The following is a 55301-nucleotide window of genomic DNA, read 5'->3' on the forward strand; positions in this document are numbered from 1 at the left end:
CCGCCTATGAGGTGCTCGTCACCGCCGGGGTGGATGCGGTCAAGGTGATGCCTCTGGCGCATATGCTTGGCCTGTCACGCACCAGTTTTTATTGGCACTTCAAGGACCGAGAGGCGCTGCTTTCCGCCCTTCTCGACCGCTGGGAGGCGCAGAACACCGGCAATCTAGTCGCCCGCACCGAGGCCTATGCAGACTCGATCAACGAGGCGCTCTACAATCTCTTCGACTGCTGGCTTACCCGCGAGCTGTTTGATTCCCGCCTTGATTTCGCGATCCGCAACTGGGCGCTTGGCGATCCGGTGGTCAAGGCCAAGCTGCAACGCACCGATGAAACCCGCATCACCGCCATCCGTGCCATGTTCGCGCGATTCGGCTACGCCCCCGATCACGCCGACACCCGCGCCCATACCGTCTATTACACCCAGATCGGCTATATCTCGATGATGGTGGCCGAACCCCGCGATATCCGCATCGCCCGCATGCCCGCTTATGTCGAGAATTTCTCGGGCCACGCCCCGGCCCCCGCCGAAACCGCCCGCTTCATGGCCCGCCATACCTCAGCCTGATCCAATCCGCTGCCATCTGGACCTTTTGCCAAAGCTGTGGAAAGGATTGAGCACCGCCTTCTGGGGGACCAAGGGCAATCCGGGACGGACCAAACCGCCCGACATTAGGGAGAGATGACATATGACATTCAAGACACTGGCCATCGCAGGCGCGCTCAGCCTTGCCGCCGCCACCGCGCAGGCTGATATCAAGGTCGGCATGATCACCACGCTATCAGGCGGCGGCGCAGGGCTCGGCATCGACGTGCGCGATGGCTTCATGCTGGCGCTAGAGCAATCGGGACGCAGCGATATCGAGGTGATCATCGAGGACGATCAGCAAAAACCCGACATCGCCGTGCAACTCTCGGACAAGATGATCCAATCCGACAAGGTCGATGTGATGACGGGTATCATCTGGTCCAACCTCGCCATGGCGGTGGTGCCCGGTGCCGTGGCCCAAGGCAAATTCTACCTCTCGCCCAATGCTGGCCCCTCGGCGCTGGCGGGGCAAGGCTGCCTGCCCAACTATTTCAACGTCGCCTGGCAGAACGACAACCTGCACGAGGCCGCGGGGGCCTATGCCAATGACGCAGGCTATAAAAACAGCTTCATCCTCGCGCCCAACTACCCGGCAGGTCAGGACGCGCTGACCGGCTACAAACGGTTCTACAAGGGCGAATTGGCGGGTGAAATCTACACCCAACTCGGCCAGACCGATTACGCCGCCGAAATCGCCCAAATCCGCGCGAGCGGCGCTGACTCTGTGTTCTTCTTCCTGCCCGGCGGCATGGGCATCTCCTTCCTCAAGCAATATGCCGACAGCGGTGTCGGCCTGCCCGTGGTCGGCCCCGCCTTCAGCTTTGACCAAGGCATCCTTCAGGCCGTGGGCGACGCGGCCCTTGGCGTGGTCAACACATCGCAATGGTCCAAGGACATCGACAACGCAACCAACGCCGCTTTTGTCGCCAGCTTTCAGGAAAAATATGGCCGCCTGCCCTCGCTCTACGCAAGCCAAGGCTTTGACACTGCCAATCTCCTGATTTCCGCATTGGACACGGCGCAACCCTCGGATGCTGACGCCTTCCGCGCCGCCCTCAAAGCGGCCGATTTCGCCAGCACGCGCGGCGATTTCGCCTTTGGCAACAATCATCACCCGATCCAGGACATCTATGTTCGCGAGGTGATCAAAGAGGGTGACGTCTACACCAACAAGATCATCGGCGTGGCGCTAGAGGATCACGTCGACGCCTACGCCGCAGAGTGCAAGATGTAACACGCCTTTGGCCGGGCCGCCCATGGCCCGGCCACCCCCTGCATGTCGCTCTGACCCCGGTGCATGGTCGTTTGCCACCTTTCCCCCACATCAAACTCGCGGCATAGAAAGATATGACCGACTCGCACCACCCCACTCTCCCCTCGCTGCCCGGCACCGACTGGCCCCGGATGGAACCCGGCTGGGTTTGGCTCTGTGGCGCGGGCCCCGGCGATCCCGGCCTTCTGACACTGCACGCGCTCAATGCCCTGCAACAGGCCGATGTGGTGATTTATGACGCGCTGGTGCAGGACTGCATCCTCGACTGGGCACCGCAGGCCCGCCATATCTATGCGGGCAAACGCGGCGGCAAACCTTCGGCCAAGCAGCGCGATATTTCCCTGCAACTCGTTGATCTCGCCCGCGATGGCCTGCGCGTGCTGCGCCTCAAGGGGGGCGACCCCTTTGTCTTTGGGCGTGGCGGCGAAGAGGCGCAGACGCTGGTGCAGCACGGCGTGCCCATCCGCATCATTCCGGGCATCAGCGCCGGTATCGGCGGGTTGGCCTATGCGGGCATTCCCGTGACACACCGCGATGTGAACCAATCCGTGACCTTCGTAACAGGCCACGACCAGTCCGGGCACACCCCTTCCTCGCTGAATTGGCAGGCGATTGCGCAGGGCAGTCAGGTTATCGTGATCTACATGGGCATGAAGCACGCAGGCCAGATCAGCGCGGCGCTTCTGGATGCAGGCCGCCCGGTGGATGAGCCCTGCGCCGTCGTCTCCTCCGCCACCACCCCGGATCAGCGCGTGCTGGAAACCACCCTCGGGCGCCTTGCCGCCGATATCGAGACAAGCGGCTTCGAGCCGCCTGCGATCCTTTGCATCGGACGCTCCGTGCTCATGCGCCAAGTGCTTGACTGGCAGGGGATGCTGGCCGGTGCCGCCCCGCGTAATCTTGATCCGCTCGGCCGCGGCCTGCCCGCCGAGACCGCATGCGGGGGCTGATCCTCGCTGCACCCTCGTCGGGCGCGGGGAAAACCACGCTCACCCTCGCCCTTCTGCGCCTCTTGTCTCGCGAGGGGCTGCCTGTGCGCGGGGCGAAATCCGGCCCCGATTACATCGACCCCCGCTTTCACGAGGCCGCCTGCGGCGCGCCTTGCCCCAATCTCGACGCTTGGGCCATGACGCCCGACCGCCTGCGCAGCCTTGCGGCGGGCCAAGGTCTGCTGATCATCGAGGGGGCCATGGGCCTCTTTGATGGCGCACCGCCCGATGGGCGTGGCGCTGTGGCCGATCTCGCGCGGCATCTCAGCCTGCCCGTGGTGCTGGTGGTCGATGCAGGCCGCATGGCAGGCTCTATCGCGCCGCTTGTAGCAGGCTTTGCAGGCTTTGACGCCCGCGTGCGCGTGTCAGGCGTGATGCTCAACAATGTTGGCTCTGACCGGCACGAAGCGATGCTGCGCCGCGCCCTCGCCCCCCTTGGCCTGCCCGTTTTGGCCGCCCTCCGCCGCAACCCGGCGCTGGCGCAACCCTCGCGCCATCTGGGTCTGGTCCAAGCCAGCGAGCGCCCTGATTTGCACCAGTTCCTCGACACCGCCGCCGACGCGCTCGCCATGACACTCGACCGCGAAACGCTGCTCGCACTCGCCGCCCCTTTGCCCGACGCCCAAGCGGCCCCACGCCTCACCCCTCCGGCTCAGGTGATCGCCGTGGCCCAAGACCCCGCCTTTGGCTTTGCCTATCCGCATATGCTGGCCGATTGGCAGGCAGCAGGTGCCGAAATCCGCCCGTTTTCCCCACTGGCCAACGAACCCGTGCCACAAGCGGAGTTCATCTTTCTTCCCGGCGGCTACCCGGAATTGCACGCAGGCCGGATCGCCGCCAATGAAATCTTCATGCAAAGCCTCAAGAATTCCGCACAAACCTCAGGTATATATGGAGAATGTGGTGGATACATGGTTCTAGGCGACAGCCTGACCGATGCCAGCGGCACTCGGCACACCATGGCTGGCTTGTTACCGCTAGACACGAGCTTTGCCACCCGCCGTCTCCATCTCGGCTACCGCCACCTTGCGGCACACACCGGCCCATTTCCGGGCACATGGGCCGCGCATGAATTCCACTATGCCACCACCCTGCGCGCGGATGGCCCAACGCTGTTCACCGCAACAGACGCCGAAGGCACAGAGCTGCCCCCGATGGGCCTCCACTCGGGCCGGGTGAGCGGCTCTTTCGCGCATCTCATCGACCGCGCCTGAATTACGCTTGCAGCCTGCCCGCGACGGGTCTAGCACTTCGGCCATGACCGATATCGCCCTTCATCCCGACGACAGCCGCGCCAAACGCAATGTGGCCGTTCTCGTCGCAGCCCAAGCCATTTTGGGCGCGCAAATGCCGATGATCTTTGTCGTGGGTGGGCTGGCCGGGCAATCGCTCGCCTCCAACATCTGCTTCGCGACCTTGCCGATTTCCTTGATCGTGCTCGGCTCAATGCTCTCGGCCACACCGATTTCGCATCTGATGCAGCGCTATGGCCGCCGCACCGGGTTTTTCATAGGCGCAGGCGCAGGCGCGCTTGGCGGGGCCATCGGCGCCTATGGGCTTTATACCGCCTCCTTCCCGATTTTCCTTTTGGGCAGCCTCATCACCGGCACCTATATGTCAGCCCAAGGCTTCTACCGCTTTGCCGCCGCCGATACCGCCAGCGACGCCTTCCGCGCCAAGGCCATTTCCTACGTCATGGCAGGGGGCCTGCTCAGCGCCGTGATCGGGCCGCAACTGGTCAAGGCCACCTCTCAGGCCATGGTGATTCCGTTTCTGGGCACCTATCTCGCGGTCATCGCTCTCAATATCGCAGGCGCGTTCCTGTTTCTCTTGCTCGATATCCCCAAACCGCCCCAACCCGCCGTCGACGCCCCGCATGGCCGCACGCGGATGGAACTTCTGAAAACGCCGCGCATCGCCGTGGCGGTGATCTGTGCCACCGTATCCTACGCGCTGATGAATTTGGTGATGACCTCAACGCCGCTCGCCGTAGTTGGCTGCGGCTTTGACGCGGGCAATGCGGCGGATGTGGTCACGGCGCATGTGCTGGCGATGTATATCCCCTCGTTCTTCACCGGCCACCTGATCGCCCGCTTTGGCGTTGAAAAAATCGTGGCCATTGGCCTTGTCATCCTCGCAGGCGCAGGCGCGGTGGCCTTGAACGGCGTGCATCTGGAAAACTTCTTCGTCGCCCTCATCCTCTTGGGCATCGGCTGGAACTTCGGCTTTATCGGGGCCACCACCATGCTTGCAGGGGCCCATGAGCCTCAGGAACGCGGCCGCATGCAGGGGCTCAACGACCTTATCGTCTTTGGCGGTGTGACCTTTGCCTCCCTGTCCTCCGGTGGCCTGATGAACTGCTCCGGCGGCACGCCTGAGGCGGGCTGGACTGCGGTCAACCTCGCCATGGCCCCCTTCCTGATGCTGGCAGGCGGTGCGCTCATATGGCTGACCCTGCGCCCAAAAGAGGCCTGAGCAGGGGCGCACATGATAAGGCAAATCTGGCAGAGTTACCGCCGCCTGCCCCTCTGGGTGCAGCTTTGGGTCGCCCTCATCCTCGTGCCGGTCAATGCTGCGTCGCTCTTCTTTGTCACACAGCCTGCCGGCGCGTGGCTGGCACTCATGGCGGTCGGCGCGATGCTCTGCAATGGCTTGCTGATGCTGATCGAGCGCGGCTTTTCCAAGGTTATGGCACTGCCGCATATCCTCATCTGGACACCGATGCTGGGCCTGATCCTGTGGCTTTTGACCCAAGACATTACCCCGACCTACCGCAACTATCTGGTGATCCTGCTGGCGGTCGATGTCTTTTCGCTGATCCTTGATGTCATCGACAGCCGCAAATGGCTGTCAGGCGACCGCAAGATCGCCTGACACCGCGCTATGTCACCCAAGCTTGCGCAGCCGCGCAAACAGGCTCGACGTATCCCAGCGACCGCCGCCCATTTTCTGCACGTCCTTGTAGAACTGATCGACCAGCGCCGTCACCGGCAGGCTGGCGCCGGTCTCATCGGCGGTGCTCAGGCAAATGCCCAGATCCTTGCGCATCCAATCAACGGCAAAGCCGTGGTTCCATTTGTCGTCAATCATGGTCTCATACCGGTTCGACATCTGCCAAGATCCCGCCGCCCCCTGAGAGATGACCTCGACCACCGCGCGCCCGTCCAGCCCTGCCTTTTCCGCAAAGTGCAGCGCCTCGGCCAGACCCTGAACCAGACCGGCAATCGCGATCTGATTGCACATCTTGGTCATCTGACCGGCCCCGCTCTCGCCAATCCGGCGGCAAAGCTTGGCATAGACCTGCATCACCGGCTCAGCCGCCGCATAGGCCGCCTCATCGCCGCCACACATGATCGAAAGCTGGCCTTTTTCGGCCCCCGCCTGTCCACCCGACACGGGCGCATCAACGAAATTCAGCCCAGCTGCCTTGGCCTCGGCATAAAGCTCGGCTGTAACCTTGGACGACACCGTGGTGTGATCCACAAAAATCGCGCCTGCCGCCATCCCGGCAAAGGCCCCATCGGCCCCAAGACAGACCGACCGCAGATCATCGTCATTGCCCACGCAGGCCATCACGAAATCGGCCCCTTCGGCGGCCTCGCGCGGGGTGGCGGCATGACGCCCACCATGCTCTTTTGCCCAGGCTTCGGCCTTGGCCGCCGTGCGGTTATAGACACAGACCTCGTGCCCGGCTGCTGCCAGATGCCCCGCCATCGGATAGCCCATAACCCCGAGCCCCAGAAACGCCAGTTTTGCCATTGTCCTGTCCTCTCCCATACTGTGTGCCATTGTCTTGCCGGGGTTTTCTGACTATCCCCGGCAGGTGATGCAAGCGGAAAATAGGGCGGTGCCGGGGCATGTCAGGGCTGGTGAAATGGTTATTGCGGCTGGCAGGCGGCGCGATCCTCTTGGCCGTTCTGGCGCTGTTGGGGGCCTATTTCCTGCTGTCGCGCTCTCTGCCCGACTATGACAAGACGCTGAGCGTGCCGGGCATCACCGCCCCGGTCGAAATCGTGCGCGACAATGCGAATGTGCCGCATATTCTGGGCCAGACGGATGCCGACAGCTTCTTTGGATTGGGCTATGCCCATGCACAGGATCGGCTGTGGCAGATGATGACGATGCGCCGCACCGTGCAAGGGCGGCTCTCAGAGGTGTTCGGCACCCGCACCGTCAAGATCGACAGCACCATGCGCCGCTTTGACCTCTACACGCTCGCGCGCCAATCTGTCGCCGTGCAGGACGCCGAAACCCTGGCCGCGCTCAAGGCCTATTCCGATGGCGTCAACGCCCGCCTGAACGAAATCAACCGCGAGGCTCTGGGGCGCGGCGCCCCCGAACAATTCATCTTCAACGCCCCGATTGCGCCTTGGCAACCGGCTGATTCCATTGCGCTGATCAAGCTGATGGCCGTGCAGCTGTCTTCGCATCTGGAAAACGAAGTGCTCTTTGCCCGCGCGGCGCTTGCGCTGGAAAACCCTGATCGCTTGGCCGATATCATGCCACTGGCACCGGGCAGCGGCATCGCGGCCTTGCCGGAATATGCCGCCCTCTTTCCCGGTGCCAATTGGTCGCGCATCGCGCAAACGAGCCCTGAAAGAGGTGATCCGCTCTCGCCCTTCAAACGCCGCGCCTTTGCCGGGGCCTCGAATGCCTTTGCCGCTGCGCCCTCGCGCTCGGCCTCGGGCGGCACGCTTCTGGCCAATGACCCGCATCTGGGCTTTTCCGCACCGAATATCTGGTATCTCGCCCGCCTGAACCTGACATCCGGTGGCGTGATCGGTGGCACCATTCCCGGCATTCCGGCCATCCTGACCGGGCGCAGCGCGCGGCTGGGTTGGGCTGTCACCTCGTCCTATCTCGACGATCAGGACCTCTATATCGAAGAGCTGAACCCCGATGATCCCAATCAATACCGCACGCCCGACGGATGGAAACCGTTTCGCACCACGCGGTCTATCGTCGAGATCAAGGATGCCGATCCCGTCACCATGACCCTGCGCTGGACAGAGAACGGCCCCGTCCTGCCCGGCAGCCACTACAATCTGGCCGAAGTGACGCCCGCAGGCCATGTGGCCGCGCTGAATTGGACCGCGCTCAGCCCAGAGGATACAACCATGTCCTCGGCCATCGGCCTGATGCGCGCGCAATCGGTGCAGGACGCGATTGACCTCAGCCGTCTTTATATTGCGCCCTCGCAGAACCTTACCCTTGTGGACCAAAGCACGATCGCCATGCGTACCATCGGGGCAATGCCTCGACGTGATGCCCGCCATGAGAGCGAGGGGCGGATGCCCGCGCGCGGCTGGCTGCCGGAAAACCGCTGGCAGGGCACGCTGCCCTTTGCCGCAAATCCCGAATTCGTGGCCCCCTCTGGCGGCATCCTAGGCAATACCAACAACAAGGTCGTTGATCGCCCCTTTCCCATGCATGTGAGCCACCTCTGGGGTGATACCCAGCGGGTCCATCGCTGGCGCAGGCTCATGCAGGGGCGAGAGGTGCATACCCGCGAAAGCTTTATCGAGGCACAACTCGACACCGTCAGCTTTACCGCCCGCTCGCTTTTGCCTCTGATTGGTGCCGATCTGTGGTTTACCGGCGAATCCGCCCCCGAAGGCACGCCCGAACGCCTGCGCCAACGCGCGCTCACCATGCTTGCCGACTGGAACGGCGAAATGAACGAACATCTGCCCGAGCCGCTGCTTTACGCCGCGTGGATGCGCGCGCTGATGGACCGGCTCATTCGCGATGACTTGGGCCCCCTCTCGCGAGAGTTTGACCACCCTGATCCGATCTTCATTGAACGGGTGTTCCGCAATGTCGATGGCGCCGCTGACTGGTGCGATGTCAAGCAATCAGCGGCGATTGAGACCTGCACGGATACCGCCCGCATGGCGCTCGACGATGCGCTGATCTGGATTTCCGAGCGCTATGGCCAATCCCTCGAAAGCCTGCGCTGGGGCGACGCACATCAGGCCACCCATGACCATCAAGTGCTGGGAGACGTGCCGCTCCTGCGCCATTTCGTCAACATCCGCCAATCCACCTCGGGCGGCGACAATACGCTCCTGCGCGGGCGCACGCGTGGCGGCAACGGCCCGGACCCGTTTCACAACGTGCATGGGGCAGGGTATCGCGGGGTCTATGACTTTGCCGATCCCGATAGCAGCGTCTTTATCATCGCCACCGGCCAATCAGGGCATTTCCTCAGCCGCTATTACGACAACCTGTCGCAACTCTGGCGGCGCGGCGAATATATCCCGATGTCGCTCGATCCTGATCTGGCGCGCGCGGCCTCAGTGGGTATCACCACCCTGCTCCCCACAGATCAATAATCGCGAAATGAGCACAACTGCGCAGGGCTCGCCGCCTGCGCAGCCTTCACCCAGATATTTTTTCCATCCGTTCGGAACCACAGCACACCTCCTGCGTTGATCTCTCAAGCGCGCATTTGGCGCGTTGATGCAAACCGCAGGATGGACCCTGCAGAAACGGAGGACGATATGATGTTCCGCAAACTGGCTCTCGCAACGGCCCTCACAAGCGTCGCAGCCCTCGCCGCCCATGCCGCAGACGAAGGCGGCACCGAACGGCAGGCCCAAGACAACAGCGGCGTCGACGCCATCTATGAAGAAAGCCAAGGCACGGTAGAAAGCGCGGCATCGGGCAATTGGTCCGCAGCCACTGTCGCCGACAATGGCGACTTGCACGCGCCCACAGACCTTGATCTGGCCGCCAAGGATCAGCGCAAGGCCAGCGACACTCTTGTCGAAAACATTCTGGCCGAGGCCGAAACAGGGGCCACGCTCAGCTCTGTGGATGACAAGGTGATCGGCGAAGTCGTCTCGCACGCAGGCGATGAAAGCGCAGAACACTACATCTACGTCGATGTGCATGCGGATGCCGAAATTCCGGCGGAGCGTATCGGCTTTCAGGCTGGCACACTCAGCGTTGCCGAAAACGGTGGCTTGGAATACGCGATGACCCTCGAGCAGTTGCGCACCGCCGTGGCCGAGAAAGTCGCGACGATGACGCAGTAACCGTTTGCCTTTCCACCGCGCGCTCCTCCCTCCCGGCGCGCCTGCGGCCCGGCCCTGTAAAGGCCGGGCCGTTTTGCTGTCCGATACCAAAATCGCCCCCCCAGATCACGCGCCCCTTCCCCCCGCCGCACCTGTGGTTTAAAGACCCGCACATGCATATCCCCGAAGGAGCCCGCCCGATGCAGGAACCGTCCATCACCCCCGATCTCGTCGCGGCCCATGGCCTCAAGCCCGAGGAATACGACCGTATCCTCGAGATCATCGGGCGAGAGCCGACCTTTACCGAATTGGGCATCTTTTCGGCCATGTGGAACGAGCATTGTTCCTACAAATCCTCCAAGAAATGGCTGCGCACCCTGCCCACCACCGGCCCGCAGGTGATCTGTGGCCCGGGTGAGAACGCAGGCGTGGTCGATATCGGCGACGGTCAGGCGGTTGTGTTCAAAATGGAAAGCCACAATCACCCCTCCTATATAGAACCCTATCAGGGTGCGGCGACCGGTGTGGGCGGTATCCTGCGCGATGTCTTCACCATGGGCGCGCGCCCCATCGCTTCGATGAATTCCCTCAGCTTTGGCATGCCATCACACCCCAAGACCCGCCAGCTTGTGCATGGCGTGGTTGCCGGCGTGGGCGGCTATGGCAATTGCTTTGGCGTGCCCTGCGCGGGGGGCGAAGTGCGGTTTGATCCGGCCTATAACGGCAACTGCCTTGTGAATGCCTTTGCCGCAGGTCTGGCGGACGCAGACAAGATTTTCTACTCAGCCGCTTCGGGCGTCGGTATGCCCGTGGTCTATCTCGGGGCCAAGACGGGCCGCGACGGTGTCGGTGGCGCGACGATGGCCTCTGCGGAATTCGACGACAGCATCGAGGAAAAACGCCCCACCGTTCAGGTGGGCGACCCGTTCACCGAAAAACGCCTGATGGAGGCCTGTCTCGAACTGATGGCCACCGGCGCGGTCATCTCGATCCAGGATATGGGCGCCGCGGGCCTCACCTGCTCTGCGGTGGAAATGGGCGACAAGGGTGGGCTTGGCGTCAAACTGCACCTCGACGCCGTGCCACAGCGCGAGGCGAACATGACCGCCTATGAGATGATGCTGTCCGAATCTCAGGAACGCATGCTCATGGTCCTGCGCCCCGAGCTTGAGGCCGAGGCCCGCGCCGTGTTCGAGAAATGGGATCTCGACTTTGCTATCGTCGGCGAAACCATCGCCGAAGACCGGTTCCTGATCCTGCACGGCAATGAGATCAAGGCCGACCTGCCCTTGGCCACTCTCTCTGGCTCAGCCCCCGAATATGACCGGCCATGGGTGGAAACAACACCCGCCGCGCCGCTTGACCCCGCGACCGTGCCTGGCGTCGATCCGATTGATGGCCTCAAGGCGCTGATCGGCTCGATCAACTACTGCGCCCGGCAGTGGGTTTACGAGCAATATGACACCATGGTCATGGCCGACACCGCCCGCACCCCCGGTCAGGGCGCAGGTCTCATCCGTGTGCATGGCACCGACAAGCTTTTGGCCTTCACCTCCGACGTAACCCCACGCTACGTCAAGGCCAACCCGGTTGAGGGCGGCAAACAGGCAGTGGCCGAGGCCTATCGCAACCTCTCCGCCTTGGGCGCGGTCCCGCTTGCCACCACCGACAACCTCAATTTCGGCAACCCCGAAAAGCCCGAGATCATGGGCCAGTTCGTCGGCGCCATCAAAGGCATCGGCGAGGCGGTGGCCGCCCTCGACATGCCCATCGTGTCGGGCAATGTCTCGCTCTACAACGAGACCGACGGCACCGCGATCCTGCCCACCCCCACCATCGGCGCAGTGGGCATCATCCGCGATCCGGAAACGGCAATCACCGGACAGGTGCATGACGGGCATGTGGCCCTTCTCTTGGGCGAAACCCACGGGCATCTGGGGCAATCCGCGCTGCTGGCCGAGGTGTTTCACCGGGTCGAAGGCGATGCACCGCCCGTGGACCTTGCCGCCGAAAAGCGGCATGGCGATTTCATCCGCGCCAACCACGCGCTGATCAAGGCCTGCACCGACCTCAGCGATGGCGGTCTGGCCTTGGCCGCCTTCGAATTGGCCGAAGCGGCGGGTGTCGGCGTCCACCTCGACAGCGATGACACAGCCTCCCTCTTTGCCGAGGATCAGGCGCGCTATCTCATTGCCTGCAACTTCGATCAGGCCGAGGCGCTGATGATCGCCGCAGGCCGTGCGGGCGTGCCCCTCACCGCCGTGGGCCGCTTTACTGGTGACACCGTGCGCTTGGGCAAATCCGAAGCGGCGCTGAGCGAGCTATCGGATATCTTCCGGGGCACCTTCGGGGCGACCTTCGGCTAAGGGGCCAAGGGCGGCGCGATGGCCATGATGGGGCTGATCCCATCATGGCCCAAAACTTTGGCGCGCATTAACTGACGCCCCGCTCAAGAAGAACCACAGATCACGCGCAAGCCGGGCGCTGCGCTGCACCCTCCCTTGCACTCGCCCCGGCGGCGCTCTACATCTTGGGCAAGACCTGACAAGGAGACCCCCGATGGCCATGCTCGCCTCTGATCTAGAAGCCCTGATCCGTCAGGCGCTCCCCAATGCCAAGATCACCGTCGAAGGCGATGACGGCGTGCATTTTGCCGCCGAAGTCATCGACGAGAGCTTTCGCGGCATGAATCGCGTGCAACAACAACGCGCCGTTTACGCCGCCCTTAAGGGCAAAATGGATGGGCCCAACGGTGCCGTGCATGCGCTGGCGCTCACCACCAAGGCCCCTGCCTGACGCAATGGAACCTCGCCTGCTTGTCGCTCTGCTGCTTTTGCCCTTCGCTGGCATCTTTGCCTATACGATGTGGCACGAAATTCTGCGCTATCGTCGCGATGGGCGCGCAGCTTATGGCTTGGGGTATTGCGAAGAAACCGACAGCACCCATGTCACCCTTTTGGGCGACACCGAAACCAGCTATGACCCTGAAGAGACCGACTCCACCGGCCAAGGCCACCTAAGAGACCGATAGGACATATCATGACTGACGCCAAAACCCGCATTGAAGAGACCGTGAAATCCGCCGATGTCGTGCTCTACATGAAGGGCACCAAGGACATGCCGCAATGCGGCTTCTCCTCCCGCGTGGCGGGCGTGCTGAATTACATGGGCGTTGATTTCAAGGATGTGAACGTACTCGACGATGCGGACATCCGCCAAGGGATCAAGGACTATTCCGACTGGCCCACCATCCCGCAGCTTTACGTCAAAGGCGAATTCGTGGGCGGCTGCGACATCATCACCGAGATGACGCTCTCGGGCGAACTCGACGACCTTTTCGAGAAATCCGGCGTGTCCTATGACAAGGACGCCGCCGAGAAAATTCGCGAAGCCAACGCCTGAGCGACCAAGGCGGCCGGACCGACCGGCCGCCTGTTTCGTCAATCTCGCCGGGTCCAGCCCCAGAGGCACAGCATTTCCATCAACACATGCGCCCCCGCAATCGCGGTGGCCCCCGTTGTGTCATAGGGTGGCGAAACCTCGACCATATCGCCGCCCACCAGATTGATCCCCGCCAGATCGCGCAAAATTATCGCCGCCTGCCCCGAGGTCAGCCCCCCCCAGACCGGCGTGCCGGTGCCGGGTGCATAGGCCGGGTCAAGCGCGTCGATGTCAAAGGTCATGTAAACCTGCGCATCGCCCACGATCTCCTTGATCTTGCGCGCGATTTCCACCGGCCCCTCAAGATGCACCTGCCGCGCATCAAGCGTGGTAAAGCCCATTGTGTCGGGGTTGGTGGTGCGAATGCCCACCTGCACCGAGCGCGCCACATCCACAAACCCCTGTTTCACAGCCTTGTACATCATCGTGCCATGGTCAATGCGGGTCAGATCGTCATCCGCCCATGTGTCGGAATGGGCATCGAAATGCACCACCGCCAACGGCCCATATTTTTCCGCATGCGCCTGCAACAGCGGCAGTGTGATATAGTGATCGCCCCCGATGGCAAAACAGGCGGCCCCAGCCTCCAAGATACCCTTGGCATGCTCATGTAATGCCTTAGGAAAGGCCGATACATGCGCGTAATCAAAGGCTAAATCCCCGTAATCCACAATGCTGAGATGGGACAGCGGATCATAGCCATCCCAGCCATAGGGCGGATCATAGACCTGCAATGCGCTCGCCTCACGCACCGCACGCGGCCCCATGCGGGTGCCGGTCCGGTTGGTCACGGATTGATCAAACGGCACCCCGGTGATCGCCACATCCACGCCGCTCAAGTCCTTGCTATAGCGCCTCCGCGCAAAGGACAGCGCCCCACCAAAGGTGTTCTCATAACTTGCCCCCCGCAACTCCGCGCGGGTGAACGCCTGATCCACCTGCTTCTTCGCATCTTCCAGTGCCATGGCTTTCCCTCAGCTCACAGGTTGCGCGCGCTCGACCAGCCGCGCGAAAAACGAGGCCCCAACCGGCGCCACCGCATCATTGAAATTGAACCCCGGATGATGCAAGCCCGGCCCCTCGCCCTGCCCAAGAAACAGATACGACCCGGGGCGCTCTTGCAGCATATAGGAAAAATCCTCAGCCCCCATCTCGCGTGGGCGGTCCGCGATGACAGCATCCGCGCCCACCACCTCGCGCGCCACCTCTGCGGCAAAGGCGGTCTTGTCGGCATCATTATAGGTCGCGGGGTATCCCAGCTCGATCCGCACCTCGGCCCGCACCCCATGCGCCGCCGCCGTCCCCAACGCCACTTCGCGCAGGCGTCGATGCACCATTTCCTGCACCTCGGGCGTGAAGGTTCGGATCGTGGCGTTGATATAGGCGGTCTCGGGGATCACGTTATCAACCGTGCCGGTATGAATCTGCGTCACCGAGATTACCAGATCATCCAGCGGGTTGCGGTTGCGGCTGACAATGGTCTGAATCGCCTGCACGATGGCCACCGCCGCCACCACCGGGTCCAGGCATTCATGCGGCATCGCCCCATGCCCACCCCGACCGATCACGTCGATATGCAGCGTATCCACCGCCGCCATGATCGGCCCCGGCGTGGTCTCGAACGTGCCAGCCGGCGCGCCGGGCAGCGTATGCAGCGCATAGACCTGCTCCACCCCGTAGCGGCTCAATGCGCCCTCTTCGACCATGATGCGCCCGCCGCCCGGCCCCTCTTCTGCCGGTTGAAACAGCAGCACCACACGCCCTGCAAAATTCCGCGTCTCCGCCAGATATTTGGCGGCCCCCAGCAACATCGTCGTATGCCCATCATGGCCGCAGGCATGCATTTTGCCGGGGGTCTGGCTGGCATATTCAAGCCCGGTAATCTCGGTCATCGGCAGCGCGTCCATATCAGCCCGCAACCCGATCGTGGGGCCATCACCCCGCCCGTCGATCACCGCGACCACACCACTGGTCGCCACCCCGGTTTCGATCTGGGTAATGCCGAACTCGCGCAACCGCTCGACCACAAAACCCGCTGTTTCATGGCAATCAAAGCCCAACTCGGGATGCGCATGCAAATGCCGCCGCCACGCCGTCATTTCCTCGGAAAACCCGGCAATTCGATTGATCACGGCCATCTCTGGACATCCCTTCTTTCTCGCGTCAGGGTCCACTCAACCCCAAAGACGAGGCCGCCGCAATGCCTGACGATATGCTCATCCACGATCCCGACGGGGGCTTGCCCCGCCTCATCGCCATCATGGCGCGGCTGCGCGATCCCGATACCGGCTGTCCTTGGGACATCGAACAGGATTTCGCCAGCATCGCCCCCTACACGATTGAAGAGGCCTATGAGGTGGCCGACGCCATCGAGCAGCAGAACTGGCAAGAGCTGCGCGGCGAATTGGGCGACTTGCTCTTGCAGGTCGTGTTTCATTCCCAAATTGCCCAGGACCAAGGCCTGTTTGATGTGCAGGACGTGGCCAACGCCATCTCTGACAAGATGGTCGCACGTCATCCGCATGTGTTCGGCACCGAAAGCCGCGACAAGACCGCCGAGCAACAGACCCGCGATTGGGAGGTGGTCAAGGCCGCCGAACGCGCCGCCGAGGCCAAGACCGGCACGCTTGACGGTGTGGCCCTTGGCCTGCCTGCGCTCCTGCGCGCGGTCAAACTGCAAAAACGCGCCGCGCGGGTGGGCTTTGATTGGCCCGACTCCTCTCATGTTCTCAACAAGATACGCGAAGAAGTTGAAGAGTTGCACGAAGCCGCAACCGAACTGACCCAAGACGCGGTCGAAGAGGAATTCGGCGATCTTCTGTTTGTCATGGCCAATCTCGCCCGGCACATGAAGGTTTGCCCCGAAACCGCCCTGCGCCGCGCCAATGCCAAATTCACCCGGCGATTCGAGCGGATCGAGGCACTCTTGGCCGAACGCGGCAAACGCCCGGTCGAGTCGGATCTGGCCGAAATGGACACGCTCTGGGATCAGGCCAAGGCCGAAGAACGCCAGTGAACGCACTCTGACAACCGCTTGTAAACACGCGCAAAACCCGCCAATCTCAGACCAACAGCGAAAGGACCAAAGCAATGTCGATCATGGATGAGGCCCGCAATGTTCTGGGCGAGGCGCTGGAACCCTGTTCAACCAAGCCGCTCACCGGCTTTTTCCGGGATGGTCATTGCAACACTTGCGCCGAGGATCACGGCAGCCACACGGTCTGCGCCCAGATGACCGCCGAGTTTCTGGCCTTTTCCAAATATGTCGGCAATGATCTGAGCACGCCACACCCCGAATTTCAGTTTCCCGGCCTGAAACCGGGCGATCACTGGTGTCTCTGCGCCGCGCGCTTTCTTCAGGCCCATGACGAGGGGTGCGCGCCCTTGGTGCGGCTTGATGCCACCCATGTGCGCGCCCTCGAAATCGTTCCGCTCGAGGTTCTGCAACAACATGCCGCCCCCGAGAGGTAAGACATGGCCACAGTGACCCTCATCAGCGATGCCGAAGCCACACCAGAGGTGCGCGCCGTCTTCGACGACATCCGCGCCACGCGCGGCAGCGATTTCATCAACAATTTCTGGCGCGCGCTGGCGCATGACCCGGCGCTCCTCAGCGCCACATGGCAGCGGCTCAAATCCGTGATGGGCCCCGGCACCCTTGATCCCCTGACCAAGGAGCTGATCTATATCGCCGTGTCTGTCGCCAATGGCTGCGAATACTGCGCCCATTCCCACACCGCAGCGGCCCGCACCAAGGGCATGACCCCCGAACAACACGGCGAGTTGCTCTCCGTCATCGGCATGGCATCGCAAACCAACGCCCTCGCCACCGCTCTTCAGGTGCCGGTGGATGAGGTGTTCAAGGTCTGACGCGCAACGCCTCAGATCTTCATGTCAAATCCCAGATGCTTGGCGACGGTAAAGATATCCTTGTCGCCGCGCCCGCACATATTCATCACCAACAGATGATCCTTGGGCAGGGTCGGCGCGATTTTCATCACATGGGCCAAGGCATGGCTTGGTTCCAGCGCGGGAATAATCCCCTCCTGCGCACAGCAAAGCTGGAACGCCTCCAGCGCCTCGACATCCGTGATCGAGACATATTTGGCGCGCCCCGTTTCATGCAGCCAGCTATGCTCGGGTCCAATCCCCGGATAATCAAGACCGGCCGAGATGGAATGCCCCTCAAGGATCTGCCCATCGGCATCCTGCAAAAGATAGGTGCGGTTGCCATGCAACACGCCGGGCCGCCCGCCCGTCAGCGACGCGCAATGCTCCATCCGGTCATCAACGCCATGGCCCCCGGCCTCGACCCCGATGATATTTACCGTTGGATCGTCAAGGAACGGGTAAAACAGCCCCATCGCATTTGACCCGCCGCCAATCGCCGCCACCAGCGTATCCGGCAGACGCCCTTCGGCGGCCTGCATCTGTTCTTTGGTTTCCTTGCCGATGATCGATTGGAAATCGCGCACCATCGCCGGATAGGGATGCGGCCCAGCCACGGTGCCGATGCAATAGAACGTGTCACGCACATTCGTGACCCAATCGCGCAGCGCGTCGTTCATCGCGTCCTTGAGCGTGCCGCGACCAGACGTGACCGGCACCACCTCCGCGCCAAGCAAACGCATCCGGAACACATTGGGCGCCTGACGCTCGACATCATGCGCGCCCATATAGACCACGCATTGCAGCCCGAACTTGGCGCAGACGGTCGCCGTGGCAACCCCATGCTGACCGGCCCCCGTTTCCGCGATGATCCGCTTTTTGCCCATGCGGCGGGCAAGGATGATCTGCCCCAGCACATTGTTGATCTTATGCGCGCCCGTGTGGTTCAACTCATCCCGCTTGAGATAAATCTTGGCCCCGCCAAAATGCTGCGTCAGACGGTCCGCATAATAGAGCGGCGACGGGCGGCCCACGTAATGCGTCCACAGATCGTGCATCTCGTCCCAGAACGATGGATCGGTCTTGGCGTGCTCATACTGCTCTTCCAGTTCCAGAATGAGCGGCATCAGGGTTTCCGACACAAACCGCCCGCCGAAATCGCCAAACCGGCCCTTTTCGTCGGGACCAGTCATAAAGCTGTTGAAGAGATCGTTCATTGTCTCGGGCCTTTGTCATTCGGGGAAGTCTGGGGTTGAATATGGGACGCGCGGGGGATTTTCCAGCGAAAAGCAGAATTTCAAAGGCGGCGGATCACATAGAGCCGCGACCAAAGGTCCGGCTCGGCCAAAAGAAAGGGCAAGAACGGCTCTGACCGCTGCGCGATATGGATCTGGCCACTGTCCACCAGCGATTCCAGCACCGATTGAAACCCCTGCGCCTTCCATGTGGCTTCCAGCAGGTTGAACACCCCAATACCGCCGGGGCGCGTCACGCGGGCCAGATGAATAAGGCTCTCCGCCGGGGCATGACCGGGGCCAAACGCCCCGACACAGATAAAGCCTGCAAACCTGTCATCGGCAAAGGGCAGACCACTCCCCATCTCCGCCTCGACCAGATCGGCGTAGTGCCCTGTTGCCTGCGCCGCCGCCAACATACCGGGCGAAAGATCACAGCCGGTGATCGGGCCATAGCCCAGAATCCGCAGGCTCTCGCCCACCAGCCCGGTGCCACAGGCGGCATCCAAAACAGGCCCCTCAGCCGTCCCCATGAACCGCGCAAACATCGCCGCCCCCAGCGACGGAAGCCGAAACCCCCGCGCCAGATTATCGGCGTCATAACTCAGCGCCCAATCGTTATAGATCGCGCGGGATTGCTCGGGCGTCTTCGCCCCATACACATCGCTCAGATCCTCGGGATCACGGGTCATCGCAGCCTCTTGTCGCTCTTTATCAAAGCATCTGTCGCGGGTTCGGGCCTGTCAACCGGAACGCCTAATCCAAGGCCCGCTTAAAGCCGACATGCGACGCCCTGTAACCAAGGCTCTCGTAAAACCGGCGGCTCTCGGTGCGGGTCGCATTCATGGTCAGTTGGATCAACCGGCATCCGGCGGCACGCGCGCGCGCCTCGACATCCGCAAACATGAGATGCCCCAATCCCTGCCCCCGAAGATGCCTTGCAATCCGCACGCTTTCCACCTGCGCCCGCCGCACCGCCAAAAGCGATAGCCCGCTGATCATCGTGATTTGATAGGTGGCCAGCACCGCGCCCTGCGCGTCAACGCCCACAATGAGGTGATTGTTGCCCTCGACCTGCATGGCGTCAAAGGCGGTCAGATACTCGGCCATATCCCCCAGTTCCCGCCCCTGCCCCAGCACATCGTCGCGCAAAAGCGCAACCACCTGCGCAACCTCATCACGACGCGCCTCGCGGAATTCAAGCACCTTGGGCATTGCGGATAAACGCGCGGATCAGGCCTGCGTCCTTGATCCCCGGCGCGGCCTCGACCCCGCTTGAGACATCAAGTTGCCGCGCACCCGTGCGCGCCACCGCCAGGGCCACATTGTCCGGGTTCAGCCCCCCCGCCAAAAGCCATGGCAACGCCCAGTCGCGCTCCGCGATCAAACCCCAGTCAAAGGCCAGCGCATTGCCGCCCGGTCTTGTCGCCCCCGGTGGGGGCTTGGCGTCGATCAAAAGCTGATCGGCCACACCGCTATACGCGTCAATCTGCGCCAGATCCGCAGCTTCGGCGATCCCAATCGCCTTGATCACCGGCAGGCCATAGCGTGCTTTGATCTGGGATACCCGCGCGGGGCTCTCTTCCCCATGCAATTGCAGGAAATCGAGCGGCACCTGATCCGTCAGCGCATCAAGCGTGGCGTCATCGGCATCGACCGTCAGCGCCACCTTGGCCACTCCCGGCGGCACGCCCAAGGCAAGCGCCCGCGCCTGCATCAGCCCCACATTCCGCGGTGATTTCTCGAAGAATACGAACCCGACATAGGCCGCACCCGCCTCGACCGCCGCCGACACGTCAGCAGCGGCGGTCAGACCGCAAATCTTGACACGAATATCTCTCGCCATGCGCTCAGGTTAACTCGCCTGATCCAACAGCGCCAGAACCTCATCCTTGCCCTGATGCCGCTCGCCCTTAAGCCGCTTGATCTCGGCCCGCAGGCTTGCCAGTTCGCGCGCCTGCCGTGCCGCCGCCGCCCGTTCGCCCGCCTCACGAATCCATTCCCAGATGAACCCGACAATCATACCCATCAGAATGCCGCCAAAGATCACGATGAAAAGCGGCAGATCATAGGTCGGATTGAGCGCGGCAAACCCCGCCAATTCATCGGGCAACACCCGCAGGGTCACGACCCCGCGATTGGCCAGCGCAATGAGCACCAGCGCAAGGGCGAAAATGGCAATCGAAGCATAGCGGATATAGCGCATGGATTACTTTCCGTTGAGCCGGTCACGCAAGAGCTTGCCGGTCTTGAAGAAGGGCACGTTTTTCTCTTCAACATGCACGCTTTCACCGGTGCGTGGATTGCGACCCGTGCGCGCATCCCGCTTTTTCACCGAGAACGCACCAAAGCCGCGCAACTCGACGCGGTTGCCCTCGGCCAGCGCATCGGTGATCTCGTTGAAGATGGTGTTGACGATACGCTCGACGTCGCGCTGATAAAGATGCGGGTTCTCGTCAGCGATTTTTTGAATCAGTTCCGATCGGATCATCGGTGGTCTCTCCCCCGGCCTTATTGTTTGTAACTTTGTGGCAGTTGCAGGGGACTATAGCCAGAATGCCGCGAAACCCAAACAGAAAGCCGGGGCAAGAGACGGAAATCTATGCGGTTTTTTGCTGAGCATGGGCGATTTTTGTGCCCAACACCCATTGGGCGGCAACACATCCTTAGCCCCGTGCAGATGCTGCGCCGCGGCATCCGGATCACGCAGCCCTTGATTCGGATCGGCAACCTTAAGCGTTCGCACGACACCACTGGTGGACATTTCGCCACATCCGCCCCATGGTGCGCCGGGCACCGCGAGGACAGGTATGACGGCACGACAGATCATCATCGACACCGATCCCGGTCAGGATGACGCGGTGGCGATCCTCTTTGCCTTGGCCTGTCCCGAGGCGTTCGACCTGCTTGGCCTGACCTGCGTGGCAGGCAACGTGCCGCTGGATCTGACCACGTGCAACGCGCGCAAAATCTGCGAACTGGCGGGCCGCCCCGATCTTGCGGTCTTTGCCGGATGCGACCGGCCCCTTGGCCGCGCTCTCGTGACCGCAGAGCATGTGCATGGCCGCTCTGGCCTGGATGGCCCCGACCTGCCCGAACCGACCATGCCGCTTCAGGACCAGCACGCCGTCGATTTCCTTATCGACACCCTGCGCGCGCGCCCCGCCGGAACAGTCACGCTGGTGCCTATCGGCCCGCTGACCAATATCGCCACCGCCTTTCAGCGCGCGCCCGACATCGTCGCGCGCGTACAAGAGATTGTGCTTATGGGCGGGGCCCATGCCGCGCATGGCAATGTGACCCCGGCGGCAGAATTCAACATCCATGTCGACCCCGAGGCTGCCGCCTGCGTGCTCGCCTCTGGCGTGCCACTGACCCTGCTGCCGCTCGATGTCACGCATCAGGCATTGGTCACCCCCGCCCGCAACGCCGCCTTTCGCGCCCTCGGAACCCCGGTGGGCGAGGCTGTCGGCGCACTGACCGGGTTTTACGAACGCTACCGCCCCGAACGCCACGGCGCGGATGGCGCACCGCTGCATGATCCCTGCACGATTGGCTGGCTCTTGCGCCCCGATCTTTTTACCGCCCGCCACGTCAATGTGGAAATCGAGACGCACTCGGAATTGACCATGGGCATGACCGTGGTGGATTGGTGGGCTGTCACCGGTCGCCCCGCCAATGCCACCTTTGTTCACGATATCAACGCGCAGGCCTTCTTTGACCTGCTCACTGAAAGGCTCGCGCGCCTATGACCGCCCTCACCCTCGCCCGGCCCGATGATCTGGACCGGCTCTTGTCTCTGGTCGCCGCCTTTCACCAAGAGACCGGCATTGCCCAGTCCGAGGCCAGCCGCCGCTCCGCACTTTTGCCCATGCTCGAAGGCAGCCCGCATGGCGTGACCTACCTCATCGGACCGGGGCGTGCGCCAATCGGCTATATCGTCATCAGCTTTGGCTGGTCGGTCGAATTCGGCGGGCTCGATGGATATGTTGATGAATTCTACATCCGGCCCAGCGTGCGCGGGCGCGGCATCGGCTCGGAAGTGATGATCAGCCTGCCCAAGGCCCTGGCCGGTGCCGGATTAAAGGCGCTGCACCTTGAAGTGCGGCGCGACAATGACAAGGCGCGCGCGCTTTATCGCAAGCTGCGTTTCGAACCACGCGACGCCTACAGCCTCATGACCTGTGCGCTCTAGACTTTCGCCTGCTTGACCCTAGGTAAACCTCATGACTCTCGTGATCCCGTTTCAAAACAGCTATGCTGATCTTCCTGCGCGGTTTTACACGCGTCAGACAGCCCTGCATGTGCGCGCCCCCCGCCTCATCCGGTTCAACCGGGATTTGGCCGCCGAACTGGGCATCGCAGAGGTCCCAGACCCCGAACTTGCCGACGTGTTTTCCGGCAATCAGGTGCCCGAGGGTGCCACCCCTTTGGCGCAGGTCTATGCCGGGCATCAGTTTGGCGGCTTCTCGCCGCAACTGGGCGACGGGCGCGCGCTGCTCTTGGGTGAGGTGATCGACCGCAACGGTCAGCGCCGCGACATTCAGCTCAAAGGCTCTGGCCCCACCCCCTATAGCCGGATGGGGGACGGGCGCGCGTGGCTTGGCCCGGTGCTGCGCGAATATGTGGTGTCCGAGGCGATGCACGCCCTTGGCCTGCCCACCACCCGCGCCCTCGCCGCCGTTGAAACCGGCGAACAAGTCTACCGCGAGGCGGGCGGCCTACCCGGCGCCGTGCTCACGCGCGTGGCCTCCAGCCATCTGCGCGTTGGCACATTCCAGTTTTTCGCCGCCCGGCGCGATCTTGACGGGCTGCGCACGCTCTATGACTACACGGTGGCCCGCCATTACCCCCATGTCGAAAGCCCCGCGCATCTCTTGGCCGAGGTGATCCGCGCGCAGGCGCGCCTTGTGGCGGGCTGGCTCTCGATCGGGTTTATCCACGGGGTGATGAACACCGACAACACGGCAATTTCCGGCGAGACGATCGACTATGGCCCCTGCGCCTTTATGGATACCTATCATCCGCAGACCGTGTTCAGCTCGATTGATGCGCGCGGGCGCTATGCCTATGACAATCAGGCGCATGTGATCGTCTGGAACATGGCGCAACTGGCCACCGCTCTGGTGCCGCTCATGCCCGATCAGGACGAGGCGATCGAGGATTTCACCGCCCTCGTGCATGCCATGCCCGACCAGATCGAGGTCGAATGGCGCCGCGCCTTTGGTCGCAAGATCGGCCTTGCCGAGGCGACAGCACAAGATGCCCCGCTCATCGCTGACCTGCTGGCGCGCATGGCCGAGGGGCGGGCGGATTTCACCAATACCTTCCGGGGCCTCATCGACGGCACCGCACGCGATCAGTTTCTCGACCGCGCCACCTTTGACACATGGGAGCCGCTCTGGCGCGCCCGTATCGCGCAAGAGGCCGATCCAGAGGCGGTAATGCGCGCCGCCAACCCGGCCTTCATCCCCCGCAACCACCGGGTCGAACAAATGATCGAGGCCGCCGTTGCCGGCGATTACGCCCCCTTCGAACGGCTGCTCGACGTTTTGGCGCGCCCCTACATAGATCAGCCTGATGCCGCCGATCTCAAACGCCCGCCTACCCCGTCAGAGGTGGTGGAAAATACCTTCTGCGGCACATGAAAAACGCCGGGGCATGCCCCGGCGTTCTTGTCTTGATCAGGCTGCGTTCGACCGCGCGCCGCCACCGCCGCCACCGGGCTTGCGCCGACGACCACCGCCCGCGCCCGGCTTGCCCTGCTGGCCACCGCCGGAAAATCCGCCACCGCCGCCTGTGCGACGCCGCGGACCACCCCGCCCCGTGGCGGGCTTGGGCGACTTCGGATCAGGCAGCACTTCCCACGGACGGCCCGAGGCAACGGGAATCGTCGTGCCCAGAACCTTTTGAATATCCTTCAACTCGCCCATCTCGTCGGGCGCGCAGAATGCAATCGCCGCCCCGTCCCGGCCGGCCCGCGCGGTCCGTCCGATCCGGTGAACATAGTTGTCAGGCACATTCGGCAATTCGTAATTATAGACGTGTTTGACATCCGGAATATCCAGACCTCGCGCCGCCACATCGGTCGCCACAAGGATTTTGACATGCCCGTCACGGAACGACTTGAGCGCGCGCTCGCGCTGGCCTTGGCTCTTGTTACCATGGATTGCCGCCACGCTGTAACCGGCCTGCTCCAACCGCTTGGCCAACTTGTCCGAGCCGTGCTTGGTACGACCAAAGACCAACGCCAATTCGCTTTTGTGCTTGGCCAAAAGCTCGATCAGCAGATCGGGCTTGGCGGCCTTGGCAACAAAATGCACCTCTTGCGTGACCTTGTCAGCGGCCTTGCCCGGCGGGCTGACCTGCACGCGCTTGGGATGCTTGAGATAGCTACCGGCCAACTCCTCCATCTGCTTGGGCATGGTGGCCGAAAACAGCATCGTCTGACGCTCCGCCGCCAAAAGCCCCGCAATCCGGCGCAGCGCATGGATAAAGCCCAGATCAAGCATCTGATCGGCCTCATCGAGCACAAGGAAATGCGCCGCATCCAGACGCACCGCGCGCCGGTCAATAAGGTCAAGCAACCGCCCCGGCGTCGCCACCAGAATATCAGTGCCCTGCTCCAACCGCTTGATCTGCGGATTGATAGAGGCACCCCCCACCACAAGATTGATCTTGATCGGGCTGTCCTTAACCAGTGGCAACAACGCGTCACGGATCTGGCTGGCCAATTCCCGCGTCGGTGCAAGGATCAGGCTGCGGATGGTCTTGGGCGCGGGCTTGCCCGGTGCCTGCATCAACGCCGTAATCAGAGGCAGGCCAAAGGCCATGGTCTTGCCGGTGCCGGTCTGCGCAAGGCCCAGAACATCAAACCCGTTCAGCGCATGCGGGATCGCATGGGTCTGGATCGGGGTCGGTTCGGTGATGCCTTCGTTGGCCAGCTTGCGCACCAATGCAGCAGGCAGGCCCATTTCGTCAAATAGGTTCAAGTCGTATCCTTTCAGGGGCGCGAGGACATCCCGCAGCCCGTCACAGGCAGTGATACACACCGCCCGGTCGTCGTGGTTGCACCCGCCCGCAGCCAAGGGGCCGCATGCCCCCTGCACTCTGACAGGTGTTTGGCCCCACGCGTGATTTTGGGATCATCCGCGACATTTCATAAGATACGCCTGTTTCAGGCAGTGCTGCTCACGCGGCAGGAAATGTCGGTTGAGGTGCATATGGCGGTGCAGCACGCAGAAGTCAAGCACAGCGTCGCCTTTTGCCTGCCGCACCGCCACGACCAAGGATCGGCATGGGCCAGAGAGGCGATCAGCAGGAGGGTTGTCAGCAAACCAAGAAAGCGGGGCAAGCGCCACCTGTCATGGCATCGGTCACAGCCCAAGATGCGCATATCGCAGGTGTCAAACCAGCCCACCCCACGCGCCTGAAACCGGGTCTCAGCCCCGCCGTGCCTCGCTCAGCGCGCGGTCCCACAACCGGTCGCGCATCAACCGGCGAAACGCGCGCTTGATTTCTCCGCTGGCATCCCGCGTGTAGCATCGCCCATGTGTCAGGATCAGCCGCTCTGGCCCCCAATCCAGCATCTGCTCCACCAGATCCCCGACCGCCTTGCGCCCGCCCAAACGCTGCGCAAGCCCCATAGGCGGTTTGCCATCACTGTCGTCAATCCCGGCAAGCCAGATCAGCGGGCGCATCCACACCGGCAACGGCGCGGTCTCTACCGCCATGATCAGCCGTGACAGGATCGCAGAGCGGCTGGCCTGATGTAAAAACGCCACCTCGGTTTGCGCGCCTTCCAGCACAAGCGGCTTGATCTCACGCGCCCAAGTGGCGGTTGCCACCTCGGCCCCGCGCCAGATCCGCGCTGACGGATAGGCCGCCTGCCACGCGGGCAGATGCGCCAAAACGGGCGCCTGTGGCACAACGATATGCGCCACACGGCCCCGCTCTGTCAGCCAAGCCCGCAAATCATCCGACAGCGGCACCGGCGCATGGACCCATAAGTCGCCCGAGGGCAATTCAATCACAACTGTTCGCAGCGGCATCGAAACGCCGCCGCGCCACGGCACTGCGGCCCCCACAATACCCCAGACCCCCTTGGCAAGAGACTCCGAAGTGAAGGTGGGGGCAGCCGTCATGCCTAGTCGGTCACTGTGACGCGTGTCATCACATCCGGTTGCCCGACCACGGCCCCATTGGGCCCGGTGCCGCGCTTGATCGCATCCACAATCTCAAGGCCCTCAGTGACTTGACCAACCACGGTATATTGCCCGTTCAGGAACTCACCCGCATCAAACATGATGAAGAACTGGCTATTGCCGCTGTTGGGGTCTTGGCTGCGCGCCATGCCCACCACCCCGCGCAAGAATCGCTCGTTCGAGAATTCAGCCTTGAGGTCGGGGCGCTCACTGCCCCCCATCCCCGCGCGGCCCATATCACCACCCTCGAGCTTGCCAAACTGCACGTCGCCAGTCTGCGCCATGAATCCTTCGATCACCCGGTGAAACACGACCCCATCATAGGCCCCCTCAGAGGCGAGCGCGGTGATCTGTTCCACATGCCCCGGCGCGATATCCTCATAGAGGTCGATCTTGACAGTGCCATTGGCCTCGCCCGCAATCTCGATTTCCAGCCCCGTCGCCAGCGCCGGACCCGCCAGCAGGCTAAGTGCGACAGCAATCTTATACATCTGCGGCCACCTTGACGCTGATCATCCGGTCCGGGTTCGCCGGCGGCTCGCCGCGCGTGATGGCATCGACATGCTCCATGCCCGCGATCACCCGGCCATAGACCGTGTATTGACCATTCAGGAAATGGTTGTCGCTGAAATTGATAAAGAACTGGCTGTTCGCCGAATTCGGGTTCTGGCTGCGCGCCGCCCCCAGCGTGCCGCGATCATGCGGGATCTTGGAAAACTCGGCCTTGAGATCGGGCAGCGTGCTGCCCCCGGTGCCCGCCCGGCGCGGCTGATAGTCTTTTTCCATATTGCCATGTTCCACGTCGCCGGTCTGCGCCATGAACCCGTCGATCACGCGGTGAAAGGCCACGTTGTCATAATGCCCGGCACGGGCCAGTTCCTTCATCCGCTCGCAATGGCCCGGTGCGATAGCGGGCAAAAGCTCGATGGTGACAGTGCCACCCTTCAGCTCCATCAGAATGGTGTTTTCGGGGTCCTTGATCTCGGCCATGGGGCTCTCCTTGGTAAATATGCCATGATACCTAGGCGGTTCCCACACGATTGCCAAGCACAGAGGTTGACGCTGGCAAAGACCCGCGCCAATAGAAGCGCGACCAGATTTCGGGAGGCCTGAGGCATGAGCTGGAAAACCCTTGACGACATCGATCTGACCGGCAAGCGCGTGCTGGTGCGCGTTGATATCAATGTCCCGGTCGAGAATGGCCTTGTGACAGACGCGACCCGCATCGACCGTATCGCGCCCACCGTCACCGATATTCTGGCCAAGGGCGGACGCCCGATCCTTCTCGCGCATTTCGGACGGCCCAAGGGCAAGGTCGTGCTCGACATGTCGCTGCGCGTGACAGTGCCCGCGCTCGAGGCCGCCTTGGGCCGCAAGGTGCGGCTGATCGAAACGCTGGAAGGCGCCGAGAACCTGACCGACGAGGCGCTCGCCTCTGATGTGCTGCTTCTCGAAAACATCCGCTTTCACCCCGGCGAAGAAGCGAATGATCCCGCCTTTGCCGCGCGTCTGGCACAACTGGGCGACATCTACTGCAACGATGCCTTTTCCGCCGCCCACCGCGCCCATGCCTCAACCGAAGGCTTGGCGCGGCATCTTCCGTCTTGCGCAGGCCGCCTGATGCAGGCCGAATTGCAGGCGCTTGAGGCGGCTCTTGGCACGCCCAAACGCCCTGTCGTGGCCGTCGTCGGCGGGGCCAAGGTCTCGACCAAGCTCGACCTCTTGGGCAATCTCGTGGCAAAGGTGGACAGCCTCATCATCGGCGGCGGCATGGCCAATACCTTTCTCGCCGCCATGGGCCTCGATGTGGGCAAATCGCTCTGCGAACATGACATGACCGCCACCGCCCGCGAGATCATGCTCAAGGCAGGGGATGCAGGCTGCAAGATCGTTCTGCCCGCCGATGTGGTCGTCGCACGCGACTTTGCCGCCGGTGCCCCGCATGAGGTGGTCGGCGCGCATGCCTGCCCGCCCGATGCCATGATCCTTGACGCAGGCCCTCAGGCCGTTGCGCGCATTATCGCCACGCTCGATGCCGCCAAAACGCTGATCTGGAACGGCCCGCTGGGTGCCTTTGAAATCGCCCCCTTCGATACCGCCACCAACGCCGCCGCCTCCCATGCCGCCCAACTCAGCCGGGCGGGCAAGCTCATCTCCGTTGCAGGCGGTGGCGATACCGTGGCCGCCCTCAATAAATCCGGTGCCGCCGAGGATTTCACCTATATCTCGACCGCAGGTGGTGCCTTTCTGGAATGGATGGAAGGCAAGGATCTGCCTGGCGTTGCAGCACTCAAGGCCTGAGTGCCACCCGGCCACCACCTGTTAGCGCCACCACGATTGCACAGCCCGCGCCCCTCGCCTATGAGGGCGCGAAACCGTGTAGTCCTTCAGGGGTGTCCCATATGACCAAGACCGAACAGGCCAACAAACTCCGCGCAGGTCAGGGCTTTATCGCCGCTCTCGACCAATCCGGCGGCTCCACCCCCAAGGCCCTGCGCCTCTACGGCATCGAGGAAGGCGCCTATACCTCCGAGGCGGAAATGTTCGATCTGGTGCACGCCATGCGCGCACGCATCGCTCAGGCCCCAGAGTTTACCGGCGACAAAGTTCTGGGCGCGATCCTGTTCGAAATGACCATGGACCGCGACATCGGCGGCAAACCCTCGCCCGCCTTCCTCTGGCAAGAGCGCGGCGTCGTCCCCTTTCTCAAGGTCGACAAGGGGTTGGCCGGTGACACCGATGGCGTCAAGCTGATGAAACCCATGCCCGATCTCGATCCGCTCTTGGAGCGCGCGGTCAAGGCGGGGATTTTCGGCACCAAAATGCGCTCGGTGATCGACGCGGCCAATCCCACCGGCATTGCAGCGGCGGTCGCCCAGCAATTCGAGGTCGGACAGCAAATTCTGGGCCACGGCCTCGTGCCGATCATCGAACCCGAAGTGACCATCTCAATTGCCGACAAGGCCGAGGCCGAAACCCTCCTGCGCGCCGCCATCCTCGCGCAGCTTGACGCGCTGCCCGCCGATCAAGAGGTGATGCTCAAACTCACCCTGCCCGAAACCGCAAACCTTTACGAAAGCCTCGTCAACCACCCCCGCGTGCTGCGCGTCGTGGCGCTCTCGGGCGGCTATAGCCGGGAAGAGGCCAACGCGCGTCTGGCCCAAAATCGCGGCGTCATCGCGAGCTTCAGCCGCGCCCTGACCGAAGGTCTCTCGGCCCAGCAATCAGACGCCGAATTCAACGCCACCATCGCGAAATCCATCGACGACATCTACCGGGCCTCCATCGCGGACTGATCGCCCGCGCCTTTCATCTGGCCAAAAATACCTCGGGGGAGTCCCGGATAAAATCCGGGACGGGGGCAGCGCCCCCACCCCGCCCTCACCCCTTGGCGCGCTTGGCCTCGGCCACGACCTTCTCCGCCAAATCGCGCGCAATGCCAAAGGCCCCCTTGATCCGGTCGCTCTCGCCTTTCCAGTCGCGGCGCACCACGATCTTGTTGTCGCGCACCTTGGCCAAACCCCGCTCGTCATTGATGAATTCAACCAAGCCCTGCGGCGAGGCGAATTTGTCGTTGTGAAACTGGATCGTGGCCCCTTTCGGCCCGCCATCAAGCTTGGCAATGCCAGCGCGTTTGCACATCGCCTTGATCCGCACCACCAGCATCAGCATGTTGACCTCGCGCGGCAACTTGCCGAACCGGTCAATCAGTTCAGCGGCAAAGCCTTCCAACTCCACCTTGGTCTCCAACCCGCTCAGGCGACGATAGAGCCCCAGACGCACATCTAGATCAGGAACATACTCCTCGGGGATCAGCACCGGCACGCCCAGATTGATCTGCGGTGCCCATTGCTCATCAGCCTCCGACAGGCCCTCCATCTGGCCGGATTTGATCTTGGCAATCGCCTCTTCCAGCATGGATTGATAGAGTTCATAGCCGACATCGCGCATCTGCCCGGATTGTTCCTCGCCCAGCAGATTGCCCGCCCCGCGAATATCGAGATCCTGTGAGGCGAGCGTAAACCCGGCCCCCAATGTGTCGAGACTGCCCAGAACCCGCAGCCGCTTTTCCGCGCCGGGCGTCAAGGGCACGCGCGGCTTGGTTGTCAGATAGGCATAGGCGCGCGTCTTGGAGCGCCCCACCCGACCCCGGATCTGATAGAGCTGGCTCAGGCCAAACATATCGGCGCGGTGGATGATCATCGTATTGGCGGTGGGAATATCGAGGCCAGATTCAACAATCGTCGTCGCCAGCAGCACATCGTATTTGCCGTCGTAAAACGCGTTCATCCGCTCGTCGAGTTCCCCCGCCGCCATCTGCCCATGGGCGATGACATAGCTCACCTCGGGCACCTGCGTTTTCAGGAAATCCTCGATCTCGGGCAGATCACTGATGCGTGGCACGACATAGAACGACTGCCCGCCGCGATAATGCTCGCGCAACAGCGCCTCGCGCACGGTCACACTGTCAAACTCACTCACATAGGTGCGGATCGACAAACGGTCGACGGGCGGCGTGCTGATGATCGACAGGTCGCGCACCCCCGACAGCGACAGTTGCAGCGTGCGTGGAATCGGCGTCGCGGTCAGCGTCAGCACATGCACATCCGAACGCAACTGCTTCAACCGCTCCTTATGCGCCACGCCAAAGCGCTGTTCCTCGTCAATGATCAAGAGCCCAAGGTTCTTGAACCGTATCCCCTTGGCCAAGAGGGCATGGGTGCCCACGACAATATCCGCCTCGCCGCGCGCCATGGCATCGCGGGTCTTGGCCGCCTCTCCCGCCGACACAAACCGCGACAAGGGCCGCACATTGACCGGAAAGCCGCGGAACCGTGACGCAAATTCCTGATAATGCTGGCGCGCCAGCAATGTGGTGGGCGCAATCACCGCCACCTGTAGCCCGGACATCGCGGCGACAAAGGCCGCGCGCATTGCCACCTCGGTCTTGCCAAAACCCACATCGCCACAGATCAACCGATCCATCGGTGCGCCCGATCCCAGATCGTTCAACACATCCTCGATCGCATGCAACTGATCGTCGGTCTCTTGATAGGGGAACCGCGCGGCAAAGGCCTCCCAGGCGTGATGTTCCGGCTCGATCACCGGCGCGCTGCGCAGCGCCCGTTCGGCCGCCACCCGGATCAGACGATCCGCCATCTCGCGGATACGCTCTTTAAGCCGCGCCTTCTTGGCCTGCCACGCGCCGCCGCCCAGACGGTCAAGCAGGCCCTCTTCATGGCCGTATTTCGACAAGAGCTCGATATTCTCGACCGGCAGATACAGCTTGGAGCTTTCGGCATATTCCAGCACAAGGCATTCATGCGCCGCCCCGGCGGCGGTGACCACCTCAAGCCCCAGATACCGCCCGATGCCATGGTCGACATGCACCACCAGATCGCCAACACTCAGGCTCTGTGCTTCGGTCAGGAAATTCTCGGCCCGCCGCCGGCGCGGCGCGCGGATCAACCGCTCGCCCAGCACATCCTGTTCGGAAATCACCGTCAGGCCCGGCGCCTCAAACCCGCTCTCAAGCGGCCAAACCGCCAAATGCAGCCCATGCTTGCCAATGCCCTTGGCGCTACTGACCCCGACCGCGCCAATCAGCCCCTCATCTTCCAAGAGGCCCTCAAGCCGCTCGCGCGCGCCTGCGGAATAGGAGGCCACCAACACCGGCGCACGGTCGAGTTTCGCGCGAATATGATCCTTCAACGCACTGAAGAGGTTGATGTTTTCCTGCTGCCGCTCCGGTGCGAAATTGCGCCCGATGCGCCCGCCTGCGTCGATCACCCCCGGCCCGGTCGCCTGCGGCAGCGCCGCGAATTGCAACACGCGCCGTTCGGCCACCGCCGCCGTCCACGCGGCATCGTCGAAATAGAGTAGCCCCGGCTGCACCGGCTTATACACCGTGTCACCGCGCGATTTTTGGCTCAGCGCCAGATGCCGGGTCTCATACTGATCCGCGATACTCTCCCAACGCGCCAACCGCTGCGGCGTCACCTGCTCATCCAGCGTGATCGTCGCCTGCGGCAGATAGTCAAAAAGCCCCTCCAGCCGCTCGTGAAAGAATGGCAACCAATGCTCGACCCCGGCATGTTTGCGCCCGGCACTCACCGCCTCATAGAGCGGATCATCGGTGCCCGCAGCGCCAAATTCGATCCGGTAATTCTGACGAAAGCGGCGGATCGCTTCCTCGTCGAGAATAACCTCAGAGACCGGGGCCAGCTCTACTCGGTCCAATTTTTCGGTCGTGCGCTGCGTGCCCGGATCAAACCCGCGCACCCCGTCCAGCACATCACCAAAAAGATCAAGCCGCACCGGCCCGCCCTCACCCGGCGGGTAGATGTCGATGATGCCGCCACGCAGCGCATAATCCCCCGGCTCCGTGACGGTGGGCGCCTGGGTGAACCCCATCCGCACCAGAAAATCCCGCAATGCCTTTTCATCAATGCGCTCGCCCACTGCGGCCACAAAGGCCGCACCGCGCAACACCTCGCGCGCAGGCACCCTCTGTGTCGCGGCATTGAGCGTGGTCAATAGAACGAATTGCGACGGCCCCCCATGCGCCAGCCCCGCCAGTGTCGCCATCCGCGTGGCGCTGATCTCGGCATTGGGCGACACGCGATCATAGGGCAGGCAATCCCACCCCGGAAAGGTAATCACCGGCATATCTGGTGCGAAAAAGCGCAACGAAGCCTGCATCGCCGCCATCCGCTTGTCATCGCGTGCCACATGCAGCACCGGCGCGCCGGTCTTGGCAACCTCAGCCAGAATGAGCGTCGCGTCAAAGCCTTCGGGCGCGCCGCCCACGGTGATATGTTGCGCCTTGGTCATGATCTTCCTGCATCTTGCGCGCCGTCAACTGCGCATGTCATCCCAGAATATTGGCGTTCATGTTCTGGTACATGCCCCACATCGCAGTCACGAAAATCGACAGCATACCGATCACCTGAATCACCAGACGATGCGTCTGCACCCGCTTGATCAAGGCAACACCCGTCCACCCGCGCGATGCGATGCGCTGCGCCAGCCGGATCGACAACCCCCAAACCAGCAACAGCGGAAAGCCCAGCAAAAACAGCGCCTGAGCGAATTCGCTGTCATAGACAAATCCCAGCAACACCAGCGTGGTCATCAAGAACGCCGTAATCCCCGCCATCAACAGGCCGGATTCCTGCACCAGATACAACAAGCGGTTGATATTGATCCGCACCATATCCTCGAAATCGGTCATCGCCTGCGCATTTTGGCCCTTGCGCGCGCGAATGGCCATGTCCCATGGCACCCCCAGAACCCAGTGGCTGGCCGAAGACCATGTCACCGCCAGCGCAATCCAGAACCACAGGTTGCTGAAAGACCGCATGTCGATCAACTCGAAAACCGTATCGTACCAGTCCAAGCCCGCGCCCCTCTTGCCGCATCATCGCCTCTCTTAGCGCCGGAGCGCGGCAATTCCTACCCTTGAGATGCGCGAATTTCCATGCCACTCAGTCAAGGTTGATCCAGCCAGAAAGACCGCCCATGCGCCCGACCCAAGCCGCCTTTCCCGCCACCCGCCTGCGCCGCACCCGCGCCACGCCCAGCATCCGCGCCCTCGTGGCCGAAAACACGCTGACAGCGGGCGATCTGATCTGGCCGCTTTTCGTGCGCGACGGCGACGGGATAGAAGAGCCGGTGCCCTCCATGCCCGGTGTCATGCGCCGGTCCATCGACCGCGTGGTCGAAGCCGCACAAGAGGCCGCTGACCTTGGCATTCCCGCCATCTGCCTCTTTCCCTATACCTCGACGGAAAACCGCACCGCCGATTGCGCAGAGGCCTGGAACCCCGAGAACCTCAGCAACCGCGCCACCCGCGCGATCAAAGCGGCGGTGCCCGGCATCACCGTGATGACCGACGTGGCGCTAGATCCCTATTCGGACACCGGCCATGACGGCTTTGTCGTGGATGGCGAGATCGTCAACGATTCCACCGTGGCCGCGCTCGTCAAACAGGCGCTCAGTCAGGCCGAGGCGGGCGTCGATATCATCGGACCGTCCGACATGATGGACGGGCGCGTGGGCGCGATCCGCACGGCGCTCGAGGCGCATGGCTATCCCAATGTGATGATCATGTCCTATGCCGCCAAATACGCCTCTGCCTTTTATGGCCCGTTCCGCGATGCGGTGGGCGCGGCGAACGCGCTCAAGGGCGACAAGAAAACCTATCAGATGAACCCCGCCAACACCGACGAGGCCCTGCGCCTGATCGAGCGTGACCTCAGCGAAGGGGCTGATATGGTGATGGTCAAGCCCGGCATGCCCTATCTCGACATTTGTCGACGGGCCAAGGAAACCTTTGGCGCACCCACCTTTGCCTATCAGGTGTCCGGCGAATACGCGATGATCACGGCCGCCGCGCAGAACGGCTGGATCGACCGCGAGCGCGCCATGCTGGAAAGCCTCATGTGCTTTAAACGCGCCGGTTGTGACGGGGTGCTGACCTATTTCGCCCCCGAAGTGGCCCGGATATTGGCAAAAGGATAGTGCCCGCGCGCAGCATCCCGCCCATGACCGCAATCCATGGTGACATCAGCCCGCCTTGCCCCTATACTGAGTAGCAGACCGGTATGAGACAAAAGACCGGCCCGAAACGAGGCAACAGACAGGCAATCCCATGAGCATTCTGACAAGACGCAATTTTACCCTTGGCCTGATGGCTGGCACGCCGCTTCTTGCGGCCTGTGGCAATGGCGTGGGCAGTTCCGGCGCGGCCACCATCGACGCGCGTGTCGATGCCACGCTCAGCCAGATGTATTCGCGCTACCCCAACACCCGGGACCTTGCAGACAAGGCCAACGGCATGCTCGTCATGCCGGTCGTGACCGAGGCGGGTTTTCTCGTCGGCGGCGGCTTTGGTCGGGGCGCGCTGCGCATCAACAATGTCACGGTCGATTACTATTCCGCGACCAAAGGCAGCGTTGGGCTTCAGATCGGGGCACAGCAATTCGCGCATGTGCTCTTTTTCATGACCCCCGATGCGCTCGAGAAATTCCGCCGCTCGTCCGGATGGGCGGCAGGTGCCGATGTGGAATATGTCTTCAACGACCGGGGCGAGAACCTGCGCGCCGAGACAACCACCTCTTCCAGCCCGGTGATTGCCGTAATCTTTGGTCAGGCCGGGGCCTTGGCGGGCGTGTCGCTTGAAGGCATGAAATACACCCGCATCATTCCCTGATATCGTTGCCCCTGACGCCGCGCGCCCTTGGGCGTGCCGGCGTCAGAGCGGCCAGAAGATCAGCAAGAGCGGCAGGCTAACCGCCACCACCAAAGCCTCTAGCGGCAACCCAAGCCGCCAGTAATCCCCAAACCGAAACCCGCCCGGACCAAGGATCAGCGTATTGTTCTGATGCCCAATAGGCGTGAGAAAGGCGCAAGAGGCCCCGATCGCCACCGCCATCAGGAAACTGTCCGGGCTCACCCCCAATGTTCCCGCAATGCCCAGCGCGATGGGGCACATCACGGCGGCGGTCGCGGCATTGTTCATCACATCCGACAGGAACATCGTGGTGATCAGGATCACGGCCAGCGCCGCAACCGCCTGCCCGCGCGCCACCTCTGCCACCAGAAATTCCGCCAGAACCCCCGCCGCCCCGGTTTCCTGCATCGCCCCCGCCACCGGGATAAGCGCGGCCAAAAGCACGATCACCGGCCAATCAATCGCCGTGTAGACCTCTCTTGGGGGCACCGTGCGAAACAGCATCGAGGCCAGCACGCCCAACGCAAAACTCGCCGCCGCTGGCAGCACACCAAACGTCACCAACAGGATCGCCATACCCATGATCGCCGTCGCCGTGATTGCCATCCGACGGCTTGGCAGGCGCAGATCGCGCGCCCCAAGCGGCACACAGCCGGTGTCATGGATGAATTCCGACAGCGATTCCGCCGGTCCCTGCATCAAAAGCAGATCACCCGAGCGCAGCTTGACCGACCGCAATCGCGCACGCGGGGCCTGCCCCGCCCGTGCCACCGCCAACAGGTTCAGCCCATAGCGCGTGCGCAAATGCAGGTCGCTGGCCGACAGACCGACAATCGACGATGCGGGCAGAACCGCCACTTCACGCAGCACCGTGTCACGCTCATCGTTGGATTTGGCCTCCTCACTCGCCTCCTCCTCTGCGTCCTCGGGTGTCGCGTCCTTGGCCTGTTTGACGTCTTCCTCCAGCGTCAGATCAAACACCGATAGCGTTTCCGCCAACGCCTCGACATCTGCCTCAAGCACCAGCACATCATGCCCCCGGATGCGCCGCCCGCCATGCGGTGCCAGCAGTCGCACATCATTGCGCACCAGCGCGACCACCTGCGCATCAGAGCTTTCGACCTCCCGCTCAAAGGCACGCAGTGTCAGGCCAATGGCCTTGCTCTTCTCGCCGACCCGCACCTCGGTCATATAGGCCCCGGCGTCAAACTCTGATGCGCCCGCAGCCTTGCGCGCAGGCACAATGCGCCAACCGATAAACGTGATCGCCAGCACGCCCACAACCGCCACAGCCACGCCAATCGGCGCGAAATCGAACATGGCAAAGGCACCGCGCCCTGCGTCCTCGCGAAAGCCCGAGACGATAAGATTGGGCGGCGTGCCGACCAGCGTCGTCATCCCCCCCAAAATGGTGCCAAACGCCAAAGGCATCAGCACCTGCCCCGCTGGCATCTCAAGCCGCTTGGCCAGTTGCACCGCCACAGGCATCAAAAGCGCCATCGCCCCCACATTGTTCATGAACCCCGACAGCGCCGCACCCAGCGCCAAGATCGCCCCGATGCTCACCAACCGCCCCGCGTCGCGCGGCAACACCGTGCGCGCCAAAGCATCGACCGCCCCGGTATTCTGCAACCCTTGGCTCAGCACCAGCACACAGGCCACGGTGATCACCGCCGGATGCCCAAACCCGGCAAAGGCCTCTGCCCCCGGCACCAACCCCGTCACGACACAGGCCATAAGAGCGGATAACGCCACCACGTCATGCCGCAACCGCCCCCAGAGAAACAGCGCCATGGTCAGCGCCAGAATGCCAAGGATCATCATCTGTGCTGCGGTCATGCGCCTCTCCTGCGGGCGCACCCGGCCCTGCCAGAAAAAGACCACGCCAGCTTCGGGGCTTCAACCCGTCAAAGTCCCGCCCCGCCCTAGTGCAGCGTGAATTCACCTACGACGTTACGCCACTCCCCCGGCGCGATCAGCTTGCGATGGGTAAAGCGCACCGAATGCAGCGGCCCCTCAATCTCGCGTTGCCAGAACTCGATAAAGCCAAAGAGCTTGGGATGGTCCGGCGCCAGATCAAAATCCTGCCACAGATAACTGTTCAGCACGTTGCGATAATCGGGCATCCGATAGAAAAATTCCGCCGTCGTCAGCCCATATCCCCTGAGCATCATTTCCGCCTCAGACATCTGCATGTGTCTCTCCTGTCACTGCCTGACAGACTCATCGTGCCAGAAATAAATTACTTTTCAATTAAAACAGTATGTTAGCACTCATGGCTGCTGGCTGACAAAGGCAATTCCCCAGCCCCATTGCACCCTATATCCTGCCTCTGATATAGTCCTTTCAACAAGATATAGAGAATGATCACAGGACGGTCCCAAACGTGAGCGATACGCCTCAACCCCCTGAAAACATGGATGAAACCCCGCCAGAGCGGCCCGCCTACAGCGGCCCCTCCGTCTCGATCACCCATGAGATGAAAACCTCCTATCTCGATTACGCCATGAGCGTGATCGTCAGCCGCGCGATTCCCGATCTGCGCGATGGCCTCAAACCCGTGCATCGCCGCATCCTTTATGCCATGCACGAAAGCGGCAATACTCACGATAAACCCTACCGCAAATCCGCCCGGGCCGTGGGCGATGTCATGGGCAAATACCACCCCCATGGCGACAGCGCGATCTATGACGCGCTTGTGCGCATGGCGCAGGATTTTTCGATGTCCCTGCCCCTGCTCGATGGTCAGGGCAATTTCGGCTCGATGGATGGCGATAACGCCGCCGCCATGCGCTATACCGAAGTGCGGATGGACAAACCGGCCGCCTATCTCTTGGCCGATATCGAAAAAGAGACCGTCAATTTTCAGGACAATTACGACGGCAAAGACCGCGAACCCACCGTCCTGCCTGCCCGCTTTCCCAATATGCTGGTCAATGGCGCGGGCGGTATCGCCGTCGGCATGGCCACCAATATCCCGCCGCATAACTTGGGCGAGGTGGTCGATGCCACGCTGGCGCTGATCGACAACCCCGATCTCGAGAGCGAGGATCTGATCCAGTATATCCCCGGCCCCGATTTCCCCACCGGCGGCCTGATGCTGGGGCGCTCCGGCGCGCGCAAGGCCTATCTCGAAGGGCGCGGCTCGGTCATCATCCGCGCCAAAACCCGCACCGAGGAAATCCGCAAAGACCGCTACGCCATCATCATCGACGAAATCCCCTATCAGGTGAACAAGGCCACGATGATCGAGCGGATCGCCGAGGCCGCCCGTGACAAGCGGATCGAAGGCATCGCGCATGTGCAGGACGAATCCGACCGCAACGGCGTGCGCGTGGTGATCGAACTGAAACGTGACGCCACCGCCGAGGTGGTGCTCAATCAACTCTACCGCTTTACCCCGATGCAGACCTATTTCGGCTGCAACATGCTGGCATTGAACGGCGGCAAACCCGAGCAATTGACGCTGCACCGGTTCCTGTCGCTCTTCATCACCTTCCGCGAAGAGGTGGTCGCGCGCCGTACCGCCTATGACCTGCGCAAGGCGCGCGAGCGCGCGCATGTGCTCTGCGGTCTGGCCGTTGCTGTGTCCAACGTGGATGAGGTGGTGGCCACGATCCGCGGCTCCATGGATGCCGCCGAGGCGCGCCAGAAACTGATGGAACGTCGCTGGCCCGCGGGCGACATCCTGCCCTATATCGCGCTCATCGACGATCCCAGCCACCCGGCCAATGCCGATGGCACCTATAACCTGAGCGAAGTACAGGCGCGCGCCATTCTCGATCTGCGCCTGCAACGCCTCACGCAACTGGGCGTCAAAGAAGTCACCGACGAACTCCAAGACCTCGCAGGCAAGATCAAGGAATATCTCGCCATTCTGGCCAGCCGCGAGCGGATCATGCAGATCATTTCCGACGAGCTGCGCGAAGTGCGTGAACTCTTCGCCGTCCCCCGCCGCACCGAGATCGTGGACTGGTCCGGCGATATGGAAGACGAAGACCTCATCGAGCGCGAGGATATGGTCGTCACCGTGACCAGTGGCGGCTATATCAAACGCACGGCGCTGGCCGATTTCCGCGCACAAAAACGCGGTGGCAAGGGTCTGTCGGGCATGGCCACCAAGGATGAAGACGTGGTCACCACGCTCTTTGTCGCCAACACCCACACACAGCTCTTGTTCTTCACCACCGGCGGTATGGTCTACAAGCTCAAGACATGGCGCTTGCCACTCGGCGGGCGCACCTCCAAGGGCAAGGCCATCGTCAACATTCTGCCCATTCCGACCGGCGTTTCCATCGCCGCGATCATGCCCGTGGACCGCCCCGAAGAAGATTGGGAAGACCTGCAAATCGTCTTTGCCACCTCGGCAGGCGATGTGCGGCGCAACGCGCTCTCGGATTTCACCAATGTCATGCGCAATGGCAAGATCGCGATGGACCTGCCCGAGGGCGTTGAACTGGTCAACGCGCGCATCTGCGGCCCCGAGGATGACGTGATGCTGGTCACCGATTCAGGCCGCGCCATCCGCTTCCCCACGACCGAGGTGCGCGTCTTCAAGGGCCGCAAATCCACCGGCGTGCGCGGCATCCGCCTGCTGGGCGATGACCGCGTGGTGTCGATGTCCGTGATCCGCCATTTCGAAGCCTCCGCCGATAACCGCGCCGCCTATCTCAAGATGCGCCGCCAATTGGCCGGGGCCGAGGACGACGGCTCAAGCGATGACGAAGGCAATGCCGACGCGGCCCTCAGCGCGGAACAATTCGCGGAAATGCAGGCGGCCGAGAATCTGATCCTGACCATCACCGCGCGCGGCACCGGCAAACTCAGCTCCAGCCATGATTACCCCGTGCGCGGGCGCGGCGGGATGGGCGTGCAGGCGATGGACAAGGGCATGCGCGGCGGCACGGTCGTGGCCTCCTTCCCGGTCACGCTCGAAGACCAGATCATGCTCGCCACTTCCAAGGGCCAGTCGATCCGCGTGCCCGTCATGGGCATCTCCTTCCGCTCCCGCAGCGCAGGCGGGGTCAAGGTGTTCAACACCGGCGCCGGAGAAGAGGTGGTCTCGGTCGCCTGGATCGCCGAACAGGCCGAAGAAGACGAGACCGCAGAAGGCTGATCCCAGACGCGCGTCAGGGTATCATCACGCTCCGGCCCCATTTTCGCCGGATTTACAGTGATGATACCCTAGTCGCCTCGCGGCATGGTTGTATTTGTCTCACTTGGTTTCCGACCCCCTCACAGCGGATTCTCACATGACAACGCCCCTGCGCCCAAGCATGGACCAGACCGGCCTCAACCTGATCCGGATCGTGATCGGCTCGTATTTCCTTGCGCTCTCGCTCGATCTTGTCTCAGGGCTCGACGCCGCAACACTCTTTGCCGCCCTGCTGCCGCATGCGACGGCAGACCTGGTCGGATCGACTCTGCTCTTTTGCCTCAGCGCGGCGCTCATGGCCGGGCTGCAGCTCCGCCTCTGCGCGCTAAGCCTCGCCCTCTTGGTGTTCTGCTCCAGCCTTGTGCAAAACCTCATTATCGTTACCCCCGATAGCCTCTCGGCCTTTTGGCGCGATCTGACCTTGGCCACGGCGGTGCTGCTGACCTATCTCACCCTCGGTCCCGGTGCCTTGCGCCGCGCCTCGGTCCTCGCTCACCGCGCACGCCTACGCCGCGCCATGGCGCAACGGGCCATCAACCCCCGCCGCATCACGCCTCAGACTGTGCAAAAACGGCCCGTTCAACAGGAAATCCGCTCCGCCCTCGCCGCCTCCACCCTGTCGCGTCGCCCCGCCTCCCACGAGGACGACGCCGAAAACATCTTTGCGAATATCTGACGAGACCGGGGCCGCTTAACCCTGTCTCAACCATTGCGCTCCAGACTGGGCACGCCGCTGCTTGCACAGGATGCTTGGGAATGAACCTTTATTGCTGCATGATCGACCTCAAGCAGGATGCCAAGGCGCTGGCCTTTGCCGCAGCACTGGACGCGTGGCTTACGCATCTCCACAGCCACGGCACCATCGGGCGCTGGCGCCTTTGCCGCCGCAAACTCAATCTTGCCGCCGATGCCTATGGTGATTTCCTGCTTGAAATCGAGGTTGAGGATCTGGCCCAGCTTGACCGCGCCTTTCGCCTCACCGGGGCGCAGGATGAAACAACGACCGTGCTGCATGACCGCGTGCATGCCCAGATCGCACAGTCCCGGTTTGCGCTCTACCGCCCCTTCCCCGATGCGGAAGGGGCCGAACGCATGTCCCTTATCTGACGCAGGCGATCATCTGGCCTGAAATACCTCAGGGGGTCCGGGGGACAGCGTCCCCCGCCTGCGCATCCGTCCGCGCACCGGTCTCAGGCGCGCGCCTTAATTCGCGACGTTATTCGCGGTCGAGGCAAAGCCAACCACCGTCCCAAAGAGCCCAAGAATGGTCTGCACGCGCGTGACCGGCGATTCGGTGGCCAGCAGCGTATCGCCCGGATTGATATGGAACTGGCGCGCCGCAAACAGACCATCCGCATTGGTGAAATCCAAAGAGAAAATCACCTGACGCAGCTCAGGGCCGGGCTTGTCGGGGTTGACGTGCTGCGGCTCATACTCGCGCAGCACCAAAAGACCCTTGGGATCGGCCCGCGCAGCGCTCAAGCCCCCCATGGCCGATACCGCCTCCATCGCCGTGATCCGCTCCTCCTCAAAGGGAATCACCTTCTGGCTGCCAGCGGCCCCCAGCACGTTGAAGGTGCGGTCATCCTCGGTCACGACGATCTGATCACCGCCCTGGACCAGCGCGTTGCGCGCCGGCTCGGCATAGAGCGTCTCGGCCCGCGTCTCAAACACCTGACCGCCGCGTTGCAGAATCACCAGCGGGTTATTCATCGTCGGCGCGATACCGCCCGCACTGGCCAAGACACTCAGAATACGGGTGTTGCGTGACAAAAGCGGATAGTTCCCCGGTGCTGCCACGCCCCCCACAACATCCACGGCATTGTTGCGGCCCGGCTCTACGGTCAACTGCACCTGCGCTGATGGCGCGATTTCCAGCAACCGCGTCTGCAACGTGGCGCGCGCCTCCGACTCGGTCATGCCACGCAGCGCAACTTCGCCAATATAGGGCATGAACACAGTGCCCGAAGACGAGACCGTCAATCCCTCAATCGGCGTCGAGCGCGATGCTTCGCTCGCCAGCAAAGAGTTTTCCTGATTGTCCCAGATCACCACAGCCAGCCTGTCACCCGTCTGGATGATCGACGAATCCGGCCCGCGGCTGGCGGACAGCCAGTTATAGCTGCCCTTCCATCCCGACGCCGGCCAGAGCGCCAACGCCGGAGTCGACCGGCGTGTAACCTCAACCACCTGAAACGTCGGCACCTTGTTGTCTTTCTCGGCCAGAACCTCGCTTTGCAGGGCGGCTCCTCGGGGCAGACTGCATGCCGCCAACGCGGCAAACATCATGATTCCGAGGATAACCCTGATTTTGCGCGTCACTCTCCGACTCCCCGGTCCCTCTGGCATTGCATCGGTTCCTACCCCGGTCCGACCGTGCTAGACAATCGGAATCTGCCCTCGAACGTCAGGCACCACCCTATGTTGGCCGAAATATGCCACGATGAAACCATGCTGATCACCGGTTCTACCGGCCGCATCGGCACGCTGCTGCGCAAGGCTTGGCAGGGCCCGGCAGGCCCGCGCCCGCTATGGTTGGCGCGTCGCTGCCCGGCGGATATCCTGTGGTCGCCGGGGGAGGCGCTGCCATCCGTGCTGCCCCGCTGCGACACTGTGATAGCCCTTTGGGGCCAAATTTCAGGCACATCCGAGGATCTTGCCGCCAATGTGACCCTCGTGCATCACGGCGCGAGCTTGGCCCGGGCCTGCGGTGCCCGGCGGATGCTGCATCTCTCCTCCGCTGCGGTCTACGGCCCCGGCACAGCCCTGACCGAGGATACGCCCCCCCGTCCCGCCAACGCCTATGGCCATGCCAAGCTGGCAATGGAAGAGGCGGTGCGCGCGCTGCCCTCGGACGAGACGCGCCATTGCTGCTTGCGACTGGCCAATGTCGTGGGGGCCGACAGCCTCGCCCCGGCCCTGCGCGCGGGCAAGGGCCCTGTACGGCTTGACCGCTTCGCCGATGGCACCGGCCCCCTGCGCAGCTATATCGCCCCCGGTGACCTTGCACAGGTGCTCTACGCCTTGGCTCAGCTGCCGCCAGACCGTTTGCCCACGCGGCTTAATGTGACCGCGCCAGTGCCCGTGACCATGGAAAGCCTTGTGCGCGCTGCCGACCGGCCCCTCATCTGGCAAGAGGCCCCGGAAAACGCCGTGCAGGCCGTTACCCTTGATGGCAGCTCTCTTGCCGGTTTGCTTCCCTTTCTGTATCTGAAAGACACAGCACACGCGATGATCGACGATTGGCACAGCTTGGAGATGGCAGCATGAATCCGGCTAAACGGGCCTTTGACGTGGGATTAGCCCTGCTGTTGATCGTGCTGCTGTCACCGGTCATGCTTGTGATCGCTTTTCTCATTGCGGTCTGCGACGGACGGCCCGTGTTCTACCTCTCGGAACGGATGAAGACGCCCGACACCGCGTTTTGCCTCTGGAAATTCCGCACAATGCGCGTGGTAGAAAACGATGCAGGCGTCTCCAGCGGCTATAAACAGCACCGCGTAACCCCTCTTGGCCGCCGCCTGCGCGCCACCCGTCTCGATGAACTGCCGCAATTGCTCAACGTCTTGCGCGGCGACATGAGCTTTGTCGGCCCCCGCCCGCCGCTGCGCTGCTATGTCGAAAGGTGCCCCGAAATCTACGCCCGCGTGCTGGAAAAACGCCCCGGCGTCACGGGGCTCGCCACTCTTGTCTATCACCGCACCGAAGAAAAGCTGCTCTTGGCCTGCAGCTGCCACGAAAGCGGCGAGAGCACCTATGTCACCCGCTGCATCCCGCGCAAGGCCCGCCTCGACCTGATCTGGGCCCGCCACCAAAGCCTTTGTTACGATATCCGACTGATTTACCAAACTGTGATTCGTGTGTTCTCACGACGGCGAAGCTACCGCGTTAAACGGGGCTGACCCCAAGAGCCACCCTACATCTTTTGCACATTTTTTGATCCAATCGGCTAAAACTTGCTCAGAAGCAGCGCATCTCTTTTCAAATCGCGATGAATCGGCATTCCTTAAGCCGCCGTGAATGCCTACAAACAGTTTGATTTCAATGTGCTTGATATCAGGGGATCGTGCCGTGCTGTACAAAACCGTCACCTCACTGAAACAGGGCCAGAAACAGGCGTTTTTCCTGACGCTAGACATGCTGATTGTCGTGCTGTCTTACGGCTTCTCTATGGTTCTGTTTCTGGGGCCCGCTGCCCTGTCGAGCAATCTCAGCACCGCCTCGAACGATCTCTTTGCGATGATGTGCATCGCGGCCGCGCTCGCCACCTATTTCGGCCTGCACAAGGTCAAGCTGAAATCCTACGAAATGCAGGGCATGCTCAGCTCTGGCTGGGTGGCGCTGGCCATCACCGCCAGCGGGCTTGCATTTTCCGCCTTAGACCCAGACGTCACCCCCCCTGCCACGGTCTATATCGTCTGTGGCATGATGTTTCTTATCCTGTCCGTCACCTCTCGACTGGCGCTGCGCATCGCGCTTCTTCGAATCTACCGCAACGGCAACCGGCGCCTGCGCGTGCTGATCTATGGCGCTGGCCAGACTGGCCAACAGCTGGCCACGGCCCTTGCCACCGATGATGCCGTGTTGCCCATGGCCTTTGTGGATGACGAACCGCGCCTGCAATCCCTGACCATCGCCGGGCTCAAAGTGCATAAATCCGAGGATTTGCCCGAACTGGTCAAACGCTATGACATTCAGCGCGTGATCCTCGCCATGCCCAGCGCCCCGCCCGCCAAACGCACCCTGCTGACGCGGCGCATCGCCGAACATGGGGTCGAGGTGCACGCCCTGCCCTCCTTTGCCGATCTGATCTCGAACGACGCCCATAGCCTCTATCAAAGCCGCCCGGTCGATCTGAACGAGCTTCTTGGTCGTGACGGTCTGGCCGACAAACTGCCGGGGTCGCGCGACAGCTACAAAGGGCGCTGCATCCTTGTCACCGGCGCAGGCGGCTCTATCGGCTCAGAACTGTGCCGCCAACTTATCGCCTATGAGCCTGCGCATCTCATCCTTCTTGACCACGCCGAACACGCCCTGTTCGAAATCGAGCGCGAATTGCGCAGCCTTGCACCTTTGATGCGGATTTCCCCCGTTCTTGGCTCAGTCTGCGAAAAATCCCTCGTCAACGTGCTCATGCAATCGCGCAAGGTGGAAATCGTGCTGCACGCCGCCGCCTATAAACATGTGCCCATGGTCGAATCAAACGCCATCGAGGGGATGCGCAACAACGTCATCGGCACGCGCACCGTGGCACAGGCAGCGCGGGACGCAGGCGTTGAACGCTTCATCCTCGTCTCCACCGACAAGGCTGTGCGCCCGGTCAGTGTCATGGGCGCATCCAAGCGCTTTGCCGAAATGATCGTGCAGGATCTCGCCACCCGCACCAGCACCACACGCTTTTCCATGGTTCGGTTTGGCAATGTGCTGGGCTCCTCAGGCTCTGTCATCCCGCTTTTTGCCGAACAGATCGCGCGCGGTGGGCCGGTCACGCTGACCCATGCCGATGTCACCCGCTATTTCATGACCATCCCCGAGGCCGCGCGCCTCGTGCTCTTGGCCGGCTCCTTTGCCCGCGGCGGTGACGTCTTCGTGCTCGACATGGGCAAACCCATCGCCGTGCGCGATGTGGCCCGCAAGATGATCGAAGGCTCCGGCCTGACCGTGTGCGATGCTGACAACCCCGATGGCGACATCGAGATCGAGATCACAGGCCTGCGCCCCGGCGAAAAGCTCTACGAGGAACTGCTGATCGGCTCTGACATGCTGACCACACCCCACCCCAAGATCTTGCGCGCCCAAGAGGGGCATCTGTCGGAAATCGAACTTGCCAAGGCGCTGAAATCCCTGTCCGAAGCGATCGAGACCCGCGATGTCGCCCTCTTGCGCAGCGTGTTGGCGCAATGGATCGAACAGATCGAAGACCGCCCCGACGCCACGGTCAATCAATAGGCCTCAGCCCGCCAAATCGCCAAACTTCCGGTCGAGATAATCCAGAAGCGGCCCCGCCGTCGGGGCCGCGCCACAGGCCCGCGCAATCACCTCTGCCGGCTCGAATAGCCCGCCATGCCGCTGCACCGCGCCGCGCAACCACACCGTCGCTTCGGCCAACTTCCCCCGTGCCAATTGCGCGTCAAGCCCCGGCACCGCGGCCTGCAACGCCTCAAAAAGACACCCGGCATAAAGGTTACCAAGGCTATAGGTCGGGAAATAACCAAACAGCCCCACCGACCAATGCACATCCTGCAACACGCCATGCGACGCGCGATCCACCGCATATCCGAAATCGGCGGCAAAGCGGTCGTTCCACGCCGCCTCAAGATCGGCCACGCTCAGATCCCCCGCGATCAAGGCCCGCTCCAGATCATAGCGCAACATGACATGCAGATTGTATTGCACCTCATCTGCCTCGGTCCGGATATAGCCTCGATGCACCCGGTTCACGGCGCGATAGAATGTCTCTTCATCGGCAATGCCAAAATCGCCGAACCCATCGCGCATCCGCCCATAAAGCCAGCCACAAAGCGCCCGGCTGCGCCCCAATTGGTTCTCATAAATCCGGCTCTGGCTTTCATGCACCCCCATCGACACACCCTGCCCAAGAGGTGTCAGGCGATAGGCCGGATCAATGCCCTGCTCATAGCAGGCATGCCCCACCTCGTGGATGGTGGAATAAAAACAGTTGAACGGGTCCGCCTCGCTTACCCGCGTGGTGATGCGCACATCGTCGCCACTGCCCGAACTGAATGGATGCACCGCCAGATCCAGCCGCCCCCGGCTTAGATCATAGCCAAACACCTGCGCCAGATCCTGCGACAGCGCCAATTGCCCGTCGCGGTCAAACCGCCCTTCCAGCCTAGGCCATTCCACCGCCAGCGCCGCGCCGCGCAGCGCCACCAACCGGGGCCGCATCTCGGCAAACATCGCATCAAGCTTGGCCGCGCTCATTCCCGGCTCGTAATCCTCAAGCAGCGCATCATAAAGCGTGCCGCCCGCCGACAGCGCCGCCGCTTCCTCGCGCTTGAGCCGCACCACCTCGGCCAGCACGGGCGCAAAGGCGGCATAGTCATCCGCCGCCCGCGCCTCGGCCCATTGCCCCTGCGCCCGGCTTGTCAGCCGCGCCAGCGCCACGGCCAGATCCCCCGGCACCTTGACCGCCCGCTCATAATCGCGCCGGATATGGCGCAACTGCGCCCGCGCCACAGGCTCGGTCGCCTGCCCCTCTGCCTCTGCCAGCACATCGCCCCGCGCCGGGTCCACCCGCCGCGCATGCAATACCGCCTGCATCGCACCTGATTCCTCGGCCCGCTGATCGGCGGCCCCGCGCGGCATCATGGTTTCCTGATCCCAGCCCAGCCGCCCGGCCACCTGCGCCAGCGCCTGCGTTTCGCGCTCGCGCGCCATCAGATCATCATAGGCGCTCATGCTCAGGTTCCCCGAATGGATGTGGCGCGCGGATACTGGCTCAGGAACCGCGCCCGCAGGATCAACACCCAAAGGATGACCGCCACGAATTGATGCGCAACCGCCAAGTGCCACGGTGCGATATAAAGAACCGTCATGATGCCCAAAGCGATCTGGAACAAAAGCACGGCAAAGACAGCGTTGAACGCGCCCCGCGTGCGCTCATGCGCGCTCTTGCGCCCGCGCAACCAAACCACCACGGCAAAGGCGAGCAACAGATAGCCGCTCATCCGGTGAATGAACTGCACCGTCCCGGCGTTCTCAAAGAGGTTCCGCCACCATGGCTGCAATTCCATCATATCAGGCGGCAAAAAGCCCCCCGCCATCAGCGGCCAATCGGTATAACTGCGCCCGGCATCAATCCCCGCCACCAGCGCCCCCAGCAGGATTTGCAGGAATGCGAAATGCATCAGCCCCGTCGACAGGCTATAGAGCTTCGCCTCACGCCCCCGCCGCGCCTGCATCAACTCGCGCTCCTCGCGCCCAAGCAGAAAGACGAACCACGCGATGACGCCAAGGATGACAAAGGCCAGCCCCAGATGCGTCGCCAACCGGTAAGAGGCCACCGCCACCATTTCGCCCGTCAGACCAGAGGATACCATCCACCAGCCGATGGCCCCCTGCGTGCCGCCCAGCGCACCCAGTAGCAGCAAACGCCCGCTCCACCCATTCGGGATCTGCCGCGCCAGCAAAAATCCAAAGAACCCCAAGGCCCAGACCAGCCCGATCACCCGGCCCAATTGCCGGTGGCCCCATTCCCACCAATAGATGAATTGGAATTCCGATAGGGTCATGCCCTTGTTGACCAACTCATATTGCGGAATGGCGCGGTACTTGTCGAATTCTTCCATCCAATGCGCCTCAGACATCGGCGGCAGCGCGCCCGTCACCGGCTTCCACTCGGTGATGCTAAGGCCACTGTCAGTCAGCCGCGTCAGCCCCCCCACCGCGATCATCACAACAACCAGCGCAAAAAGCACCATCAGCCAGACCCGGATCGCCCCCCGCGCGCCCCGACGGCCCGCGTCGATCATGCCGCCCTGCGGCACGGGCTTTACCGCCTCGGCCTGCCCCACCTCTTCGAAAATGCTGCGTTTTCCGCTCATCCCTCAGCCTCTTTTCCCTTGGCACCAAGCAACACTAGGGCGCAGCCCACCGTGCTTCAACCGCGCGCCTTCCAGCGGACCATCTGCCGCATCACACCGTGCAAGGTCTGCACATCGGCGCGCGTCATCGGCATCCGGCTCCACATATTGCGCAGGTTGGTTTTCATACTCTCGACCTTGTGCTCGGGAAAGAAAAAACCGGCCTCCTCCAGCCGCTCCTCATAATGCGCGGCCAGCGCCTCAACCTCGACCTGCGCGGCCCAGTCGGTCTTGGCCAGATCAACCCGCTCAGGCACCACCTGCCCCGCCGCGCGCTGCCATTCATAGGCCATCAAAAGCACGCATTGCCCCAGATTAAGGCTGGCAAATTCCGGGTTCACCGGCACATTGATGATCGCATTGGCGCGGGCGATATCGTCGTTTTCCAACCCGGCGCGCTCGGGGCCAAAAAGCACCGCCACTTTTTCCCCGGCCGCAATTTTTTCCGCCGCCACCACCATGGCGCGCTCGGGGCTCAATACCGGCTTGGTCAGCCCCCGCGCCCGCGCCGTCGTGGCCAGCACATAGGTGCAATCCCCCACCGCTGCGGCCGTATCCGCAACCAACAGCGCCTCATCCAAAAGCCGCCCCGCCCCGCTTGCCATGGCATCGGCCTTGGGGTTGGGCCACCCATCGCGCGGCGCAACAAGCCGCATCCGGTCCAGACCGAAATTCCACATCGCCCGCGCCGCCGCCCCGATATTCTCGCCCATCTGCGGACGCACGAGCACAAAGGCGGGTTGGGGTCGGTCGCTCGGCATAGGCACTCTCACTCCGGTGTCATGCAAGGGGGCCCGCCACCGGCAAGCCCCCTCTTTCATCGTTCTTCAAATACTCATCTCGCACCGCGCCTCAAGGGGGCACCGGATCGGATCACTCGGCCGCCTTGGTCGCAACCTCGCCGCCCGCATCGCCATTGGCCCCATTGCCCTCGGCTTTGGGGGCACGCTTGGCGCGTGGCTTGCGCGGGCGCTTGGCGGCAGCTTCCGGGGCCGGAGCCTCGGGCGCCGGGGCCTCGGGGGCATCTGTCCCGCTTGCCTCTGGCACCGGGGCCTCCGCGCGCGGCTCTGGGGCAACAGCCCCAGCACCTGCATCGCCTGAGCGATCCTGTCCACGCCGCGGACCGCGGTCCGCCGAATGCGCCCGGCGGCGCGACGGTTCGGGCTGCGGCTTGCTTTCGGGCGTCTCGACCAGACCGATGTCGCGCTCGTCATAGCTGCCGATCACATCGGGCTGCGCTTGGGCTGCGGGATCCTGCGACACGGGCTGTTCACCCTCGTCGCTCTCACGCCCACCTGACCGCTCGGGGCGGTCGCGGTCGCGATCCTGTTGACGATCACGGTTGAAGCGCTCTTGCTCCTCGCGCCGCGCGTCCTGTTCCTTCTGCGCCTCGCTCAGCAGGCGCAGGTAATGTTCTGCATGCTGCTGGAAATTCTCGGTCGCAACCCGGTCACCCGCCAATTGCGCATCGCGCGCCAACTGGTTGTATTTCTCAATGATCTGCTGCGGTGTGCCGCGCACCTTGCCCTCTGGGCCGGAGCTGTCAAACACGCGATTGACAACGTTCCCGACGGTTCGATTGCGGTTCGGCTTGTTCCGCTGACGTGACTTCGATGATCTCATATGGTGCTGTCCAGCCCTGATGCTCAAAATGTTCGCTTGACCCGATGGGCGCCCCTTGCGCCGAATGAAACCGGATCGGACATGTTCTGGCTTGGTGTCAAGCGGGACCGCCCGATTGGGCATCCTCCGTCGTGACTGCTCCCCAATAAGCACGCGCCGCCCGACCATACAAGAGCAAAGCGGAAAATTTCCGCAAATCTAGCCAATTATGGCTCATTTCTGCGTGAGGTCCCCGGCCAAACCCCGCAGACCACCCGGTCCCGCCCTTCCAGATCGGGCCGGATCGTCACCGTGTCGAATCCCTCCGCACACAGCAGATCGGCCACCGCCGGCCCCTGTTTCCACCCGATTTCAACCATCAGACGCCCACCGGGGCTCAGATGCGCCCCCGCCCCCGCCGCAATCGCCCGATAGGCGGTCAGCCCATCCGCCTCATCGGTCAGCGCGCCGCGCGGATCGTGCTCGCGTACTTCGGGCATCAACCCCGCCATTTCCGCCGCCGCGATATAGGGCGGGTTCGACACGATCAGATCAAACACCCCGGCCACCCGCGCAAACCAATCCGAACGGCTCAGCGTCAAGCGCCCCGCCACCCCATGCCGCGCCGCGTTGCGCGTGGCCACGTCAAGGGCGGCATCGGACACATCCGTGGCCACGCCCCCCGCATCCGGCCATTCCGCCAAAAGCGTCACCGCCAGAATTCCACTGCCCGTGCCAAGATCAAGCAAAGTCAATGGCTTGGCTCCAGAAAGCGCCTCGGCAATCAGGCATTCCGTTTCCGGGCGTGGATCAAGAACATCCGCTGTAACCTCGAACTCCCGCCCCCAGAACACCCGCCGCCCAAGGATCTTGGCCACAGGTTCGCGCGCCGCCCGCCGGGCAATCATGGCCTCGAACCTCGCCAAGGCCGCCGCGTCCAGATCCTCCCCCAGATGCAGCGTCAGACGGTCACGGGCCAGGCCCATCGCGCCCGCCAAAAGCGCCCGCGCATCGCCCGCAGCCCCCTCGATCCCCTCGGCCTCCAGCCGTCGCACGGCGCTTACCAGGGCGTCGCGCAGGATCACGACATCTCAGCCAGCAGGCTGGCCTGTGCATCCGCTGTCAGCGCGTCGATGACCTCGTCCAGATCACCGCCAAGAACCTGCTCCAGCTTGTAAAGCGTCAGGTTGATGCGGTGATCGGTCATCCGCCCTTGGGGGAAATTATAGGTGCGAATCCGCTCTGACCGATCGCCGCTGCCCACCTGCGCCGCCCGATTGGCAGAGCGTTCGCTGTCCACGCGGTTGCGCTCCAAATCGTAAAGCCGGGTCTTCAACACTTGCATCGCGATCTCGCGGTTGCGATGCTGCGATTTCTCGGAACTCGTGACCACGATGCCGGTGGGCAAATGCGTAATCCGCACCGCCGAATCGGTGGTGTTCACATGCTGCCCACCCGCGCCAGACGACCGCATCGTGTCGATCCGCAGGTCATTGGCGTTGATCTGAATATCCACATCTTCCGCCTCGGGCAGCACCGCCACGGTCGCGGCAGAGGTATGGATACGCCCGCCGCTCTCGGTCTCGGGCACGCGCTGCACGCGGTGCACCCCCGATTCGAACTTGAGCCGGGCAAAAACGCCCTCACCGCCAATCCGCACCACCAATTCGCGGATACCGCCCAATTCGCTCTGCTGTTCCTCGATCACCTCAAAGGACCAGCCGCGCGCCTCGGCATAGCGCTGATACATCCGCATCAGGTCCGCCCCAAAAAGCGCCGCCTCCTCGCCCCCCGTGCCGGGCCGGATTTCAAGGATGGCAGGCCGCGCATCCGCCTCGTCGCGGGGCAAGAGCGCCAGTTGCAACCGCTGCTCCATCTCGGGCAACCGCGCCTCCAGCACCGCCACCTCTTCGCGCGCCAGATCGCGCATCTCGGGATCGGCCAGCATCGCCCGCGCACCGTCCAGATCGCTCACGGCCAGACGATAGGCCCGGATCTCTTCAACCACGGGCCGCAATTCGGAATATTCGCGGCCAAGGCGGGCAATATCGCCACCGCCCTGCATCATCTGCGCCTCGACATAGTCAAAGCGCTCCACGATCTGTTGCAATCTGTCCAAGGGTATCATGGGAATGATCCTCTGTCCCATCCTTGTGACTTGGTCAAGAGGTGTCACCTGTGCTAGAATTACGCTATGAAAGCGCTCCTGCCTCTTCTTCTGATCTGCGCCACCCCGGCGCTCGCCGATGCCACCATCGGGCGCAAAACGGTTGAATGCTACTGCACCGACAAAAGCGGCGCGCGCGTCGAGATGGGCGAGACGATCTGCCTTCAGGTGGATGGCAATATGTTCATGGCGCAGTGCCAGATGTCGCTCAACGTGCCGATGTGGCGCAAGATCACGGATGGATGCCTATCCTCCCGCCTGCCCCAATCGCTGCAACCAGCCGTCGATACGGGCGGCGTTGACGCCCAGATCTGACTTGCCAAAGCGCAGACGCCCGTAAATCTCCAATTGCGCGCCGCTCTGCCGCACCGTCGTATAATCCGGAAAGCCAAAGACCCGCGAGCGCGTGACATAGGTGATCATGCCCTGCGCCACATCCCCCGCCAACACTTGGGTGCGCGGCGTGGCGCGGATGATTGCATCAAGCGCCGCCAAATCGCCGCTGACCACCCGCACGGCCCCGCCGTCCAGATCACCGGGGGAAACGCTCTGCGGCATCCCGTGCCAGTGCTTTGGATCGGTCGGCGCAAGCCGCACATAGGCCGCGCCCGCGACCAGCGCCAAAAGCACCAGACCAAAGACGAGCTTCATCGCACCCCCTCAGCCAGCCTCACCCGGCCCGCGCCCCGTCCACGGTCTCGGCCAATGCCTCGGCCCGCGCGGCGATCTCGGCCAAGGTCTCGACCACCTCATTGGGCACCACCGGCACCTCGATCCGCTGCGCCTCGGGCGCGGGCGCAGTGCGCATCTGGTCCAGCTCCGCCTCTTTCTCCGCCAACCGGTCCTCGGCCTCGCGCAGCTTGTCCTGCAAACCTGCGGTCTTGTCGGCCAGCATCAGACCCGCCATGAGCAACATGCGCGGCTCAGGAATGCGCCCGATCTGCGCCGCCAACACGGCGGCCTCCTCATCCAGCATCTTGGCTGCGGCATAGAGGTAATGCTCCTCGCCCGCCTGACAGGCCACCTCGAAATTGCGACCCCCGATCTCGATTTGCACCTCAGGCATCCGATGTCTCCGTTTTCTCGTTCTGCGCCGCCGCCGGTTCCGCCTCGGCAATCACCTGCCCCAAGGCCGCCAGCACCGCCTCAACCTCGCCCCGATCCGCACCCCGCGCGGCGCGCAGCCCCTCCAACTCGGCCATCATCGCCTTGTTGATCAGATGCGGCTCAGACACGCCCGCCACCTGCGCCTCGCGCAGCGTCTGATTATTGTCGCGCAGCTGTTGATTGGCCTTGCGCAGCGCTTGCAGATCCGCATCAAGCTTGCGCAGGCTCTCAGACCGCGCGCCTTCCGCCGCCTCTAGCTTGGCATGCAGCACCTTGATCCGCTCTTGCAACTGCGCATTGGCCAGTTGCTCCTCGGCAAGCTGCTCGCGCAACCGGGCCAGATCTTCGGGATCTGCTCCCGCGTCCGGCGCGGCACCTGGCGCAGCCACGGGCCGCCCCTCCAGCCCCTGCGCGATGCGATCCAGCGCCGCCGTGATCCGTGCCTGTAACTCGTTTATCTGGCTCATCCTCGAGGGTCCTCGCTTGCTTGCCCGCGTGCCCCACGAATCGCACACCGGGCGGGTTTTGATCAAGTCTAATGAAAGGATCGGCGAAATGCGCCCCCAAACCCGCTCAATGCACCGCTTGCACCGCCTCGTGCTTGAACTTCTGGACCGGGCTGGTATTCAACGCCCAGATAGACCCGTCAGACACCGCCCCATTCAAAGGATGCACGCCCCGTGGACATCGCCGCCCTCCGCTCCGCCAACCCCGATCACTGGAAAAAGGCCACCGCCATCCGCGCGCTGACCCTCGACGCCGTCGCCGCTGCCAATTCCGGCCATTCCGGCAT

The 55301-nt window shown here is 62.8% G+C and carries 57 protein-coding genes (2 of these 57 cut by a window edge); 30 read left to right on the top strand and 27 right to left on the bottom strand.

Features of this window, described 5'->3' with window-relative positions:
- The 6 genes from ACLGGT_RS19500 to ACLGGT_RS19525 all read left to right on the top strand — a co-directional run.
- A protein-coding gene (locus ACLGGT_RS19500; RefSeq protein WP_008282355.1) for a TetR/AcrR family transcriptional regulator crosses the window boundary here: on the top strand, positions 1 to 566 show its 3' portion. 82 nt of this gene lie to the left of the window's left edge; 566 of the gene's 648 nt are visible here — the last part of the coding sequence; its start codon lies beyond the left edge, outside the window; the stop codon is at positions 564 to 566.
- 121 nt (positions 567 to 687) lie between these two features.
- A complete protein-coding gene (locus ACLGGT_RS19505; protein ID WP_008282356.1) occupies positions 688 to 1821 on the top strand; it encodes an ABC transporter substrate-binding protein in 1134 nt (377 codons plus the stop codon).
- Between the two features lie 113 nt (positions 1822 to 1934).
- Positions 1935 to 2810 carry a uroporphyrinogen-III C-methyltransferase gene (gene cobA, locus ACLGGT_RS19510; RefSeq protein WP_437197301.1) on the top strand — a complete coding sequence of 292 codons (876 nt, stop codon included), beginning with the start codon at positions 1935 to 1937 and terminating at the stop codon, positions 2808 to 2810.
- A complete protein-coding gene (locus tag ACLGGT_RS19515; RefSeq protein WP_437197302.1) occupies positions 2798 to 4063 on the top strand; it encodes a cobyrinate a,c-diamide synthase in 1266 nt (421 codons plus the stop codon). The genes cobA and ACLGGT_RS19515 overlap by 13 nt, the downstream gene beginning before the upstream one ends.
- A gap of 43 nt (positions 4064 to 4106) precedes the next feature.
- Positions 4107 to 5324: an MFS transporter gene (locus tag ACLGGT_RS19520; protein WP_008282359.1), complete on the top strand. Its 1218-nt coding sequence runs from the start codon at positions 4107 to 4109 to the stop codon at positions 5322 to 5324.
- 12 nt (positions 5325 to 5336) lie between these two features.
- The gene (locus ACLGGT_RS19525; protein ID WP_437197303.1) at positions 5337 to 5723 is read left to right on the top strand and encodes a hypothetical protein; all 387 of its coding nucleotides are present in this window, start codon (positions 5337 to 5339) and stop codon (positions 5721 to 5723) included.
- A 12-nt stretch (positions 5724 to 5735) separates the two neighbouring features.
- Here the strand turns inward: ACLGGT_RS19525 and ACLGGT_RS19530 are convergent, their stop codons facing one another.
- A complete protein-coding gene (locus tag ACLGGT_RS19530) occupies positions 5736 to 6626 on the bottom strand; it encodes an NAD(P)-dependent oxidoreductase (protein WP_112303109.1) in 891 nt (296 codons plus the stop codon).
- Between the two features lie 80 nt (positions 6627 to 6706).
- Here ACLGGT_RS19530 and ACLGGT_RS19535 point away from each other — a divergent pair, with 80 nt between their 5' ends.
- The 6 genes from ACLGGT_RS19535 to grxD all read left to right on the top strand — a co-directional run bounded on the left by ACLGGT_RS19535 (position 6707) and on the right by grxD (position 13270).
- Positions 6707 to 9184, top strand: a complete 2478-nt coding sequence (locus ACLGGT_RS19535; protein WP_437197304.1) for a penicillin acylase family protein — start codon at positions 6707 to 6709, stop codon at positions 9182 to 9184.
- Between the two features lie 171 nt (positions 9185 to 9355).
- Positions 9356 to 9889 carry a phosphoribosylglycinamide synthetase gene (locus ACLGGT_RS19540; protein WP_437197305.1) on the top strand — a complete coding sequence of 178 codons (534 nt, stop codon included), beginning with the start codon at positions 9356 to 9358 and terminating at the stop codon, positions 9887 to 9889.
- A 179-nt stretch (positions 9890 to 10068) separates the two neighbouring features.
- On the top strand, positions 10069 to 12234 hold the full coding sequence (gene purL, locus ACLGGT_RS19545; RefSeq protein WP_437197306.1) for a phosphoribosylformylglycinamidine synthase subunit PurL: 2166 nt from the start codon (positions 10069 to 10071) through the stop codon (positions 12232 to 12234).
- Positions 12235 to 12427: 193 nt separating this feature from the next.
- Positions 12428 to 12664 (top strand): BolA/IbaG family iron-sulfur metabolism protein, encoded by a 237-nt coding sequence (locus tag ACLGGT_RS19550; RefSeq protein ID WP_008282366.1) that lies wholly within the window; start codon positions 12428 to 12430, stop codon positions 12662 to 12664.
- Between the two features lie 4 nt (positions 12665 to 12668).
- Positions 12669 to 12899 (top strand): hypothetical protein, encoded by a 231-nt coding sequence (locus tag ACLGGT_RS19555; protein WP_008282367.1) that lies wholly within the window; start codon positions 12669 to 12671, stop codon positions 12897 to 12899.
- Positions 12900 to 12907: 8 nt separating this feature from the next.
- Positions 12908 to 13270 carry a Grx4 family monothiol glutaredoxin gene (gene grxD / locus ACLGGT_RS19560; RefSeq protein ID WP_008282368.1) on the top strand — a complete coding sequence of 121 codons (363 nt, stop codon included), beginning with the start codon at positions 12908 to 12910 and terminating at the stop codon, positions 13268 to 13270.
- A 38-nt stretch (positions 13271 to 13308) separates the two neighbouring features.
- On the opposite strand, the gene speB is transcribed toward grxD, so the two are convergent.
- Positions 13309 to 14274 (bottom strand): agmatinase, encoded by a 966-nt coding sequence (gene speB, locus ACLGGT_RS19565; protein ID WP_081506450.1) that lies wholly within the window; start codon positions 14272 to 14274, stop codon positions 13309 to 13311.
- 9 nt (positions 14275 to 14283) lie between these two features.
- Positions 14284 to 15447, bottom strand: a complete 1164-nt coding sequence (locus ACLGGT_RS19570; protein ID WP_008282370.1) for a M20 aminoacylase family protein — start codon at positions 15445 to 15447, stop codon at positions 14284 to 14286.
- Between the two features lie 62 nt (positions 15448 to 15509).
- Between ACLGGT_RS19570 and mazG the strand changes: the two genes are divergently transcribed.
- From mazG to ACLGGT_RS19585, 3 genes are all read left to right on the top strand, one after another.
- Positions 15510 to 16325: a nucleoside triphosphate pyrophosphohydrolase gene (gene mazG / locus ACLGGT_RS19575; RefSeq protein ID WP_219434622.1), complete on the top strand. Its 816-nt coding sequence runs from the start codon at positions 15510 to 15512 to the stop codon at positions 16323 to 16325.
- Between the two features lie 74 nt (positions 16326 to 16399).
- Positions 16400 to 16780, top strand: a complete 381-nt coding sequence (locus tag ACLGGT_RS19580; RefSeq protein WP_008282372.1) for a DUF2237 family protein — start codon at positions 16400 to 16402, stop codon at positions 16778 to 16780.
- Between the two features lie 3 nt (positions 16781 to 16783).
- On the top strand, positions 16784 to 17179 hold the full coding sequence (locus ACLGGT_RS19585; protein ID WP_437197307.1) for a carboxymuconolactone decarboxylase family protein: 396 nt from the start codon (positions 16784 to 16786) through the stop codon (positions 17177 to 17179).
- An 11-nt stretch (positions 17180 to 17190) separates the two neighbouring features.
- On the opposite strand, the gene trpB is transcribed toward ACLGGT_RS19585, so the two are convergent.
- The 6 genes from trpB to ihfB all read right to left on the bottom strand — a co-directional run bounded on the left by trpB (position 17191) and on the right by ihfB (position 20923).
- The gene (gene trpB, locus ACLGGT_RS19590; protein WP_008282375.1) at positions 17191 to 18414 is read right to left on the bottom strand and encodes a tryptophan synthase subunit beta; all 1224 of its coding nucleotides are present in this window, start codon (positions 18412 to 18414) and stop codon (positions 17191 to 17193) included.
- An 80-nt stretch (positions 18415 to 18494) separates the two neighbouring features.
- Positions 18495 to 19124 (bottom strand): class I SAM-dependent DNA methyltransferase, encoded by a 630-nt coding sequence (locus ACLGGT_RS19595; protein ID WP_437197308.1) that lies wholly within the window; start codon positions 19122 to 19124, stop codon positions 18495 to 18497.
- A 64-nt stretch (positions 19125 to 19188) separates the two neighbouring features.
- Complete coding sequence (locus tag ACLGGT_RS19600) at positions 19189 to 19647, bottom strand: GNAT family N-acetyltransferase (RefSeq protein ID WP_008282377.1); 459 nt, start codon at positions 19645 to 19647, stop codon at positions 19189 to 19191.
- A complete protein-coding gene (locus tag ACLGGT_RS19605; RefSeq protein WP_008282378.1) occupies positions 19631 to 20278 on the bottom strand; it encodes a phosphoribosylanthranilate isomerase in 648 nt (215 codons plus the stop codon). Before ACLGGT_RS19605 ends, ACLGGT_RS19600 begins: the two co-directional genes overlap by 17 nt.
- Positions 20279 to 20287: 9 nt before the next feature.
- Complete coding sequence (locus tag ACLGGT_RS19610; RefSeq protein WP_437197309.1) at positions 20288 to 20638, bottom strand: DUF1049 domain-containing protein; 351 nt, start codon at positions 20636 to 20638, stop codon at positions 20288 to 20290.
- A gap of 3 nt (positions 20639 to 20641) precedes the next feature.
- The gene (ihfB, locus tag ACLGGT_RS19615) at positions 20642 to 20923 is read right to left on the bottom strand and encodes an integration host factor subunit beta (protein ID WP_008282380.1); all 282 of its coding nucleotides are present in this window, start codon (positions 20921 to 20923) and stop codon (positions 20642 to 20644) included.
- A gap of 319 nt (positions 20924 to 21242) precedes the next feature.
- Here ihfB and ACLGGT_RS19620 point away from each other — a divergent pair, with 319 nt between their 5' ends.
- Genes ACLGGT_RS19620 through ACLGGT_RS19630 form a run of 3 tightly spaced genes read left to right on the top strand, consistent with a single transcriptional unit; the run spans position 21243 to position 24080 of the window.
- Positions 21243 to 22184: a nucleoside hydrolase gene (locus ACLGGT_RS19620; protein ID WP_437197310.1), complete on the top strand. Its 942-nt coding sequence runs from the start codon at positions 21243 to 21245 to the stop codon at positions 22182 to 22184.
- Positions 22181 to 22627 (top strand): GNAT family N-acetyltransferase, encoded by a 447-nt coding sequence (locus ACLGGT_RS19625; protein WP_437197311.1) that lies wholly within the window; start codon positions 22181 to 22183, stop codon positions 22625 to 22627. The genes ACLGGT_RS19620 and ACLGGT_RS19625 overlap by 4 nt, the downstream gene beginning before the upstream one ends.
- Positions 22628 to 22658: 31 nt before the next feature.
- A complete protein-coding gene (locus tag ACLGGT_RS19630) occupies positions 22659 to 24080 on the top strand; it encodes a protein adenylyltransferase SelO (protein ID WP_437197312.1) in 1422 nt (473 codons plus the stop codon).
- Between the two features lie 36 nt (positions 24081 to 24116).
- Here the strand turns inward: ACLGGT_RS19630 and ACLGGT_RS19635 are convergent, their stop codons facing one another.
- The 4 genes from ACLGGT_RS19635 to ACLGGT_RS19650 form a co-directional block, all read right to left on the bottom strand.
- Complete coding sequence (locus tag ACLGGT_RS19635) at positions 24117 to 25406, bottom strand: DEAD/DEAH box helicase (protein WP_008282384.1); 1290 nt, start codon at positions 25404 to 25406, stop codon at positions 24117 to 24119.
- A gap of 468 nt (positions 25407 to 25874) precedes the next feature.
- Complete coding sequence (locus tag ACLGGT_RS19640; protein ID WP_437197313.1) at positions 25875 to 26576, bottom strand: DUF4336 domain-containing protein; 702 nt, start codon at positions 26574 to 26576, stop codon at positions 25875 to 25877.
- Positions 26577 to 26578: 2 nt separating this feature from the next.
- Positions 26579 to 27127 (bottom strand): peptidylprolyl isomerase, encoded by a 549-nt coding sequence (locus tag ACLGGT_RS19645; RefSeq protein ID WP_437197314.1) that lies wholly within the window; start codon positions 27125 to 27127, stop codon positions 26579 to 26581.
- A complete protein-coding gene (locus ACLGGT_RS19650) occupies positions 27120 to 27626 on the bottom strand; it encodes a peptidylprolyl isomerase (RefSeq protein WP_081506464.1) in 507 nt (168 codons plus the stop codon). Before ACLGGT_RS19650 ends, ACLGGT_RS19645 begins: the two co-directional genes overlap by 8 nt.
- Positions 27627 to 27752: 126 nt before the next feature.
- Between ACLGGT_RS19650 and ACLGGT_RS19655 the strand changes: the two genes are divergently transcribed.
- Positions 27753 to 28937, top strand: a complete 1185-nt coding sequence (locus ACLGGT_RS19655; protein WP_008282388.1) for a phosphoglycerate kinase — start codon at positions 27753 to 27755, stop codon at positions 28935 to 28937.
- A 101-nt stretch (positions 28938 to 29038) separates the two neighbouring features.
- Positions 29039 to 29932 (top strand): fructose bisphosphate aldolase, encoded by an 894-nt coding sequence (locus ACLGGT_RS19660; RefSeq protein WP_437197315.1) that lies wholly within the window; start codon positions 29039 to 29041, stop codon positions 29930 to 29932.
- A gap of 85 nt (positions 29933 to 30017) precedes the next feature.
- Here the strand turns inward: ACLGGT_RS19660 and mfd are convergent, their stop codons facing one another.
- Positions 30018 to 33470: a transcription-repair coupling factor gene (gene mfd / locus ACLGGT_RS19665; protein WP_437197316.1), complete on the bottom strand. Its 3453-nt coding sequence runs from the start codon at positions 33468 to 33470 to the stop codon at positions 30018 to 30020.
- Between the two features lie 37 nt (positions 33471 to 33507).
- Positions 33508 to 34035 carry a component of SufBCD complex gene (locus ACLGGT_RS19670; RefSeq protein ID WP_087148859.1) on the bottom strand — a complete coding sequence of 176 codons (528 nt, stop codon included), beginning with the start codon at positions 34033 to 34035 and terminating at the stop codon, positions 33508 to 33510.
- A 122-nt stretch (positions 34036 to 34157) separates the two neighbouring features.
- Between ACLGGT_RS19670 and hemB the strand changes: the two genes are divergently transcribed.
- Both hemB and ACLGGT_RS19680 read left to right on the top strand, forming a co-directional pair.
- Complete coding sequence (hemB, locus tag ACLGGT_RS19675) at positions 34158 to 35159, top strand: porphobilinogen synthase (RefSeq protein ID WP_437197317.1); 1002 nt, start codon at positions 34158 to 34160, stop codon at positions 35157 to 35159.
- A 130-nt stretch (positions 35160 to 35289) separates the two neighbouring features.
- Complete coding sequence (locus tag ACLGGT_RS19680) at positions 35290 to 35850, top strand: YSC84-related protein (protein ID WP_008282395.1); 561 nt, start codon at positions 35290 to 35292, stop codon at positions 35848 to 35850.
- Between the two features lie 42 nt (positions 35851 to 35892).
- Here the strand turns inward: ACLGGT_RS19680 and ACLGGT_RS19685 are convergent, their stop codons facing one another.
- Together ACLGGT_RS19685 and ACLGGT_RS19690 are read right to left on the bottom strand one after the other, a co-directional pair.
- Positions 35893 to 37710 carry an SLC13 family permease gene (locus ACLGGT_RS19685; protein ID WP_375553298.1) on the bottom strand — a complete coding sequence of 606 codons (1818 nt, stop codon included), beginning with the start codon at positions 37708 to 37710 and terminating at the stop codon, positions 35893 to 35895.
- An 86-nt stretch (positions 37711 to 37796) separates the two neighbouring features.
- Positions 37797 to 38066, bottom strand: a complete 270-nt coding sequence (locus ACLGGT_RS19690; protein ID WP_437197318.1) for an usg protein — start codon at positions 38064 to 38066, stop codon at positions 37797 to 37799.
- 221 nt (positions 38067 to 38287) lie between these two features.
- On the opposite strand from ACLGGT_RS19690, the gene gyrA reads away from it, so the two are divergent.
- The 3 genes from gyrA to ACLGGT_RS19705 all read left to right on the top strand — a co-directional run bounded on the left by gyrA (position 38288) and on the right by ACLGGT_RS19705 (position 42133).
- Positions 38288 to 40987: a DNA gyrase subunit A gene (gyrA, locus tag ACLGGT_RS19695; RefSeq protein ID WP_437197431.1), complete on the top strand. Its 2700-nt coding sequence runs from the start codon at positions 38288 to 38290 to the stop codon at positions 40985 to 40987.
- 136 nt (positions 40988 to 41123) lie between these two features.
- Positions 41124 to 41702 (top strand): hypothetical protein, encoded by a 579-nt coding sequence (locus ACLGGT_RS19700; RefSeq protein ID WP_437197319.1) that lies wholly within the window; start codon positions 41124 to 41126, stop codon positions 41700 to 41702.
- A gap of 80 nt (positions 41703 to 41782) precedes the next feature.
- Positions 41783 to 42133 carry a DUF6614 family protein gene (locus ACLGGT_RS19705; protein WP_008282400.1) on the top strand — a complete coding sequence of 117 codons (351 nt, stop codon included), beginning with the start codon at positions 41783 to 41785 and terminating at the stop codon, positions 42131 to 42133.
- Between the two features lie 96 nt (positions 42134 to 42229).
- Here ACLGGT_RS19705 and ACLGGT_RS19710 read toward each other — a convergent pair whose 3' ends face one another.
- Positions 42230 to 43348, bottom strand: coding sequence for a polysaccharide biosynthesis/export family protein (locus ACLGGT_RS19710; protein WP_437197320.1), 1119 nt, complete (start codon positions 43346 to 43348; stop codon positions 42230 to 42232).
- A 99-nt stretch (positions 43349 to 43447) separates the two neighbouring features.
- Between ACLGGT_RS19710 and ACLGGT_RS19715 the strand changes: the two genes are divergently transcribed.
- The 3 genes from ACLGGT_RS19715 (at position 43448) to ACLGGT_RS19725 (ending at position 46975) form a co-directional block, all read left to right on the top strand.
- Positions 43448 to 44296 (top strand): NAD-dependent epimerase/dehydratase family protein, encoded by an 849-nt coding sequence (locus ACLGGT_RS19715; protein WP_437197321.1) that lies wholly within the window; start codon positions 43448 to 43450, stop codon positions 44294 to 44296.
- Entirely contained in the window at positions 44293 to 44928 is a 636-nt protein-coding gene (locus tag ACLGGT_RS19720) for a sugar transferase (protein WP_437197322.1), read from the top strand. Before ACLGGT_RS19715 ends, ACLGGT_RS19720 begins: the two co-directional genes overlap by 4 nt.
- 142 nt (positions 44929 to 45070) lie before the next feature.
- Positions 45071 to 46975, top strand: a complete 1905-nt coding sequence (locus tag ACLGGT_RS19725) for a polysaccharide biosynthesis protein (RefSeq protein ID WP_437197324.1) — start codon at positions 45071 to 45073, stop codon at positions 46973 to 46975.
- Positions 46976 to 46978: 3 nt separating this feature from the next.
- On the opposite strand, the gene ACLGGT_RS19730 is transcribed toward ACLGGT_RS19725, so the two are convergent.
- From ACLGGT_RS19730 to prfA, 6 genes are all read right to left on the bottom strand, one after another.
- Positions 46979 to 48448 (bottom strand): carboxypeptidase M32, encoded by a 1470-nt coding sequence (locus ACLGGT_RS19730; protein ID WP_437197325.1) that lies wholly within the window; start codon positions 48446 to 48448, stop codon positions 46979 to 46981.
- Positions 48449 to 48450: 2 nt separating this feature from the next.
- Positions 48451 to 49593, bottom strand: a complete 1143-nt coding sequence (gene ctaA, locus ACLGGT_RS19735) for a heme A synthase (protein ID WP_437197326.1) — start codon at positions 49591 to 49593, stop codon at positions 48451 to 48453.
- Between the two features lie 56 nt (positions 49594 to 49649).
- Positions 49650 to 50393 carry an RNA methyltransferase gene (locus tag ACLGGT_RS19740; RefSeq protein WP_008282408.1) on the bottom strand — a complete coding sequence of 248 codons (744 nt, stop codon included), beginning with the start codon at positions 50391 to 50393 and terminating at the stop codon, positions 49650 to 49652.
- A 112-nt stretch (positions 50394 to 50505) separates the two neighbouring features.
- Positions 50506 to 51255 (bottom strand): DUF4167 domain-containing protein, encoded by a 750-nt coding sequence (locus ACLGGT_RS19745; RefSeq protein ID WP_437197327.1) that lies wholly within the window; start codon positions 51253 to 51255, stop codon positions 50506 to 50508.
- A 206-nt stretch (positions 51256 to 51461) separates the two neighbouring features.
- Complete coding sequence (prmC, locus tag ACLGGT_RS19750; RefSeq protein WP_437197328.1) at positions 51462 to 52319, bottom strand: peptide chain release factor N(5)-glutamine methyltransferase; 858 nt, start codon at positions 52317 to 52319, stop codon at positions 51462 to 51464.
- Positions 52316 to 53362, bottom strand: coding sequence for a peptide chain release factor 1 (prfA, locus tag ACLGGT_RS19755; RefSeq protein ID WP_437197329.1), 1047 nt, complete (start codon positions 53360 to 53362; stop codon positions 52316 to 52318). Before prfA ends, prmC begins: the two co-directional genes overlap by 4 nt.
- A gap of 66 nt (positions 53363 to 53428) precedes the next feature.
- Here prfA and ACLGGT_RS19760 point away from each other — a divergent pair, with 66 nt between their 5' ends.
- Positions 53429 to 53716: a hypothetical protein gene (locus ACLGGT_RS19760; RefSeq protein WP_081506478.1), complete on the top strand. Its 288-nt coding sequence runs from the start codon at positions 53429 to 53431 to the stop codon at positions 53714 to 53716.
- Here the strand turns inward: ACLGGT_RS19760 and ACLGGT_RS19765 are convergent.
- From ACLGGT_RS19765 to ACLGGT_RS19775, 3 genes are read right to left on the bottom strand one after another with little or no spacing between them, the layout of a single operon-like run.
- Positions 53648 to 54052, bottom strand: coding sequence for a DUF1499 domain-containing protein (locus ACLGGT_RS19765; RefSeq protein WP_081506479.1), 405 nt, complete (start codon positions 54050 to 54052; stop codon positions 53648 to 53650). The two genes, ACLGGT_RS19760 and ACLGGT_RS19765, sit on opposite strands and share 69 nt — an antisense overlap.
- A gap of 19 nt (positions 54053 to 54071) precedes the next feature.
- The gene (locus tag ACLGGT_RS19770; protein ID WP_008282414.1) at positions 54072 to 54467 is read right to left on the bottom strand and encodes a cell division protein ZapA; all 396 of its coding nucleotides are present in this window, start codon (positions 54465 to 54467) and stop codon (positions 54072 to 54074) included.
- Positions 54460 to 54975: a hypothetical protein gene (locus ACLGGT_RS19775; RefSeq protein ID WP_437197330.1), complete on the bottom strand. Its 516-nt coding sequence runs from the start codon at positions 54973 to 54975 to the stop codon at positions 54460 to 54462. Before ACLGGT_RS19775 ends, ACLGGT_RS19770 begins: the two co-directional genes overlap by 8 nt.
- A gap of 213 nt (positions 54976 to 55188) precedes the next feature.
- Between ACLGGT_RS19775 and tkt the strand changes: the two genes are divergently transcribed.
- Positions 55189 to 55301, top strand: partial view of a transketolase gene (gene tkt, locus ACLGGT_RS19780; RefSeq protein ID WP_422000690.1) — the 5' portion only. 1903 nt of this gene lie beyond the right edge of the window; only the first 113 of its 2016 coding nucleotides appear in the window; its start codon is at positions 55189 to 55191; its stop codon lies beyond the right edge, outside the window.

The sequence above is a fragment of the Roseovarius sp. MS2 genome (assembly GCF_051447875.1).
GTDB lineage: Bacteria > Pseudomonadota > Alphaproteobacteria > Rhodobacterales > Rhodobacteraceae > Roseovarius > Roseovarius mucosus_A.

What these genes read in the sequence shown, in the direction of transcription:
- ACLGGT_RS19505 (WP_008282356.1), top strand. Translation starts at nt 688, where the DNA reads ATGACATTCAAGACACTGGCCATCGCAGGCGCGCTCAGCCTTGCCGCC.
- cobA (WP_437197301.1), top strand. Translation starts at nt 1,935, where the DNA reads ATGACCGACTCGCACCACCCCACTCTCCCCTCGCTGCCCGGCACCGAC.
- ACLGGT_RS19515 (WP_437197302.1), top strand. Translation starts at nt 2,798, where the DNA reads ATGCGGGGGCTGATCCTCGCTGCACCCTCGTCGGGCGCGGGGAAAACC.
- ACLGGT_RS19520 (WP_008282359.1), top strand. Translation starts at nt 4,107, where the DNA reads ATGACCGATATCGCCCTTCATCCCGACGACAGCCGCGCCAAACGCAAT.
- ACLGGT_RS19525 (WP_437197303.1), top strand. Translation starts at nt 5,337, where the DNA reads ATGATAAGGCAAATCTGGCAGAGTTACCGCCGCCTGCCCCTCTGGGTG.
- ACLGGT_RS19530 (WP_112303109.1), bottom strand. Translation starts at nt 6,626, where the DNA reads ATGGGAGAGGACAGGACAATGGCAAAACTGGCGTTTCTGGGGCTCGGG.
- ACLGGT_RS19535 (WP_437197304.1), top strand. Translation starts at nt 6,707, where the DNA reads ATGTCAGGGCTGGTGAAATGGTTATTGCGGCTGGCAGGCGGCGCGATC.
- ACLGGT_RS19540 (WP_437197305.1), top strand. Translation starts at nt 9,356, where the DNA reads ATGTTCCGCAAACTGGCTCTCGCAACGGCCCTCACAAGCGTCGCAGCC.
- purL (WP_437197306.1), top strand. Translation starts at nt 10,069, where the DNA reads ATGCAGGAACCGTCCATCACCCCCGATCTCGTCGCGGCCCATGGCCTC.
- ACLGGT_RS19550 (WP_008282366.1), top strand. Translation starts at nt 12,428, where the DNA reads ATGGCCATGCTCGCCTCTGATCTAGAAGCCCTGATCCGTCAGGCGCTC.
- ACLGGT_RS19555 (WP_008282367.1), top strand. Translation starts at nt 12,669, where the DNA reads ATGGAACCTCGCCTGCTTGTCGCTCTGCTGCTTTTGCCCTTCGCTGGC.
- grxD (WP_008282368.1), top strand. Translation starts at nt 12,908, where the DNA reads ATGACTGACGCCAAAACCCGCATTGAAGAGACCGTGAAATCCGCCGAT.
- speB (WP_081506450.1), bottom strand. Translation starts at nt 14,274, where the DNA reads ATGGCACTGGAAGATGCGAAGAAGCAGGTGGATCAGGCGTTCACCCGC.
- ACLGGT_RS19570 (WP_008282370.1), bottom strand. Translation starts at nt 15,447, where the DNA reads ATGGCCGTGATCAATCGAATTGCCGGGTTTTCCGAGGAAATGACGGCG.
- mazG (WP_219434622.1), top strand. Translation starts at nt 15,510, where the DNA reads ATGCCTGACGATATGCTCATCCACGATCCCGACGGGGGCTTGCCCCGC.
- ACLGGT_RS19580 (WP_008282372.1), top strand. Translation starts at nt 16,400, where the DNA reads ATGTCGATCATGGATGAGGCCCGCAATGTTCTGGGCGAGGCGCTGGAA.
- ACLGGT_RS19585 (WP_437197307.1), top strand. Translation starts at nt 16,784, where the DNA reads ATGGCCACAGTGACCCTCATCAGCGATGCCGAAGCCACACCAGAGGTG.
- trpB (WP_008282375.1), bottom strand. Translation starts at nt 18,414, where the DNA reads ATGAACGATCTCTTCAACAGCTTTATGACTGGTCCCGACGAAAAGGGC.
- ACLGGT_RS19595 (WP_437197308.1), bottom strand. Translation starts at nt 19,124, where the DNA reads ATGACCCGTGATCCCGAGGATCTGAGCGATGTGTATGGGGCGAAGACG.
- ACLGGT_RS19600 (WP_008282377.1), bottom strand. Translation starts at nt 19,647, where the DNA reads ATGCCCAAGGTGCTTGAATTCCGCGAGGCGCGTCGTGATGAGGTTGCG.
- ACLGGT_RS19605 (WP_008282378.1), bottom strand. Translation starts at nt 20,278, where the DNA reads ATGGCGAGAGATATTCGTGTCAAGATTTGCGGTCTGACCGCCGCTGCT.
- ACLGGT_RS19610 (WP_437197309.1), bottom strand. Translation starts at nt 20,638, where the DNA reads ATGCGCTATATCCGCTATGCTTCGATTGCCATTTTCGCCCTTGCGCTG.
- ihfB (WP_008282380.1), bottom strand. Translation starts at nt 20,923, where the DNA reads ATGATCCGATCGGAACTGATTCAAAAAATCGCTGACGAGAACCCGCAT.
- ACLGGT_RS19620 (WP_437197310.1), top strand. Translation starts at nt 21,243, where the DNA reads ATGACGGCACGACAGATCATCATCGACACCGATCCCGGTCAGGATGAC.
- ACLGGT_RS19625 (WP_437197311.1), top strand. Translation starts at nt 22,181, where the DNA reads ATGACCGCCCTCACCCTCGCCCGGCCCGATGATCTGGACCGGCTCTTG.
- ACLGGT_RS19630 (WP_437197312.1), top strand. Translation starts at nt 22,659, where the DNA reads ATGACTCTCGTGATCCCGTTTCAAAACAGCTATGCTGATCTTCCTGCG.
- ACLGGT_RS19635 (WP_008282384.1), bottom strand. Translation starts at nt 25,406, where the DNA reads ATGGGCCTGCCTGCTGCATTGGTGCGCAAGCTGGCCAACGAAGGCATC.
- ACLGGT_RS19640 (WP_437197313.1), bottom strand. Translation starts at nt 26,576, where the DNA reads ATGACGGCTGCCCCCACCTTCACTTCGGAGTCTCTTGCCAAGGGGGTC.
- ACLGGT_RS19645 (WP_437197314.1), bottom strand. Translation starts at nt 27,127, where the DNA reads ATGTATAAGATTGCTGTCGCACTTAGCCTGCTGGCGGGTCCGGCGCTG.
- ACLGGT_RS19650 (WP_081506464.1), bottom strand. Translation starts at nt 27,626, where the DNA reads ATGGCCGAGATCAAGGACCCCGAAAACACCATTCTGATGGAGCTGAAG.
- ACLGGT_RS19655 (WP_008282388.1), top strand. Translation starts at nt 27,753, where the DNA reads ATGAGCTGGAAAACCCTTGACGACATCGATCTGACCGGCAAGCGCGTG.
- ACLGGT_RS19660 (WP_437197315.1), top strand. Translation starts at nt 29,039, where the DNA reads ATGACCAAGACCGAACAGGCCAACAAACTCCGCGCAGGTCAGGGCTTT.
- mfd (WP_437197316.1), bottom strand. Translation starts at nt 33,470, where the DNA reads ATGACCAAGGCGCAACATATCACCGTGGGCGGCGCGCCCGAAGGCTTT.
- hemB (WP_437197317.1), top strand. Translation starts at nt 34,158, where the DNA reads ATGCGCCCGACCCAAGCCGCCTTTCCCGCCACCCGCCTGCGCCGCACC.
- ACLGGT_RS19680 (WP_008282395.1), top strand. Translation starts at nt 35,290, where the DNA reads ATGAGCATTCTGACAAGACGCAATTTTACCCTTGGCCTGATGGCTGGC.
- ACLGGT_RS19685 (WP_375553298.1), bottom strand. Translation starts at nt 37,710, where the DNA reads ATGACCGCAGCACAGATGATGATCCTTGGCATTCTGGCGCTGACCATG.
- ACLGGT_RS19690 (WP_437197318.1), bottom strand. Translation starts at nt 38,066, where the DNA reads ATGCAGATGTCTGAGGCGGAAATGATGCTCAGGGGATATGGGCTGACG.
- gyrA (WP_437197431.1), top strand. Translation starts at nt 38,288, where the DNA reads ATGGATGAAACCCCGCCAGAGCGGCCCGCCTACAGCGGCCCCTCCGTC.
- ACLGGT_RS19700 (WP_437197319.1), top strand. Translation starts at nt 41,124, where the DNA reads ATGACAACGCCCCTGCGCCCAAGCATGGACCAGACCGGCCTCAACCTG.
- ACLGGT_RS19705 (WP_008282400.1), top strand. Translation starts at nt 41,783, where the DNA reads ATGAACCTTTATTGCTGCATGATCGACCTCAAGCAGGATGCCAAGGCG.
- ACLGGT_RS19715 (WP_437197321.1), top strand. Translation starts at nt 43,448, where the DNA reads ATGTTGGCCGAAATATGCCACGATGAAACCATGCTGATCACCGGTTCT.
- ACLGGT_RS19720 (WP_437197322.1), top strand. Translation starts at nt 44,293, where the DNA reads ATGAATCCGGCTAAACGGGCCTTTGACGTGGGATTAGCCCTGCTGTTG.
- ACLGGT_RS19725 (WP_437197324.1), top strand. Translation starts at nt 45,071, where the DNA reads ATGTGCTTGATATCAGGGGATCGTGCCGTGCTGTACAAAACCGTCACC.
- ACLGGT_RS19730 (WP_437197325.1), bottom strand. Translation starts at nt 48,448, where the DNA reads ATGAGCGCCTATGATGATCTGATGGCGCGCGAGCGCGAAACGCAGGCG.
- ctaA (WP_437197326.1), bottom strand. Translation starts at nt 49,593, where the DNA reads ATGAGCGGAAAACGCAGCATTTTCGAAGAGGTGGGGCAGGCCGAGGCG.
- ACLGGT_RS19740 (WP_008282408.1), bottom strand. Translation starts at nt 50,393, where the DNA reads ATGCCGAGCGACCGACCCCAACCCGCCTTTGTGCTCGTGCGTCCGCAG.
- ACLGGT_RS19745 (WP_437197327.1), bottom strand. Translation starts at nt 51,255, where the DNA reads ATGAGATCATCGAAGTCACGTCAGCGGAACAAGCCGAACCGCAATCGA.
- prfA (WP_437197329.1), bottom strand. Translation starts at nt 53,362, where the DNA reads ATGATACCCTTGGACAGATTGCAACAGATCGTGGAGCGCTTTGACTAT.
- ACLGGT_RS19760 (WP_081506478.1), top strand. Translation starts at nt 53,429, where the DNA reads ATGAAAGCGCTCCTGCCTCTTCTTCTGATCTGCGCCACCCCGGCGCTC.
- ACLGGT_RS19765 (WP_081506479.1), bottom strand. Translation starts at nt 54,052, where the DNA reads ATGAAGCTCGTCTTTGGTCTGGTGCTTTTGGCGCTGGTCGCGGGCGCG.
- ACLGGT_RS19770 (WP_008282414.1), bottom strand. Translation starts at nt 54,467, where the DNA reads ATGCCTGAGGTGCAAATCGAGATCGGGGGTCGCAATTTCGAGGTGGCC.
- ACLGGT_RS19775 (WP_437197330.1), bottom strand. Translation starts at nt 54,975, where the DNA reads ATGAGCCAGATAAACGAGTTACAGGCACGGATCACGGCGGCGCTGGAT.